The organism is uncultured Paenalcaligenes sp. (assembly GCF_947630565.1).
Classification (GTDB): Bacteria; Pseudomonadota; Gammaproteobacteria; order Burkholderiales; family Burkholderiaceae_B; genus Paenalcaligenes; species Paenalcaligenes faecalis.
Genome location: NZ_CANRIC010000008.1, coordinates 1 through 57,671, shown reverse-complemented (window position 1 = coordinate 57,671; position 57,671 = coordinate 1). Strand labels below are relative to the sequence as shown.

The 57,671-nt window shown below is 46.2% G+C and carries 47 protein-coding genes and 1 pseudogene (1 of these 48 running past the window's edge); 27 read left to right on the top strand and 21 right to left on the bottom strand.

Annotated features, from left to right (window positions below; all coding sequences use genetic code 11):
• The 3 genes in view from Q0Z62_RS03170 to Q0Z62_RS03160 are tightly spaced (at most 11 nt apart) and all read left to right on the top strand, a layout consistent with a single transcriptional unit that may run on beyond the window.
• Positions 1 to 221, top strand: partial view of an ABC transporter permease gene (locus tag Q0Z62_RS03170; RefSeq protein WP_298050709.1) — the 3' portion only. It extends 1,168 nt beyond the left edge of the window; only the last 221 of its 1,389 coding nucleotides appear in the window; the start codon falls outside the window, past its left edge; its stop codon occupies positions 219 to 221.
• Positions 214 to 1,848: an ABC transporter ATP-binding protein gene (locus Q0Z62_RS03165; protein WP_298050704.1), complete on the top strand. Its 1,635-nt coding sequence runs from the start codon at positions 214 to 216 to the stop codon at positions 1,846 to 1,848. Before Q0Z62_RS03170 ends, Q0Z62_RS03165 begins: the two co-directional genes overlap by 8 nt.
• Positions 1,849 to 1,859: 11 nt before the next feature.
• The gene (locus Q0Z62_RS03160; protein WP_269900233.1) at positions 1,860 to 2,363 is read left to right on the top strand and encodes a DUF1178 family protein; all 504 of its coding nucleotides are present in this window, start codon (positions 1,860 to 1,862) and stop codon (positions 2,361 to 2,363) included.
• 71 nt (positions 2,364 to 2,434) lie between these two features.
• Here Q0Z62_RS03160 and efp read toward each other — a convergent pair whose 3' ends face one another.
• From efp to Q0Z62_RS03125, 7 genes are all read right to left on the bottom strand, one after another.
• Positions 2,435 to 2,992, bottom strand: a complete 558-nt coding sequence (efp, locus tag Q0Z62_RS03155; RefSeq protein WP_269900232.1) for an elongation factor P — start codon at positions 2,990 to 2,992, stop codon at positions 2,435 to 2,437.
• Between the two features lie 109 nt (positions 2,993 to 3,101).
• Positions 3,102 to 4,157 carry an elongation factor P maturation arginine rhamnosyltransferase EarP gene (earP, locus tag Q0Z62_RS03150; protein WP_298050697.1) on the bottom strand — a complete coding sequence of 352 codons (1,056 nt, stop codon included), beginning with the start codon at positions 4,155 to 4,157 and terminating at the stop codon, positions 3,102 to 3,104.
• A gap of 9 nt (positions 4,158 to 4,166) precedes the next feature.
• Positions 4,167 to 5,363 (bottom strand): DUF2863 family protein, encoded by a 1,197-nt coding sequence (locus tag Q0Z62_RS03145; protein WP_269900230.1) that lies wholly within the window; start codon positions 5,361 to 5,363, stop codon positions 4,167 to 4,169.
• Positions 5,364 to 5,477: 114 nt separating this feature from the next.
• A complete protein-coding gene (acnB, locus tag Q0Z62_RS03140; protein WP_298050690.1) occupies positions 5,478 to 8,060 on the bottom strand; it encodes a bifunctional aconitate hydratase 2/2-methylisocitrate dehydratase in 2,583 nt (860 codons plus the stop codon).
• 112 nt (positions 8,061 to 8,172) lie between these two features.
• Positions 8,173 to 8,448: a GNAT family N-acetyltransferase gene (locus tag Q0Z62_RS03135; RefSeq protein ID WP_298050687.1), complete on the bottom strand. Its 276-nt coding sequence runs from the start codon at positions 8,446 to 8,448 to the stop codon at positions 8,173 to 8,175.
• Between the two features lie 48 nt (positions 8,449 to 8,496).
• Positions 8,497 to 9,645 carry a 2-methylcitrate synthase gene (prpC, locus tag Q0Z62_RS03130; protein ID WP_298050683.1) on the bottom strand — a complete coding sequence of 383 codons (1,149 nt, stop codon included), beginning with the start codon at positions 9,643 to 9,645 and terminating at the stop codon, positions 8,497 to 8,499.
• A 138-nt stretch (positions 9,646 to 9,783) separates the two neighbouring features.
• Positions 9,784 to 10,773, bottom strand: coding sequence for a malate dehydrogenase (locus Q0Z62_RS03125; protein ID WP_269900226.1), 990 nt, complete (start codon positions 10,771 to 10,773; stop codon positions 9,784 to 9,786).
• Between the two features lie 225 nt (positions 10,774 to 10,998).
• Between Q0Z62_RS03125 and Q0Z62_RS03120 the strand changes: the two genes are divergently transcribed.
• The 7 genes from Q0Z62_RS03120 to gltA all read left to right on the top strand — a co-directional run bounded on the left by Q0Z62_RS03120 (position 10,999) and on the right by gltA (position 16,749).
• Positions 10,999 to 11,751 carry a GntR family transcriptional regulator gene (locus Q0Z62_RS03120; protein ID WP_269900225.1) on the top strand — a complete coding sequence of 251 codons (753 nt, stop codon included), beginning with the start codon at positions 10,999 to 11,001 and terminating at the stop codon, positions 11,749 to 11,751.
• A gap of 108 nt (positions 11,752 to 11,859) precedes the next feature.
• Complete coding sequence (gene sdhC / locus Q0Z62_RS03115; protein ID WP_269900224.1) at positions 11,860 to 12,273, top strand: succinate dehydrogenase, cytochrome b556 subunit; 414 nt, start codon at positions 11,860 to 11,862, stop codon at positions 12,271 to 12,273.
• Positions 12,273 to 12,656: a succinate dehydrogenase, hydrophobic membrane anchor protein gene (gene sdhD / locus Q0Z62_RS03110; protein WP_269900223.1), complete on the top strand. Its 384-nt coding sequence runs from the start codon at positions 12,273 to 12,275 to the stop codon at positions 12,654 to 12,656. Before sdhC ends, sdhD begins: the two co-directional genes overlap by 1 nt.
• A 2-nt stretch (positions 12,657 to 12,658) precedes the next feature.
• Positions 12,659 to 14,440 carry a succinate dehydrogenase flavoprotein subunit gene (gene sdhA / locus Q0Z62_RS03105; protein WP_269900222.1) on the top strand — a complete coding sequence of 594 codons (1,782 nt, stop codon included), beginning with the start codon at positions 12,659 to 12,661 and terminating at the stop codon, positions 14,438 to 14,440.
• A 12-nt stretch (positions 14,441 to 14,452) separates the two neighbouring features.
• Positions 14,453 to 15,166: a succinate dehydrogenase iron-sulfur subunit gene (locus tag Q0Z62_RS03100; RefSeq protein WP_269900221.1), complete on the top strand. Its 714-nt coding sequence runs from the start codon at positions 14,453 to 14,455 to the stop codon at positions 15,164 to 15,166.
• Positions 15,167 to 15,175: 9 nt separating this feature from the next.
• Positions 15,176 to 15,436 carry a succinate dehydrogenase assembly factor 2 gene (locus Q0Z62_RS03095; RefSeq protein WP_269900220.1) on the top strand — a complete coding sequence of 87 codons (261 nt, stop codon included), beginning with the start codon at positions 15,176 to 15,178 and terminating at the stop codon, positions 15,434 to 15,436.
• A 20-nt stretch (positions 15,437 to 15,456) separates the two neighbouring features.
• Positions 15,457 to 16,749: a citrate synthase gene (gene gltA / locus Q0Z62_RS03090; protein WP_269900219.1), complete on the top strand. Its 1,293-nt coding sequence runs from the start codon at positions 15,457 to 15,459 to the stop codon at positions 16,747 to 16,749.
• A gap of 94 nt (positions 16,750 to 16,843) precedes the next feature.
• On the opposite strand, the gene dld is transcribed toward gltA, so the two are convergent.
• The 3 genes from dld to lldR are packed head-to-tail and all read right to left on the bottom strand — an operon-like array spanning position 16,844 to position 20,516.
• The gene (gene dld / locus Q0Z62_RS03085; RefSeq protein WP_298050670.1) at positions 16,844 to 18,604 is read right to left on the bottom strand and encodes a D-lactate dehydrogenase; all 1,761 of its coding nucleotides are present in this window, start codon (positions 18,602 to 18,604) and stop codon (positions 16,844 to 16,846) included.
• A 2-nt stretch (positions 18,605 to 18,606) separates the two neighbouring features.
• The gene (gene lldD, locus Q0Z62_RS03080; protein ID WP_298050667.1) at positions 18,607 to 19,746 is read right to left on the bottom strand and encodes an FMN-dependent L-lactate dehydrogenase LldD; all 1,140 of its coding nucleotides are present in this window, start codon (positions 19,744 to 19,746) and stop codon (positions 18,607 to 18,609) included.
• Positions 19,743 to 20,516: a transcriptional regulator LldR gene (gene lldR, locus Q0Z62_RS03075; protein ID WP_298050664.1), complete on the bottom strand. Its 774-nt coding sequence runs from the start codon at positions 20,514 to 20,516 to the stop codon at positions 19,743 to 19,745. The genes lldD and lldR overlap by 4 nt, the downstream gene beginning before the upstream one ends.
• A gap of 322 nt (positions 20,517 to 20,838) precedes the next feature.
• On the opposite strand from lldR, the gene Q0Z62_RS03070 reads away from it, so the two are divergent.
• Positions 20,839 to 22,605, top strand: a complete 1,767-nt coding sequence (locus Q0Z62_RS03070; RefSeq protein ID WP_298050662.1) for an L-lactate permease — start codon at positions 20,839 to 20,841, stop codon at positions 22,603 to 22,605.
• Positions 22,606 to 22,680: 75 nt separating this feature from the next.
• On the opposite strand, the gene Q0Z62_RS03065 is transcribed toward Q0Z62_RS03070, so the two are convergent.
• Positions 22,681 to 24,969, bottom strand: a complete 2,289-nt coding sequence (locus tag Q0Z62_RS03065) for an NADP-dependent malic enzyme (protein ID WP_298050660.1) — start codon at positions 24,967 to 24,969, stop codon at positions 22,681 to 22,683.
• 345 nt (positions 24,970 to 25,314) lie between these two features.
• On the opposite strand from Q0Z62_RS03065, the gene Q0Z62_RS03060 reads away from it, so the two are divergent.
• The 5 genes from Q0Z62_RS03060 to Q0Z62_RS03040 all read left to right on the top strand — a co-directional run bounded on the left by Q0Z62_RS03060 (position 25,315) and on the right by Q0Z62_RS03040 (position 33,373).
• A complete protein-coding gene (locus Q0Z62_RS03060; RefSeq protein ID WP_298050658.1) occupies positions 25,315 to 28,185 on the top strand; it encodes a 2-oxoglutarate dehydrogenase E1 component in 2,871 nt (956 codons plus the stop codon).
• 47 nt (positions 28,186 to 28,232) lie between these two features.
• Positions 28,233 to 29,423 carry a 2-oxoglutarate dehydrogenase complex dihydrolipoyllysine-residue succinyltransferase gene (odhB, locus tag Q0Z62_RS03055; protein ID WP_269900216.1) on the top strand — a complete coding sequence of 397 codons (1,191 nt, stop codon included), beginning with the start codon at positions 28,233 to 28,235 and terminating at the stop codon, positions 29,421 to 29,423.
• 15 nt (positions 29,424 to 29,438) lie between these two features.
• Positions 29,439 to 30,866, top strand: coding sequence for a dihydrolipoyl dehydrogenase (lpdA, locus tag Q0Z62_RS03050; RefSeq protein WP_298050655.1), 1,428 nt, complete (start codon positions 29,439 to 29,441; stop codon positions 30,864 to 30,866).
• 73 nt (positions 30,867 to 30,939) lie between these two features.
• Positions 30,940 to 32,031 (top strand): cell division protein ZapE, encoded by a 1,092-nt coding sequence (gene zapE, locus Q0Z62_RS03045; RefSeq protein ID WP_298050653.1) that lies wholly within the window; start codon positions 30,940 to 30,942, stop codon positions 32,029 to 32,031.
• Positions 32,032 to 32,062: 31 nt separating this feature from the next.
• A complete protein-coding gene (locus Q0Z62_RS03040) occupies positions 32,063 to 33,373 on the top strand; it encodes a tryptophan--tRNA ligase (RefSeq protein ID WP_298050651.1) in 1,311 nt (436 codons plus the stop codon).
• 23 nt (positions 33,374 to 33,396) lie between these two features.
• Here Q0Z62_RS03040 and Q0Z62_RS03035 read toward each other — a convergent pair whose 3' ends face one another.
• From Q0Z62_RS03035 to Q0Z62_RS03010, 6 genes are read right to left on the bottom strand one after another with little or no spacing between them, the layout of a single operon-like run.
• Positions 33,397 to 34,536 carry a M20 family metallopeptidase gene (locus tag Q0Z62_RS03035; protein WP_269900212.1) on the bottom strand — a complete coding sequence of 380 codons (1,140 nt, stop codon included), beginning with the start codon at positions 34,534 to 34,536 and terminating at the stop codon, positions 33,397 to 33,399.
• A gap of 21 nt (positions 34,537 to 34,557) precedes the next feature.
• The gene (locus Q0Z62_RS03030; RefSeq protein WP_298050649.1) at positions 34,558 to 35,550 is read right to left on the bottom strand and encodes an ABC transporter ATP-binding protein; all 993 of its coding nucleotides are present in this window, start codon (positions 35,548 to 35,550) and stop codon (positions 34,558 to 34,560) included.
• A complete protein-coding gene (locus Q0Z62_RS03025) occupies positions 35,550 to 36,533 on the bottom strand; it encodes an ABC transporter ATP-binding protein (RefSeq protein WP_298050647.1) in 984 nt (327 codons plus the stop codon). The genes Q0Z62_RS03030 and Q0Z62_RS03025 overlap by 1 nt, the downstream gene beginning before the upstream one ends.
• Positions 36,533 to 37,465: an ABC transporter permease gene (locus Q0Z62_RS03020; protein WP_298050645.1), complete on the bottom strand. Its 933-nt coding sequence runs from the start codon at positions 37,463 to 37,465 to the stop codon at positions 36,533 to 36,535. The genes Q0Z62_RS03025 and Q0Z62_RS03020 overlap by 1 nt, the downstream gene beginning before the upstream one ends.
• The gene (locus Q0Z62_RS03015; RefSeq protein WP_269900208.1) at positions 37,465 to 38,442 is read right to left on the bottom strand and encodes an ABC transporter permease; all 978 of its coding nucleotides are present in this window, start codon (positions 38,440 to 38,442) and stop codon (positions 37,465 to 37,467) included. The genes Q0Z62_RS03020 and Q0Z62_RS03015 overlap by 1 nt, the downstream gene beginning before the upstream one ends.
• 35 nt (positions 38,443 to 38,477) lie before the next feature.
• Complete coding sequence (locus Q0Z62_RS03010; protein WP_298050642.1) at positions 38,478 to 40,091, bottom strand: ABC transporter substrate-binding protein; 1,614 nt, start codon at positions 40,089 to 40,091, stop codon at positions 38,478 to 38,480.
• A 184-nt stretch (positions 40,092 to 40,275) separates the two neighbouring features.
• On the opposite strand from Q0Z62_RS03010, the gene Q0Z62_RS03005 reads away from it, so the two are divergent.
• Positions 40,276 to 41,187, top strand: a complete 912-nt coding sequence (locus tag Q0Z62_RS03005) for a LysR family transcriptional regulator (RefSeq protein WP_298050640.1) — start codon at positions 40,276 to 40,278, stop codon at positions 41,185 to 41,187.
• A gap of 41 nt (positions 41,188 to 41,228) precedes the next feature.
• On the opposite strand, the gene Q0Z62_RS03000 is transcribed toward Q0Z62_RS03005, so the two are convergent.
• From Q0Z62_RS03000 to Q0Z62_RS02990, 3 genes are read right to left on the bottom strand one after another with little or no spacing between them, the layout of a single operon-like run.
• On the bottom strand, positions 41,229 to 42,203 hold the full coding sequence (locus Q0Z62_RS03000; RefSeq protein ID WP_298050637.1) for a tripartite tricarboxylate transporter substrate binding protein: 975 nt from the start codon (positions 42,201 to 42,203) through the stop codon (positions 41,229 to 41,231).
• A gap of 9 nt (positions 42,204 to 42,212) precedes the next feature.
• Positions 42,213 to 43,073 (bottom strand): prephenate dehydrogenase/arogenate dehydrogenase family protein, encoded by an 861-nt coding sequence (locus Q0Z62_RS02995; RefSeq protein WP_298050635.1) that lies wholly within the window; start codon positions 43,071 to 43,073, stop codon positions 42,213 to 42,215.
• Positions 43,074 to 43,077: 4 nt separating this feature from the next.
• A complete protein-coding gene (locus Q0Z62_RS02990; protein ID WP_298050633.1) occupies positions 43,078 to 45,435 on the bottom strand; it encodes a Tex family protein in 2,358 nt (785 codons plus the stop codon).
• 131 nt (positions 45,436 to 45,566) lie between these two features.
• Between Q0Z62_RS02990 and Q0Z62_RS02985 the strand changes: the two genes are divergently transcribed.
• Positions 45,567 to 47,579, top strand: coding sequence for an ATP-dependent DNA helicase (locus Q0Z62_RS02985; RefSeq protein WP_298050631.1), 2,013 nt, complete (start codon positions 45,567 to 45,569; stop codon positions 47,577 to 47,579).
• A gap of 24 nt (positions 47,580 to 47,603) precedes the next feature.
• Here Q0Z62_RS02985 and Q0Z62_RS02980 read toward each other — a convergent pair whose 3' ends face one another.
• A complete protein-coding gene (locus Q0Z62_RS02980; RefSeq protein ID WP_269902190.1) occupies positions 47,604 to 48,428 on the bottom strand; it encodes an outer membrane protein assembly factor BamD in 825 nt (274 codons plus the stop codon).
• Positions 48,429 to 48,678: 250 nt separating this feature from the next.
• On the opposite strand from Q0Z62_RS02980, the gene Q0Z62_RS02975 reads away from it, so the two are divergent.
• The 9 genes and pseudogenes from Q0Z62_RS02975 to Q0Z62_RS02935 all read left to right on the top strand — a co-directional run bounded on the left by Q0Z62_RS02975 (position 48,679) and on the right by Q0Z62_RS02935 (position 57,641).
• Positions 48,679 to 49,569, top strand: coding sequence for an RluA family pseudouridine synthase (locus Q0Z62_RS02975; protein ID WP_298050754.1), 891 nt, complete (start codon positions 48,679 to 48,681; stop codon positions 49,567 to 49,569).
• Positions 49,554 to 50,321, top strand: coding sequence for a peptidoglycan editing factor PgeF (gene pgeF / locus Q0Z62_RS02970; RefSeq protein ID WP_298050629.1), 768 nt, complete (start codon positions 49,554 to 49,556; stop codon positions 50,319 to 50,321). The genes Q0Z62_RS02975 and pgeF overlap by 16 nt, the downstream gene beginning before the upstream one ends.
• 193 nt (positions 50,322 to 50,514) lie before the next feature.
• Positions 50,515 to 52,086 (top strand): alpha/beta fold hydrolase, encoded by a 1,572-nt coding sequence (locus Q0Z62_RS02965; protein ID WP_298050751.1) that lies wholly within the window; start codon positions 50,515 to 50,517, stop codon positions 52,084 to 52,086.
• Positions 52,087 to 52,181: 95 nt separating this feature from the next.
• On the top strand, positions 52,182 to 52,919 hold the full coding sequence (phbB, locus tag Q0Z62_RS02960; protein WP_298050627.1) for an acetoacetyl-CoA reductase: 738 nt from the start codon (positions 52,182 to 52,184) through the stop codon (positions 52,917 to 52,919).
• A gap of 41 nt (positions 52,920 to 52,960) precedes the next feature.
• The gene (gene phaR / locus Q0Z62_RS02955; RefSeq protein WP_269900198.1) at positions 52,961 to 53,518 is read left to right on the top strand and encodes a polyhydroxyalkanoate synthesis repressor PhaR; all 558 of its coding nucleotides are present in this window, start codon (positions 52,961 to 52,963) and stop codon (positions 53,516 to 53,518) included.
• A 71-nt stretch (positions 53,519 to 53,589) separates the two neighbouring features.
• Complete coding sequence (locus tag Q0Z62_RS02950; protein WP_298050623.1) at positions 53,590 to 53,811, top strand: VF530 family protein; 222 nt, start codon at positions 53,590 to 53,592, stop codon at positions 53,809 to 53,811.
• A 346-nt stretch (positions 53,812 to 54,157) separates the two neighbouring features.
• Positions 54,158 to 56,005, top strand: coding sequence for an ATP-binding protein (locus tag Q0Z62_RS02945; RefSeq protein ID WP_298050621.1), 1,848 nt, complete (start codon positions 54,158 to 54,160; stop codon positions 56,003 to 56,005).
• A 1-nt stretch (position 56,006) separates the two neighbouring features.
• The gene (locus Q0Z62_RS02940) at positions 56,007 to 56,282 is read left to right on the top strand and encodes a helix-turn-helix transcriptional regulator (protein WP_298050618.1); all 276 of its coding nucleotides are present in this window, start codon (positions 56,007 to 56,009) and stop codon (positions 56,280 to 56,282) included.
• A 283-nt stretch (positions 56,283 to 56,565) separates the two neighbouring features.
• A pseudogene (locus Q0Z62_RS02935) lies at positions 56,566 to 57,641 on the top strand (IS3 family transposase).
• Positions 57,642 to 57,671 lie beyond the last annotated feature (30 nt).

The window sequence follows — 57,671 nt, the reverse complement described above, 5'->3', positions numbered from 1 at the left end:
TAGGGGTAGATCCAAGCATGCCTTCCTTTGGGACGATGATTGATGCAGCTCGTTTAGAGATGTCACGCGACCCCATGATTTGGTGGAATTTGTTAGGTGCTTTTGTCTTTTTGCTTAGCTTGGTGTTAGCCGCTAATATTTTTGCTGATGCAGTGCAACGTGCTTTTGACCCTCGCTCACGTCGATTAGCTCCTGCTCAGGCAGAGGTGCAGCATGCTTAAGGTTGTTGATTTATGTGTGCAAATCCAAGGCAGCGGTCAACGGGTGGTGGATCAAATCAGCTTCACCATAGCAAAAGGCCAAACTTTCGCGTTAGTGGGTGAGTCCGGTAGTGGTAAAAGCATGACCGCTTTGGCTATGCTTCGTTTGTTGCCCGAGGCTGCGCAGATAGAAGGCGGTCAGGTATTGCTGGGCCAAACAGATTTGTTTAGTTTGACTGAGTCTCAAATGCGAGGCATTCGAGGTGGGAAAATCGCTATGATTTTTCAAGAGCCTGCTACGTGCTTGAATCCGGTTTTATCGATTGGAGATCAGTTAATAGAGAGTTTAAAAGCGCATACGACGTATCGAGGTGCACAATTAAAACAGCGGGCTATTTGGTGGTTAGATCGAGTAGGCATATCGCAGGCAGCGACCCGTTTTGATGATTATCCCTTTCAGTTTTCAGGGGGGCAGCGGCAACGAATTATGATTGCGATGGCCTTAGCGAGTGAGCCGGATTTACTGATTGCTGATGAGCCTACCACTGCTTTAGATGTCACTGTGCAAGCACAAATTTTGCAGTTGTTAACTGATATTCAGCAGGAGCTAGGGCTAACGGTACTGTTAATTACGCATGATTTAGCTGTGGTGCAACAAGTCGCAGATACGGTGGCTCTAATGCGTTTTGGTAAAATCGTAGAGATAGCAAGTAATGTGGATTTTTTTGCTCGGCCTCAGCACGATTATGCGCAACAGCTATTAGCCGCCATTCCTAGTTTTGCACAACGTCAGATGCGTTTAGGATCACAGACGGCCTCTTTAACAGACCCAACCCCTGTGCTATCAGTACAAAATTTACATATTGCTTATAAAAAACCAGCTGGTTTTTTTCGTCGATCGCAGTCAATTGAGATAATAAAAGGGGTGAGCTTTAGCTTGGCTGCAGGGGAGACTTTAGCCTTATTAGGGGCTTCGGGTTGTGGTAAAAGTACCATAGCTAAATCCCTATTGCGCTTACTTGATGATCAAGTAATGGTGAGGGGACAGGCCCAGTTACTTGGGGATGACCTGCTCTCAAGTCGTGGCTCAATACTCAAAAGGCAGCGCCAAGATTTACAGATTGTGTTTCAGGACCCTTTTGCTTCATTAAATCCGCGTATGATGGTGGGCGATATTTTAACAGAGGGCTTAATCAGTCTTCAGCCAGACCTAACGGCGCAACAGCGTCAAAAGCGTATTGCCGAATTATTGGATCTGACGGCTTTGCCTAAGGGAAGCGCCCAGCGTTATGCTCATGAATTTTCAGGTGGGCAGCGACAGCGAATTGCAATTGCACGGGCTTTAGCTGTACAACCCAAGGTGCTTATCTGTGATGAGCCTACCTCGGCATTAGACGTATCTGTGCAAGCACAAATTTTAGATTTACTCATCGACTTACAGCAGCAAACGGGTTTGGCGTATTTATTTATTACGCATAATTTTAGCGTGGTAGAGTACATTGCCGATCGGGTTGCTATTATGGATGCAGGGCTCATCGTGGAGCAGGGTGATGCTCAGCAGGTATTACTGCAACCACGCCATCCCGTAAGCCAACAGTTATTGCAATCGGTGCCACGATTACAGACACCGTCCTCTGTCGTTTCTTAAATAAAGTTGTTATGGCCTTAAAAGTATTTGATTTGGCATGTGAAAATAGCCATGTTTTTGAGGGGTGGTTTAGGTCTCATGAGGACTACCATCTGCAACTTGAGCAAGGTCTATTACGCTGTCCTCTATGTAACAGCCAGCATGTAGAAAAGCAGCTCTCTGCTCCGCGATTAAATTTACGCCATGGCAGGGGTGAGTCGTCGGATGCTACCTCTAGCCCCGCTGAACTGAACTCTACGGCTGCACAAGCCGCTGTGTCATCTCCAATAGATAATAATCGGGAGCATAGATCTGCGCTGCAGGCTCAGATGCTGAAGCAGTTGCGCGACGTAATTAAAAACACGGATGATGTAGGGGATCAGTTTGTTACTGAGGCCAGAAAAATGCACGAAGGCGATGTGCCTGAGCGAGCCATACGAGGTTCAGCGACAGCACAAGAATATCAGGAACTCCGCGAAGAGGGGATTGCGGTAGTGCCCATTCCAGAGTTCATGAATGAGGATAAGTTAAATTAAACGCAGTACGTAGAAAAAAAGCCAGTTCACAATAATGAACTGGCTTTTTCGCTTGGACTAATAGCAGACGATTAGTTCACGCGACTGCGGTACTCGTTAGTACGAGTATCGATTTCGATGTTATCACCGATTTCGCAGAACATAGGGACAGAAACGATGTGTTCTGTCGCTAGACGAGCAGGTTTCATGACTTTACCAGAGGTATCACCACGTACTGCAGGCTCGGTGTAAATGATTTCGCGCACGATAGTAGTAGGTAGCTCAAGAGAGATAGCGCGACCATCGTAGAACACCACTTCGGCAGTCATCCCGTCTTGGAGGTAGTTCAGGGCATCACCCATGCTGTCAGCTTCGATTTCGTACTGATTGTACTCGGCGTCCATAAACACGTACATAGGGTCTGCAAAGTAAGTGTAAGTACACTCTTTTTTTTCAAGCATAACGATTTCAAATTTTTCGTCAGCTTTATGTACGGCTTCGCTAGGGCTACCTGTCAGTAAGTTTTTGAACTTTAGTTTTACAACGGCGCTGTTACGACCGGATTTGTTGTATTCAGCACGTTGAACGACTAAAGGATCGCTGCCCATCATTACCACGTTACCAACGCGTAAATCCTGTGCGGTTTTCATAGATATAAGACTCCGATGAAAGAGACCTCCGCACGCAATAGGCACAAGTTTGGCTGACAAAATACATCTTATTATTTTGTCTTTTGCTAAAGCGGAGAGTGGAAAAAAGCTATTTTACCGCTTTCTGGCACTTTTGCGAACAAAAAGCGATAAGTTGCGTAGCTAAATTATCTTGTAGACACAGATTATGTGCATAGTTTCTACATTGTTGTTGCCAATCTGATAAATGCAGTAGATGTTTGAGCAGTTGATCTGCATTTAATTGAAGGCTACTCCAGTCATAGATGAGCTGCTGGATAGCCCGATCAAAAGGGGTATGAGTTAGCCATGCCTGTAGTTTTTCTAGGTGGGTATTTTGTTCTTGTAGGTAGGGTTGCCAAATAAAGGGTTTGGCAGCCCAAATAGCACGAACAAATGAGTCTTCGCCACGCATGATATTAAGATCCGCATAATCCATTAAAGCATCAAAGTCTGCTTGTTGGATAAAACCCAAACGTTGAATAGTTAAGCGTTCCTTTTGATAGGAACTTAGTTGTGGATCTGGAGCGGTAGCAGCCAGTAATACTGTCCAGGACTCAGGGTGTTGGGCTAGGGCCTCATAGAGCACAGATAGTGGGGCATTAGGATAAGGGAAAACAAAGGCAATACGATCTGTAGTGGGGGCAGATAAACCCATGCTCTGCCATGCGGGTAAAGCCGTCGATGTAGAGGCTGAGTTATAAGATGAGGGGCGAAGCAATCCCCCTGTTTTGGCTGTAAATCCAGGGAAAAAGAAATACTTACTAATACCGTTTGGTTGTGGTGAGGGCAATAAATGGAGTTCCTCAACCCAAGTCTCAGCACTCAGGTATTCCAGATTAAGCCACAGCTGTGTGTGCTGGGGCATTTGACCTAAGTAGTCAGCAGGCAAGTCACAACCAAAGGCCTCAATCACAATGGGGGCAGGCTGTAGTTTAGAGGCGAGTTCCCACGACAGAACCGTAATTGTATTGACGATTTGTGTTGTTGCCGTGGGATCAATATGGTGTTCTATACGGGCAAAGGCGCTTAGATCATCAACCCACAAGCGGACCGGATAGGACTCGTTGAGTTGCTGTGCTAAACGCCAACAGACGCCAATATCGCCGTAGTTATCGACGACTTGGCAAAATAAATCGATAGTCATACCTAGTAACTAATGGATGGCGGACGGAGTGTAGTCCATGTCCTCAGGTAAATAAGGGTGTTGTAGCTCGCCTTTGGCGTTAGGGAAAGAGGGTGCGCTGCAATCGTCGCAGAAATCGGGGTCAAATAGCCCCGCGAGAAACTGAATGGACTCAATCCCTAGGTCAGACAGCAGATTTTGTAAAATCAAGGCTGTGTCTTGATAGTGGGGGCTGGATATATCAATTTCATCTCGGCTGAAAATAGGCCATACGCAGCCGTATAAAATATCAGGATTACTGGCTACGCCTAGCCCTATACGGAATTCCTCGGTGTCTTCGGCACCACAGCGGGCGATGACGGCTGAAATGTCTTTGAGTTCACTGTCTGTCACCATGGATAGCCATTGAGCCGCAGCCTTAATAGCTAAGGGGCGCATTTGTTTATCACTTTCACGGTTGTTGTAAAAGTAGCCATCAGGGGGAAGGTAATAACTTTGGCAGCCTGCAAACATAGCACTGAGGATCTGCTCGCATTGTGTTTGCCACTGCTGCTGGGCTTGCTGTAGCGCTAATAATGGATTGGGTGATTCTTGCCACGCAAAAACAGGGGCGTGTTCAGGTACGGCAATGGCAGTAACAATAAATTTTGTATCGGCCAATAAGCTAATACCGTCTTCGCGTTGGTCTATTTCTATAGCGGCTGGTTTAGCCTCTAAGGCTAATAGGCCGAGTTCTGTACATAGCTCGTGTGTTTGAGCCACACTTTTAGGGAGCTGATCGAAGCTTAATAGCTGACCGAGTACGGCAACCTTAGCTTGACTGCCAGCATAAGATTTAAATAACGTGAGTAGCTTTTCGTGTTGGGTGTGACTAAGCACGCCGTCTGGGAGCTGATAGCGAGTCCATGTGGCAATAGGAGCTGTAACTAAGAGCACGTTGAAATGACGATCATTAAAACGCACCGTGGCGCTTTCAGCCATTCCTTCGATTAGGCTAGCTAAAATGTCATACAGGTCAGATTGATAGGTGGTGGCCAGATAATCTAAAAGTTGCTCTAGAATTGTACTGTTAGGGTCGGCCAATAAATCCAGAATGGTTTGGCTTAGTTGGGCCTCCCAGAAATGATCCTCAAGCCTAGAGCCTGATTGATTAAGGGCCTCGATGAGAGCAAGCAAATCGTGGGCTTTATGGTGCAATACAGAGGTGGAGACGGTGGAGTCAACCATGAGCATTCCTAACAGACAAGCAAAGCATACAGTGTACCTGTACTAGATAAATGTGGATATAAAAAACCCCTTGGGCGTTAACGGCACAAGGGGTTAAGACAGAAATGTGGGTGATTAGCCTACAGTGTCTGCAATGTCTTTGAACTCTTGGATTTGGTCAAAGTTCATGTAGCGGTAAATGTCGTCGCTATTGGCTTGCAAGATACCCATATCAGCCAAGTATTCTTCTTTAGTTGGAATACGGCCTAAACGTGAACAAATAGCAGCGAGTTCGGCAGAGCCCAAGAACACGTTGGAGTTTTTACCCAAACGGTTCGGGAAGTTACGTGTGCTGGTGGACATAACTGTTGCACCTTCACGAACCTGAGCTTGGTTACCCATACATAAGGAACAGCCTGGCATTTCCATACGAGCACCCGCTGAACCTAGAATACCGTAGTGGCCTTCGTCGGAGAGCTGGGACTGATCCATTTTGGTCGGAGGAGCTACCCACAAACGTGTAGGAATATCGCGCTTACCTTCGAGTAGTTTGGATGCTGCACGGAAGTGACCAATGTTAGTCATGCAGCTACCAATAAACACTTCGTCAATAGGCGTACCAGAGACTTCGCTTAATGTTTTCACATCATCGGGGTCATTAGGGCATGCAACGATCGGCTCATGGATATCAGCTAAATCAATATCGATGACAGCTGCGTATTCTGCATCTGCATCAGGCTCTAATAGCTGAGGATTAGCTAGCCATTCTTCCATGGCATGGATACGACGCATGATGGTGCGCTCGTCTTCGTAGCCATTCGCAATCATCCACTTTAATAGGGTGATGTTGCTGTTGAGGTACTCAATGATTGGCTCTTTGTCTAAGCGCACGCTACATGCTGCGGCAGAGCGCTCAGCAGACGCATCGGATAGCTCAAATGCCTGTTCGATTTTGAGGTTAGGCAAGCCTTCGATCTCAAGAATACGACCAGAGAAAATGTTGACCTTACCTGCTTTTTCTACGGTAAGTAGACCTTGTTTGATCGCGTAGAGAGGAATGGCATTTACTAGGTCACGTAGAGTGACGCCAGGTTGCATTTCGCCTTTAAAACGCACCAAGACAGACTCAGGCATATCTAGAGGCATAACACCTGTTGCTGCAGCAAAAGCGACTAGACCGGAACCCGCTGGGAAACTAATCCCAATGGGGAAACGAGTATGAGAGTCCCCACCTGTACCTACCGTATCAGGCAATAACATACGGTTAAGCCAAGAGTGAATAATCCCATCGCCTGGGCGTAAGGAAACCCCGCCACGAGTGCTGATGAACTCAGGCAGTTCATGGTGAGTTTTTACGTCGATTGGCTTAGGGTAAGCGGCAGTGTGACAGAAAGACTGCATAACCAAATCAGCGGAGAAGCCTAGACATGCTAAATCTTTTAGCTCGTCACGTGTCATGGGGCCTGTGGTGTCTTGGCTACCGACGGTAGTCATACGTGGTTCGCAGTAGGTACCAGGGCGCACGCCTTGACCTTCAGGTAGACCACAGGCGCGACCCACCATTTTCTGTGCTAAAGAGAAACCTTTGCCAGAGTCTGCAGGTGCAGAGGGTAAGCGGAATAAATCTGTGGGTGCTAGACCTAGTGCCTCGCGAGCACGTGTTGTTAAGCCGCGGCCAATAATGAGGGGGATACGACCACCGGCACGCACTTCATCAAATAGTACGTCGGATTTAACAGTGAACTCAGAGATGACTTCGCCATTTTTTAAGGCTTTGCCTTCGTATGGGCGCAACTCAATGACATCGCCCATTTGCATTTGGGAAACGTCTAGCTCAATAGGTAGGGCACCTGCATCCTCCATGGTGTTGTAGAAGATAGGCGCAATTTTGCTACCTAAACAGACGCCACCAAAGCGTTTGTTTGGTACAAAAGGAATGTCTTCGCCAGTAAACCAGAGCACAGAGTTAGTGGCTGATTTACGTGAGGAACCAGTACCTACTACATCACCAACGTAGGCAATGATATGGCCTTTTTCTTTGAGTGACTCAAGCAGTTTGATTGGACCCACTTGACCAGGTACATCAGGCTCAATACCAGGACGTGGGTTTTTGAGCATTGCAAGAGCGTGTAGTGGGATGTCAGGACGACTCCACGCATCAGGAGCAGGGGATAGATCGTCAGTATTGGTTTCGCCTGTGACTTTGAATACAGTCAGAGTTAGGCTTTCAGGGACTTCGGGACGGCTAGTGAACCACTCGCCATCTGCCCAACTTTGTAAAATCTCTTTGGCGTATTGATTGCCTTTATCTGCTTTTTCTTTTACGTCGTGGAAAGCATCAAACATCAATAGGGTGTGTTTGAGGCTTTCAGCAGCTACAGGGGCTAGCTCATCGTTATCTAATAGATCAATTAACGGAGCAATGTTATAGCCACCTAACATCGTGCCAAGCAATTCAGTAGCACGTTTTTTGTCAAATAATGGATTGCTTTCAGTGCCTAAAGCCACAGCAGCTAAATAGGAGGCTTTAACCTTGGCAGCATCATCCACGCCTGCAGGTACACGATACGTCAATAAGTCGAGTAAAAACTCTTCTTCGCCCGCAGGAGGATTTTTAATTAATTCGATTAGATCGGCGGTTTGTTGCGCAGATAATGGGAGCGCAGGGATGCCTAACGCAGCGCGTTCGGCAACGTGTTGGCGGTAATTTTCCAGCATGTTGCAGGCCTATTTAGGTAAGAGTTGAAAGTGAGCTAAGCGTTGTTGCTTAGCTCTATTGTAAGAGTAACTGTAGCGCTAAGCAACAGTCTTATATAAGACATAAGACTGTTTAGACGTGTAAGTCTTGATGTTCGGGGTGGCGTTTGAAATACGTTGCAGTATAACTACATACGGGTTTGATTTTTAACTTGTTTTCTTTAGCGAAAGAAAAAGCGGCTTCGGTCAGCTCACCTGCAATACCGCGCCCACCTAGATCTTTGGGGACGATGGTATGAGTGATGGCCATTACATTGCCACTTAATTCGTAATCCAGCTGACAAAGCAAACCATTTTCATGGTATTCAAAGCGTGAGGCTTCTTTGTTGTTTTGAATTGCTAATGCCATGTATCACCTATTTAAAAAGAGGCAGCCAAAGCTGCCTTGTGGATGCGATTAACGCTGACTTATTGGGACAAAAGCGCGTGGCTCTGGTCCCGTGTAGTTAGCGGTAGGACGAATGATTTTCCCATCTGAGCGTTGCTCAAGAATGTGGGCGGCCCAGCCAGCTGTACGTGCAATCACAAAAAGTGGTGTGAACATAGAGGTGGGGACTCCCATACGATGATAGGCCACTGCGGCATACCAGTCCAAGTTCGGGAACATCTTTTTCTCATTCCACATTACGGTTTCGATGCGCTCAGCGACATCAAACAACACAGGGCTTTGGGCTTTACTGGATAATTTTTGAGCTACCTCTTTAATGACTTGATTGCGTGGGTCTGACACCGTGTAGACGGGATGACCAAAGCCAATAATGACCTCTTTGTTATGCACACGAGCAAAAATATCTTTTTCTGCGTCATCAGCACTGTTATAGCGTTGCTGAATTTCAAGAGCGACCTCGTTCGCACCGCCATGTTTAGGGCCACGTAACGCACCAATTGCACCACTAATGGCGGAGTACATATCGGAGCCAGTGCCTGTAATAACGCGACTCGTGAATGTAGAGGCATTGAACTCGTGTTCGGCGTACAGGTTCATGGAGACATTCATTGCATGTACCCATTCTTTACTTGGGGTTTTTTGATGTAATAAGCGTAAAAAATGCTCTGCCATATTGTCATCATCGGTTTGTACATCAATCATTTCGCCACGATGACTAAAGTGGTACCAATACAGCAGTGCAGAACCTAAAGAGGCTAAGAGTCGATCGGCAATATCACGCGCACCCGCTAATGGCTGGTCGTCTTTTTCAGGTAGAACACAGCCCAGCACGGAAACCGCAGTACGCATTACATCCATCGGGTGACTGGCAGCTGGTAGGCTTTCTAAAACCCGTTGTAAGTCATTAGGTAAGCCTCGTAAAGCGGCTAATTTTATTTTGTAATTGCTTAGTTCGTTGGGATTGGGCAGCTTGCCATAAATTAATAAGTAGGCAATTTCTTCGAACTCACAAGCGGGAGCGAGATCAAGAATGTCATAACCGCGATAAAAGAGGGCGTTACCACTGGAGCCAACAGCACTGAGTGATGTGTTACCTGCGACTATGCCGGATAGGGCAACCGATTTTTTAGTGCGAGGGGTATTTTCGGGTGTACTCATGAGGTCTCCTCCTTGAGAGTCATCGGGAAAATGAAAAGAGCAAATACTGCAGTGTTATTCTTTTATAAAGGTATGATCTTATCGTATAGAAAAGCGAGACGAAAAAAAAGCCCGATTCAATCGGGCTTTAGTTGTAGCTTAGGCAAGTAAATCTTTTACGCCTTCGCGCTCTTCGAGTAACTCGTTGAGAGTGAAGTCCATGCGCTCACGAGAGAACTCGTCGATTTCTAGACCTTCTACCATTTTGTACTCACCGTTTTCAGTGGTAACAGGGAAACCGTAGATAATGCCTTCAGGAATGCCGTAGGAACCATCAGAAGGAATACCCATGGTGACCCATTTGCCGTTTGAGCCGAGTACCCAGTCGCGTACATGATCAATAGCAGCGTTAGCAGCAGAGGCAGCAGAGGATAGGCCACGCGCTTCAATAATAGCGGCACCGCGCTTACCAACGGTAGGAATAAAGGTGTCTTTGTTCCATGCGTCATCATTGATTTTGTCTTTTAAGCTAGCGCCATTTACAGTCGCAAAGCGAATATCTGGGTACATGGTTGGAGAGTGATTTCCCCATACGACCAATTTTTCGATATCAGCGACAGCGATGTCGGCTTTGTCCGCTAGTTGAGACAAGGCGCGGTTATGGTCCAAACGCAACATAGCGGTGAAGTTCTTTGCGGGTAGGTCCGGTGCTGATTTCATCGCGATGTAGGCATTGGTGTTAGCTGGGTTACCTACAACCAAGACTTTGACGTCACGGCTAGCTACATCATTAAGGGCTTTGCCTTGCTCAGTAAAGATTTTGGCATTAACAGCCAATAGGTCTTTACGCTCCATGCCTGGGCCACGAGGACGGGCGCCAACTAACAATGCAACATCAGCATCTTTAAACGCATCGCGTGCATCACTGTGGGCTGTCATGCCTTGAAGTAATGGAAAGGCACAATCGTCCAGTTCCATCATTACGCCTTGTAGCGCTTTTTGGGCTTTTTCATCAGGGATTTCAAGCAACTGTAGAATTACAGGCTGATCTTTGCCTAGCATTTCGCCAGAAGCAATGCGAAATAGTAATGCGTAACCGATTTGACCAGCGGCGCCAGTAACGGCCACGCGCATTGCGGGTTTGCTCATGAGTGTTGACTCCAATTGTTGGAAAACAGGGTACTGCAATAATAATGAGTTTAATGCTTTTTAAACCCTAGACCAACCTGAATTGTACGTCAAATTTCTTATATCTTATATAAGACATAAGAGTGTTAGACAGAATGGCCATTGCATGCCAAAATATCACCTACTTCTTTTTATCTATCGCTATCTAAAAATACATGTATCGATTGCATTGGCTTATTGTTCATTATGTCTGAGTCTTCTTCTGGTCACTCCCCCGAGCGCAGTACCGCTTATAGTCCGCTCTATCAGCAGATTAAAGCGCTCCTGCTTCAAAGCTTGGATCAAGGCGAATGGAAGCCAGGCGAGTCGATTCCCAGTGAGTTTGATTTAGCAGCGCGTTTTCAGGTTAGCCAAGGCACGGTTCGTAAAGCCATAGACGAATTGGCCGCCGATAATTTATTGATACGGCGTCAGGGCAAGGGCACTTTTGTATCCACTCATAACGAAGCCAAAGTTCGTTATCGTTTTTTGCGATTAACACCTGATGATGGGCATCAGCCCACAAGCCGCAGCGAGATCATCTCTTGTGAACGTGTTAAAGCGCCCCCCGAGATCGCGTCGTTATTGTCATTACGCACCGTGGACACTGTTATTACGATTCAACGTGTTTTGTCTTTTGATGGTAAACCCACCATTTTAGATACGATTTGGTTACCTGCTCAGGTGTTTAAAGGCTTGAGTTCAGAGGCTGTAATGCAAAATCGTGAGCCGTTATATGCCTGGTTTGAGGGGCAATTTGGTGTAAGTATGGTCCGTGCAGATGAAAGTATCCGCGCTGTGGCCGCTTCAGAAACATCCGCACAACGACTTCAGGTAGCGGTTGGAACACCGTTGTTACAGGTTGAAAGGGTTGCTTATACTTATGGTGAACGCCCAATGGAGGTTCGCCAAGGCTTATATATTACGGATCACTTCCACTATAGGAATAGCCTAAACTAAAATGATTGGCTTGTCTTCATGCGTAATTTCCCTAAATAGGCGAAAATAGCAAAGACGACTTGTTTTGATTTGTTGTAACACAGTTTTATTTTTTACTTCGAGGCCTAAATGTCTGATACCGCCAAAAAGCAGCGCCCGCAGTATCGCAATGTCAGCGTGCCGCAGATATTGTCATACCGTATGCCATTGGCTGCTAGAACGTCGATCTTGCACCGCATTAGTGGTGCGTTATTGTTTCTCAGTTTGCCACTTATTATCCTACCCCTTTTCGCCATGAGCTTAAGCTCACCGGCAGGCTTTGCTGCACTTAGCTCTGTCTTCGGTAATCCCATGGTGAAAATTGTGGTGTTGGCTTTAGTTTGGGGCTATTTACATCACTTCTGTGCGGGTATTCGTTACCTAGCTCTAGATTTGGGTAAAGGCAACGATAAATACACAGCAAATAAAACCGCTATCTCAGTATTGGTTATTAGCTTAGGTTTAACAGCGGTATTTGCTCTTAAATTATTCGGGGTGTTGTAATGGCTGAAGAACGTATTGGAACAAAACGTTTAGTCGTCGGTGCTCATTACGGCACGATGGATTTCATCATGCAGCGAGTCACCGCTGTTCTCATGATTATTTATACCTTGGTGTTGTTATTGGGTGTTTTATTTACGCCTGAACTCAACTACGAAGGGTGGCGTAATTTATTTGCTTTTAAAGCCTTTGGTGTGATGCCTGTGGGCCAATTATTAGCAACATTATTCTTTATGTCTTTAGCTTGGCACGCATGGATTGGTGTGCGCGACATTTGGATGGATTACGTTAAATCAACAGGCGTTCGCCTAGCCCTCCAAGCCTTCACTGGTTTGTGGCTCGTTGGTTCTATTATTTATTTTGCACAAATTATCTGGAGCCTGTAACCGTGGCTGCTATTAAAACTTCTTTACCACGCCGCCAGTTTGATGTGGTGGTAGTTGGCGCCGGCGGTGCCGGTATGCGCTGTTCTTTGCAGTTGGCCGAAGCCGGTCTGTCTGTAGCTGTTTTATCTAAAGTGTTCCCTACGCGTTCTCATACCGTAGCGGCTCAGGGGGGGGTGAGTGCCTCTCTAGGTAACATGAGCGAAGACCACTGGTACTGGCATATGTACGATACCGTTAAAGGGTCTGACTGGTTGGGTGACCAAGACGCCATTGAATTTATGTGTCGCGAAGCACCGAATGCCGTGTATGAGCTAGAGCACTTTGGTATGCCTTTTGACCGTAACCCTGACGGTACGATCTACCAACGTCCATTTGGTGGACACACTGCAAATAATGGTGAAAAACCAGTGCAGCGTGCCTGTGCTGCTGCTGACCGTACAGGTCATGCGATGTTGCATACCCTATATCAACGTAACGTTGCTGCACGTACAAACTTCTTTGTCGAATGGATGGCATTGGATTTACTACGCAACGAAGCCGGTGATGTGTTGGGAGTGACCGCCCTAGAAATGGAAACGGGCGAGATTTTCATCCTTGAAGCCAAACGTACTGTATTGGCCACAGGTGGAGCGGGCCGTATTTGGGCTGCATCTACGAATGCCTTTATCAATACAGGTGATGGCTTAGGTATGGCTGCCCGCGCAGGGATTCCTCTACAAGACATGGAATTCTGGCAGTTTCACCCCACAGGCGTAGCCGGTGCTGGTGTATTAATTACCGAGGGTGTTCGTGGCGAGGGTGGTATCTTGCTGAACAAAGACGGTGAGCGCTTCATGGAACGCTATGCTCCTAACTTAAAAGACTTGGCGCCGCGTGACTTCGTATCACGTTCGATGGACCAAGAAATTAAAGAGGGTCGTGGTTGTGGTCCTGATGGGAACTATGTGGTCTTAAAACTCGATCACCTCGGTGCCGACACGATTAACAAACGTTTGCCATCAATTCGCGAAATTGCAATGAAATTCGCAAACGTAGACCCCATTAAAGACCCAATCCCAGTTGTACCTACTATTCACTATCAGATGGGTGGTATTCCTACCAACTACAATGGTCAGGTGCGTACATTGGATGCCGACGGCAATTACAAATTAGTTAATAACTTGTACGCAATTGGTGAGTGTGCTGCTACAAACGTACACGGTGCTAACCGTTTAGGCACAAACTCCTTACTTGATTTAATTGTATTTGGTCGTGCCGCAGGTAATCACATTGTGAACTCTCACCCAGAGAAAGTTCATAGCCATGATGACATCCCTGAATGGTCTATCCAGCAATCTATGGATCGAGTCAATGCCCTAGAGTCCCGTACTTCTGGCCAGCGCTCCCAAGAGGTCGCAGAGAAAATCCGTCAGACTATGCAGGCTCACTGTGGTGTGTTCCGTACCTTGGATTTACTCAAAAAAGGCGAACACCTTATCGAGGAAATTGCGCCTGAAGTTAATGAAATCTACTTCCAAGATAAATCAAAAATTTTCAACACCGCTCGCGTTGAGGCTCTAGAGGTCGCCAACATGATCGAAGTGGCTCGTGCAACGACAAAATCTGCAGCAAATCGCACAGAAAGTCGTGGTGCCCATGCCCTAAATGATCACCCTGAGCGCGATGATGATAACTGGTTGAAACACTCTGTATGGTTCTCTGAGGGCAGCGAGCTACGCTACAAAGCCGTTCAGATGGAGCCTATTTCAGCTAAATCCATCGCTCCACAGCCACGCACTTTCTAAGCAGGTATTACGATGAGCAAACGTATAGTTAAATTTGAAATTTATCGCTACGACCCCGATAAGGATGAACGTCCTTACATGCAAAAGCTAGAGGTCGAGCTTCAGCCCACTGACAAAATGTTATTGGACGCCATTGTTCGCATCAAAAATGACGTAGATGACAGTCTATCTATTCGTCGTTCATGCCGCGAAGGTGTGTGTGGTTCTGATGCCATGAACATCAATGGTAAAAACGGTTTGGCCTGTACTACAAACCTAAATGATCTAAAACAGCCTATTGTTTTACGTCCGTTACCAGGTTTACCTGTAGTGCGAGATCTTATCGTGGATATGACGCACTTCTTTGATCAATACCATTCGGTGAAACCGTACTTGATCAATGATACGCCGCCACCTGAAAAAGAGCGTCTACAGACACCCGAAGCCCGTGAAGAACTAGATGGTCTTTACGAGTGTATTTTGTGTGCTTGTTGTTCTACCTCTTGTCCTTCTTTCTGGTGGAATCCGGACAAGTTCGTGGGTCCTGCAGGTTTATTACAGGCGTACCGTTTTATTGCGGACTCCCGTGATGAGGCTACGGGTTCACGTTTAGATAACCTTGAAGACCCATACCGACTATTCCGCTGTCATACCATCATGAACTGTACAGACGTGTGTCCTAAGGGGCTAAACCCATCACACGCGATCGGTAAGATCAAGGAAATGTTGGTACGTCGTACCGTCTAAGGGCTTGTAATGAGAACGTTAACTCAGTTAGAACGTGCCCGCCTGCGTTGGCGCGCACGCCGCGGTTTACTAGAAAACGATTTAATTGTGACGCGGTTTTTGGATAAATACGAAGCGGAGCTAACTGACGTTGACGTCAGCGCTTTGGATCGCCTGTTTTTAATGGGCGATCATGATCTTTTGGATGTGTTGTTAGCCCGTTCTGAGCCGCAGGGCGAGTACGACAGCCCCGATATTCATCGTTTGGTCGCAATTATGCGATCGCTGTGACTTTTAAGGAAAAAAGCAAAATGGAACTGTCAGATAAAAAAGCGACACTGTCGTTTTCAGACGATACCCCTGCAATAGAGCTTCCTGTATACAAAGGAACCATTGGCCCAGATGTTATCGATATTCGTAAACTCTATGGCCAAACAGGGATGTTTACCTATGACCCGGGTTTTATGGCTACGGCCTCTACCGAGTCCGCCATTACGTATATTGATGGTGATAAAGGTCAGTTGCTATATCGCGGTTACCCGATTGATAATCTCGCTAAAAATTGCGATTTCCTCGAGGTAAGCTACTTAATTCTAAACGGCGAGTTACCCACTCCCGAGCAGAAAAAAGAGTTTGATAGTGTAGTGATGCAGCACACCATGGTTAAAGAGCAAATGCATGGCTTTATGCGTGGCTTCCGTGCTGATGCTCACCCAATGGCTATTTTGACAGGTATGGTGGGTGGTATGTCGGCGTTCTATCACGACTCCACAGACATCACAAACCCAGAGCATCGTCGTATTTCGGCTATTCGTTTGATTGCTAAGATGCCTACATTGGTAGCAATGGCCTATAAACACGGCATTGGTCAACCCTTTATGTACCCGAAAAACGATTTGTCTTACACAGGTAACTTCCTGCGTATGATGTTCGGTACACCTTGCGAAGACTACAAAGTTAACGAAGTCGTAGAGCGTGCTTTAGATCGCATCTTTATTTTGCATGCCGATCACGAGCAAAACGCGTCCACATCAACGGTTCGCTTATGTGGTTCTTCTGGTACAAACCCATACGCTGCTATTTCCGCAGGTGTGGCTTGTTTGTGGGGCCCTGCTCATGGTGGTGCTAACGAAGCATGTTTGAATATGCTAGAGAGCATTCAGGCACAAGGCGGTGTGGCTAAGGTTGGCGAATTCATGGAAAAGGTCAAAGACAAAAATTCAGGCGTGCGCTTGATGGGCTTTGGTCACCGTGTTTACAAAAACTACGATCCACGCGCTAAATTGATGCAAGAAACATGTAAAGAAGTTCTAGAGGCATTAGGTCTAGAGAACGATCCTTTATTCAAGTTAGCAATGGAATTAGAGCGTATTGCGCTTGAAGATCCTTATTTTGTTGAGCGTAAACTCTACCCGAACGTAGACTTCTACTCTGGTATTGTTCAGCGCGCGATTGGTATCCCAACCGAGTTGTTCACATGTATTTTTGCATTGGCTCGTACAGTAGGCTGGATCGCTCAGTGGGATGAAATGATTTCTGATCCTGACTACAAGATCGGTCGTCCTCGCCAGTTGTACACTGGTGCAGCAGTACGCAATATGTAATCACGCATTGCGCTAGATTGAACCCACCCTTTAAGGTGGGTTTTTTAATGCGTGGTGATTTTAGAGAACCTAAGTGTGTGATTAGGTGTAGGTGTTAATCCTTGTTTAAAACACCATACGTGGAGGGCATACCTTGATGCTCCTCACAGCAATAACCCCAGGCTTTGAGTTTAGAGGTGTGGCCTATACCTGGGTTGAAACTATTGGTTGGGTCTAGCTGTTGATAGAACTCAGCCAATGCCGGTTTTGCGATATATAAATGCCCTACATTATGCTCGGCAGGGTATTCGGCTTTTCGTTCGTCTAATAGGTCCCACATACGGTGCTCATAAGCTAAAGGGTCTACGCCTTTTTTGACGATATAGTCCTGATGAAATACGTGACAGAAAAAATGACCGTAATAGAGTTTATGGATGGTTTTTTGTTCTAAGTCTGCAGGCAGTTGTTCTACCCAATCCCGATCATTGCGACGCAGGGCAATGTCTAGAGCCACAATATCTTCAACTTGATCACGATGCGCGTTTTTATAGCGTATAGCAGCCCCAGCGATGGCAAAACGATGCAAAAAGGCTTTGCTGCCTTCGGTCGCAGTGCATTGATGTACAGCGCCAGAAGGATGTTGTAAGAAATAACTTTTCAAGAATTCAAGTGTTTGAATGGCGGTATCGTCAGCAACTCGTAGCACTAGATGGTGCTCAAAGCGATCTCTATAATCACGCATAAAAGCGGGTAAATGATGAGGCAATAGTGCGGTGCAGGCTTGTAGTATTTTGTCGCTAATACCATACAAACCAAAACCTTCTAAAAAGCCATCCACACGATTTTTTAATGCAAAAGCGGCTGGTACTTTCGCTGTACCAAATTTATCAATAATTAAAAACGTATCTTTGCCGTATTTTTCTCCAATCTCAAATGCTGTTCTATGAATATATTCACCAGCAATGGGGAGTTTAGGTAGTTCGGTAAGTAGGTGGCGACGTATAGCAGTTAAATCTTCAGCGCGATTGGTGCCTATATAAAAAACTTGACTGGACTCAGAGGGGAAGGTGTCTAGGCGAACGGCAAATAAGCACAATTTTCCGGCAGAGCCAGAGGCCTCAAAAAGCAAATCTGGATTGGCATTAAAGCGTGCTGGGGTGTCGGCATCTACCTCGCGCACTACTTGCGCATAAGTGGGGTCAGAAGCCACCTTGTTTTGTGGTTGCTCAATGTCTGTGGTGCTGTAATCCCCATTTTCTAAGCGCTGTAAAATGGTTTCAGGGTCTTCTCCTAAGCGGATACCCAAGTGATTCACTAAGTGTAGTTGCCCGTCTTCTCGGACTTGTGCGTAGAGAGCTAACTCAGTATAGGCTGGGCCTCTGCGTACTAGAGCTCCCCCTGAGTTATTGCAGACACCTCCTAATACTGAAGCGCCAATGCAAGATGAGCCAATAACAGAGTGTGGCTCTCGATTAAATGGTTTTAGTTTTTTTTCTAATTGATCCAAGGTTGCACCAGGAAGACAAACCACTTGCTCTCCTTGATTGATGACTTGGATTCCATTCATGCGTTGCGTATTGATTAAAACGACAGGGCGATCGTAGTCAGTCCCAAAAGGAGTGGACCCACCCGTTAAGCCAGTATTGGCAGCTTGCATAATAACAATACAGTCAGCGTTAATGCAGGCCTTTAAAACACGCCATTGTTCGACCAAATTTGCAGGCTGAATCACAGCGAGTACAGGACCCTCGCCATACCGATGCCCTTTACGGAAACGTCTAGTTTGCTGATCGTGAGTGAGAACGTGTTTAGTTCCTACTGTTTTTTTCAATAAAGTTAGCAAAGCCGTATTTTGAGGAGCTGACTGATCCCACATGGTTATTTATCCTTTACTAAGCAGTCCGTCGTAATGTCTGCGATTCGGCGAGTGGCCGTTAGGGTCATGGCGACGCGCATTTCTTTTTCTAATAAGTGGAGTAAGTGGCTTACTCCAGCGCCACCCGATGTAGCGAGTGCATAGATATAGGCTCGTCCTAGCATGACGGCATCGGCGCCTAAAGCCAGCATACGTACAATGTCCAGACCATTACGAATGCCTGAGTCTACAAGTATTTTTAGATCTGATTTAACGGCATCGGCGATCGCCGGCAAGGCACGAGTTGTAGAGAGAACACCATCCAGTTGACGACCACCATGATTTGAAACCACGATGCCATCCGCGCCAAATCGCACCGCATCTTTGGCGTCTTCGGCGTCTAGTATGCCTTTAATTACCATGGGGCCTTGCCAAAAATCACGTATCCATTCTAAGTCTTTCCATGAAATGGAGGGGTCGAAGTTATTTCCTAGCCATCCCATGTAATCTTGGAGCTTAATGGGTTCACCAAAATAATGAGAGACATTACCCAGATCATGAGGTTTACCATGTAAGCCTACATCCCAAGCCCAACGAGGGTGTGTGATAGCCTGTAAGTAACGACGAAAGGCCGCATTAGGCCCACTCATTCCAGAGTGGGCATCACGATAGCGGGCTCCAGGGATAGGCATATCCACGGTGAAAACCAAGGTGGAGCAACCGGCTGCTTGAGCCCGTTCCAGCACATTTTTCATGAAACCTCGGTCTTTAAGCACATACAGCTGAAACCACATGGGGCGCTGTATCGCCGGGGTCACTTCCTCAATAGGGCATACCGATACGCTTGACATCGTAAAGGGGATACCAAATTGGTCAGCGGCTTGTGCTGCTTGCACCTCTCCACGGCGGGCATACATGCCCGTTAAACCTACAGGAGCTAAGACGACTGGCATATTGAGCTTTTCATTGAATAGCTCAGTGCGCAAATCAAGCGTCGACATGTCTTTCAGCACCCGCTGGCGTAAGGCAACCTTCGCCAGATCGTCTACATTACGTCGTAATGTATGTTCAGCGTAAGCACCACCATCAATATAATGAAATAAGAAAGGCGGCAGACGTTTTTTAGCGGCTAGACGGTAATCCGTGGAGGCAGAAATAATCATAATATAGGCGGAAGAATGGGAAAACGGTTAGAGCGCTGACGTCGAGCTTCGTCCTCATCGGCAGCACGAATATTTTGATCAACATAATTTAAATGGTGACCTATGGCTTGACTGGCTTTTTGAGAGTCGCCCTCAAAAATAGCGTGCATTAAGGCCTCATGTTGAGCAGTGAGTTGTTCAATCGTTTTGGGATCATTAAATCTAAACATAGTGCGACGATTTTCCTCGACCGTAGAGAGAACGAGTTTAAATAGTCCTTGCATGACCTGCAAAAGCACGACGTTATGAGAGGCCTCGGCAATGGCTAAATGAAAGCGGGCATCGGCTTTTGCTGATAAATCGGCATCACCACTTTTTTGGTGCTCCAGCATATTGTCAAAACAGCGCTGGATATGATCTTTATCTTGTTGCGTGGCACGTTGTGCTGCATGCCATGCCGTACTGCTCTCTAAGGCATGACGAGCTTCTAGGACATCGTAACGATAGAACGGGTCGGAACTCATGAGCTCGCCTAACGGGGCCATAGTTTGTGTGGGCCAGTTCAGATCATTAGTTTGCACATAGGTGCCGCCCCCCCGTTTTGTCATCAGTAGCCCTTGACTGGCTAGCATACGAATAGCCTCCCGAATGGGTGGCCTAGAGACGCCAAATAACTCAGCCAAATCACGCTCAGAAGGAAGACGATCACCGGGTTGCATTGTGTGTTCTTGAATGAGCTGTTGAATACGTTCAGCTATTTGATCAGATAAACGAGTAGATGGTTTTTGCATTGTAATAAGTCCATAACCATCAAGTGGTATTACCAGTTTGCCATATTTGCTACTTTAATGGAAGAAAAAAGGCAGGTAAAGTCAGGGTTATCGCTGATAATAAAATTCTGGTATTACCACTATGATTTAGTCAACTTGCCAAAGTGAGGGTTAAATGAGGCCTACAACCTTTAGTCAACCACCTCAGCAAGGCGTTTTATACAGCATGCTTTTTTTGCTTAAACAAGAAAAGCGCGGTAGTCACTATACGGCAGTATAAGCGTTGAGCCTACTCATCGACTTAGTCCGTGTGACGCTATCTTTCACCTAGAGAGAGTTCATTATGAGTTTGACCTATACTTTGCTGGCTTTAGCTCCGCTATTGGTCGTTTTTTTGCTGATGGTGGTGTTGGGTCGATCTGCAAAATTATCGATGGGGACAGCCTATGTAGTGACGGCCCTGCTTGCTTTATTTGTTTGGAATACTCAAGGTACGGTGGTAGCAGCAGCCACCGTTAATGGGTTAATTACAGCAGTCACATTATTATTTATTGTGTTTGGGGCTGTGCTATTGCTCAATACCTTGAAGTTTAGTGGTGCTTTAGTTGCTATTCGTCAGGGGTTTATGGATATATCGCCAGATAGACGGGTGCAAGTTATTATCGTGGCTTGGTTGTTTGGCTCTATGATTGAGGGGTCGTCGGGTTTCGGTACGCCTTCAGCAGTAGGGGCCCCTTTGTTATTGGCATTGGGTTTTCCAGCTATGGCTGCCGTGATGTCAGTCTTAATTATTCAATCGACGCCTGTGTCTTTTGGTGCAGTGGGTACACCGATGTTGGTGGGGGTTCGTTCAGGGATTGATAACAAAGCGGATGTGGCTGCACTTATTGCACCCATGGAGCCCATGACTTACTTACAGCAAATCGTAGAAAACGTCGCCTTATTACATGCTGCTGTTGGTTTTGTGATCCCCTTGATTCTGTGTGGTATGTTGACGCGCTTTTTTGGCGAAAAACGCTCTTTTTCTGAGGGTTTAGGTGCATGGAAATTCGCTATTTTTGCGGGCTTGGCCTTTACGGTTCCATATTATTTAATTGCAAAAACCTTAGGACCAGAGTTTCCCTCGTTATTAGGGGCATTGATTGGTTTAGTTATTGTGGTGAGTGCGGCAAAAAAAGGATTTTTACTACCTAAAACGACATTTGATTTTCCTCCCCGAGAGCAGTGGGAACCTGCCTGGTTAGGCACAGTGAGTACAGATGATGCGGCACGAGGTAGCAGCTCTTTTTCTGTAGTACGTGCTTTTTCACCTTATGTGCTTGTGATTGCTTTGTTAGTGCTAACACGTACTGTTCCAGAGGTTAAAGCCTTATTAACAGGCCCGGGTGCAACGCTAACCTTCCCCCGTTTATTTGATACGTCAATATCTAGTTCGGCTCAGTTTCTGTATTCGCCTGGCTTTATCTTGATTTTGGTATCACTCGCTTGTATAGCCATATTTGGCATGTCTTTAATGCAGTTTTCACGTGGGGTGAAAGTATCTGCGCAAACGATGGTAAGTGCAGCGCCTGCTTTGTTGTTAGCTGTTCCAATGGTGCAGGTGTTTATTAACTCAGCTGCGGCAGATGGCTCTATGGTTAGTATGCCTTTGGTGCTGGCTCATAGTGCTGCTGCATTAGCAGGACAAGCGTGGCCCAATGTTTCACCCTGGGTAGGAGGTTTAGGGGCTTTTATTGCGGGCTCAAATACGGTTAGCAATATGATGTTCTCTTATTTTCAATTCTCTACTGCACAGCAAATCGGCTTAACTCTTGACTCCTCTGCGATTGTGGTCGCATTGCAGGCGGTAGGGGGCGCAGCAGGGAATATGATTTGTGTGCATAACGTCGTAGCGGCAGGTGCTGTCGTCGGTATGTTAAATCGTGAAGGCGAGATCGTGCGTAAAACGTTATTGCCAATGGCTTTTTATGTAATACAGGCTGGGCTAATTGGTCAGGCGTTAATTACAGGCAATGGAGCTTGGTTTGTGGCTGCGGTTGTATGGTTAGCCATGTTCTTGGGGTTAATGACCTTAAAAAAAGGCCCTGTATTTAAGCCGGTTGCGGCCTAATATACGATAGATAGAAAAAGGGAGTCTTAGTGTTAAGACTCCCTTTTTTCACTTTAGATCAGCGGAAAACCAGATCTAGTTGTGGTTTTCAGTGGCATCTAAAACGGCGATCGCAGTCATATTTACAATGCGACGCGTGGTTGCACTGGTAGTTAGAATATGAACTGGTTTAGCCGCACCAAGTAAAATGGGACCCATTGCTACCCCATTACTACCCGCCATTTTTAGTACGTTATAGGTAATGTTACCTGCATCTAAATTAGGGGTAATTAATAAATTAGCTGGGGCTTTAAGCGTGGAGTCAGGTTGCGCTTTAAAGCGAATACGGTTAGACAAGGCGGAGTCTGCATGCATTTCGCCATCAATCTCTAAGTCTGGAGCCATCGCCATGACGAGCTCACGAGCCTTAGCCATTTTTCGAGAGGACTCGGTGGAACGACTACCAAAATTAGAGTGAGACAGAAGAGCAACGCGTGGCACTAAACCAAACTGACGCACTTTTTCTGCTGCCATAAGCGTAATATCAGCGATTTGTTCAGCTGTAGGGTTTTCATTGACGTGAGTGTCACAAACGAAAATATTTTGAGTGGGCAGCATTAACGCATTCATTGCTGCAAACACAGAGGTGCCTTCTTTGCGACCAATTAAATCTTCAATGTGAGCTAATTGGTGGTAGAAGCGAGTCGTAATACCACAAATCATGGCATCTGCATCGCCGCGACGGATTAACATGGCACCGATCAGAGTATTATGCTTACGAACCAAAGCTTTGGCCACATCAGGAGTCACGCCTTGGCGGCTCTTGATTTGGTAGTAGGCTTGCCATGTCTCGTTGTAACGGTAGTCGTCTTCAGGATCTACGATCTCAAAATTTACACCGGGCTGTAACCGTAAGCCATAGCGTTTGATACGCATTTCGATCACAGCAGGACGCCCAATTAAAATGGGGTACGCCATTTTCTCATCAACAACCGTTTGTGCTGCACGTAAAACGCGCTCGTCCTCACCATCAGCATAAATGACGCGTTTTAGCTGTGGGATTTCCTTGGCTTGTTTGAACAAGGGACGCATCAAAGCACCGGAGCGATACGTCATGGCAATTAAACGCTGACGGTAAGCTTCTAAGTCCTCAATCGGACGACTGGCTACACCAGAGTCCATGGCTGCTTTAGCTACAGCCGGAGCAATACGAGCGATTAAGCGAGGATCAAAGGGTTTTGGAATGATGTATTCAGGGCCAAAACCAAGATCGCTATCACTGTCGCTATTGACGTCGTCGTATTGTTCTTCTTGGGCTAGATCAGCAATAGCGTATACACATGCTTGTTTCATTGCCTCGTTAATTTCTGTCGCACCACAATCTAAAGCGCCACGGAAAATAAAGGGGAAACACAATACGTTATTTACCTGATTTGGGTAGTCAGAACGGCCGGTAGCAATCACCACATCAGCACGAGCAGCCTTAGCGACCTCTGGGCGAATTTCAGGCTCAGGGTTAGCGAGAGCAAGTACGAGGGGCTTTTCAGCCATGCTGAGCAGCATGTCTGTAGTGAGCAAACCGGGAGCAGAGCAACCGAGGAAAATGTCTGCGTTATCAATGGCATCCGCCAAAGTGCGGTAGTCGGTTTCCTGAGCAAATAAGGCTTTATTTGGCTCCATGTTGTCTTCACGGCCTTTCCAGATAATGCCGCGTGAGTCTGCTACATAAATATGCTCACGTCGCATACCTAAATTAACTAGCAGGTTCAAACAAGCAATAGCTGCTGCTCCAGCGCCGGAACACACTAGACGAACGTCTTCGATTTTTTTATTAACAACTTTTAAACCGTTGATAATAGCCGCTGAAGCGATAATCGCAGTGCCATGTTGGTCATCATGGAACACAGGGATTTTCATGCGTTTTCGCAGCTCTTTTTCAATATAAAAACATTCTGGAGCTTTGATGTCTTCGAGGTTAACACCACCTAAGGTGGGTTCCATTGCCGCAATAATATCGACCAGTTTTTCAGGGTCATTTTCAGCCAGCTCAATGTCGAAAACATCAATACCAGCAAATTTTTTGAATAAACACCCTTTACCTTCCATTACAGGTTTAGAGGCGAGGGGGCCAATATTACCTAAACCTAAGACGGCAGTTCCGTTACTGATGACTCCGACTAAATTAGCACGAGAGGTATATTTGGCTGCGGCCTCGTCACCCTCTTCGTGAATAGCCATACAAGCGAAGGCAACCCCAGGCGAGTAAGCGAGAGATAAATCATCGGCATTAGCCAAGGTTTTAGTGGGGACTACGGAAATTTTACCCGGGGTAGGGTAGGCGTGATAATCCAACGCGCGTTTTGCCAGATCTGCTTTGGCGTCCATCGTGGGGTGCTCCTGAGATAAAACGAAAATAATTAACTTATTTTAACCTGTCTGTATTCACTATGCGAACAGACTATCCTTATAGCGTGAATTTGAATCTTTAGCATGTCGCAGCGCACCATAAGTAAATGTTTGTAAATGCCAACAATCGTACATGAATACAATGATTTATCTTTGCTAAGATGCAAGTAACGCTCTGGAGGGTTATACTGAAAGGTATCGCTGTGAAAGGCGTTTTACGTTGCCTTCTGCTCTGCTATCCGCTAATCGGTGAAGCCGTGTCGCGGAAGGTTTTCCTGCATCTCAAAATGGGTGAAGCACCCATATAGGTGAAGCGTTATTATTATGTCATCGCAAACTGAACTGCAATCCAACTCATATCTCTATGGTTCCAATGCGGCTTATGTCGAAGAACTCTACGAGATGTACCTAGACAATCCGTCCTCGGTGCCGTCCGAGTGGCGTGATTATTTTGATCAACTTCAACATCAGCCCGCAACTGATGGCCGAGAGGCAACACGTGATCAGGCTCATAGCCCAATTATTCAGTCATTTGCTGAGCGCGCTAAGACCAATTCATTGATGCTACGCGCCGCGGCTCCCGATTTATCGGTTGCCACGAAACAGGTTTCTGTGCAGTCTTTGATTGCTGCTTACCGTTCTTTGGGCGCACGTATTGCCTCTTTAGATCCACTAAAACGCAGCGAACGCCCTTCTTACGCCGAGCTAGACCCTGCTTTCTATGGTTTGACTGAGTCCGACCTAGATCAGGTTTACTCCGCAACGAATACCTACTTCACCAAGTCTGACACCATGACATTGCGCGATATGCTCAAAGCATTGCGTGATACATACTGTCATTCGATTGGCGCAGAGTTCATGCATATTTCGGACCCTGTCGCTAAGCGCTGGATTCAAGAGCGCCTAGAGTCTGTGCATGGTCGTATGGACTTTTCCGCCGATCAAAAACGAAATATTTTGCAGCAGCTAACCGAAGCCGAAGGCTTAGAGCGATTCTTACACACTAAATATGTAGGCCAAAAACGCTTCTCCCTCGAAGGGGGCGAAAGCTTCATCGCATGTATGGACGAGGTCGTAAATCACGCAAGTGATTTAGGTGTGCAGGAAATCATCGTTGGTATGGCTCACCGTGGCCGTTTGAACATGCTCGTGAACATCATGGGCAAAATGCCTGCTGATTTGTTCGCTGAGTTCGAAGGTAAACACGCAGAAAATCTAACCGATGGCGACGTAAAATATCACAATGGTTTCTCTAGTGACCTATCCGCCCGTGGTGGCTCAGTTCACTTGTCTTTGGCCTTTAACCCATCTCACCTAGAAATTGTTAACCCAGTGGTAGAGGGTAGCACTCGTGCACGTCAAGATCGTCGTTTAGACACGACTGGCGCTCAGGTTTTACCTGTATTGGTGCATGGTGATGCCGCTTTTGCTGGCCAAGGCGTCGTGATGGAAACCTTAAACCTAGCCCAAACACGTGGCTACGGTACCGGTGGTACATTACATATTGTGATTAACAACCAAATTGGTTTTACAACGTCTGATCCGCGTGATGCACGCTCGACCTTGTATTGTACCGATGTGGTGAAAATGATCGAAGCCCCTGTATTCCACGTGAATGCGGATGACCCAGAGGCGGTTGCGTTTGTAACTCAGTTGGCTTTAGATTACCGTCAAACTTTCCGTCATGATGTCGTGATTGACGTGGTGTGTTATCGCAAATTAGGTCATAACGAACAGGATACGCCTTCGTTGACCCAGCCTTTGATGTACAAGGCCGTTGCTCAGCATCCTGGTACACGCAAATTGTATGCTGATAAACTGGTTGCTCAGGGTGTGTTGGCTGATAACGAGCCTGATGATATGGTTAAAGCATACCGTCAGCTCATGGAAGACGGGCAGCGTACCGTAGAGCCTGTATTAACAGACTACAAAAATAAATACGCCATTGATTGGACTCCATTCTTGAACGCAAAATGGACAGATCATGCTGATACCGGTATGCCTTTGGCAGAGCTAACGCGTATTGGCGAGAAAATCACAACTGTTCCCGAAGAGTTCAATGTTCACCCCTTAGTCAAACGCATGCTGAACGATCGTCGTGCCATGGCACGCGGCGAGCAAAATGTAGACTGGGGTATGGGGGAACACTTAGCGTTTGCTTCTTTGGTGGCAAATGGCTATGCAATCCGTATTACAGGTCAAGACTCAGGTCGTGGTACTTTTGTACACCGTCATGCGGTGTTGCACGATCAAAATCGTGAGCGTTGGGATGATGGTACCTATATTCCATTGCAAAATGTCGCAGAAAACCAAGCTAATTTTACCGTTATTGACTCGGTTTTATCCGAGGAAGCCGTTTTGGCATTTGAATACGGTTATGCCTCTGCAGAGCCAAATATCCTGACTATTTGGGAAGCCCAGTTTGGTGACTTCTTGAACGGTGCTCAGGTTGTGATTGACCAGTTTATTACCTCTGGCGAAGCCAAATGGGGTCGTCATTGTGGTTTGACCCTGATGCTGCCTCATGGTTACGAAGGCCAAGGTCCAGAACACTCCTCAGCTCGTATTGAACGTTTCTTGCAATTATGTGCTGATAACAATATTCAGGTGATTCAGCCTACAACTGGTGCGCAGATTTTCCACGTATTACGTCGTCAGATGTTGCGTCCTTTCCGCAAGCCATTGGTGTTGTTAACACCTAAGTCCTTGTTACGTAACAAGGCCGCTACTTCGCCTCTATCCGAGTTGTCCGAAGGTCGCTTTATGCCCGTTATTGGTGAAACCAATGACAGCATCAATCCCGAAAACGTAAAACGTGTATTAGCTTGTTCAGGTAAAGTGTATTACGACTTGATCAATGCTCGTACCGAGCGTGAGCGTGATGATGTGGCTATTATTCGTGTAGAGCAGCTCTACCCATTTGCCCATAAAGCCTTCCAAGAAGAAATGCGCAAATACCCAAATGCGACGGATTTGGTTTGGGTACAAGACGAGCCGCAAAACCAAGGTCCTTGGTTCTACATCCAGCACCATTTGGTTGAAAGCATGAGCAATAATCAAAAACTTAGCTACGCTGGTCGTGCCGCTTCGGCTTCGCCTGCAGTGGGTTATTTGGCTAAGCATAACGAGCAGCAAAAAGCCCTTATCGAGCAAGCATTTGCCGAAAACATCAAAGGCTTCTCGCTATCCAAATAACGCGCATAATGCACAATTAAAGACACATTTATTACACGGAAAATATCATGGCAATTATCGAAATTTTAGTACCAGAGCTATCTGAGTCTGTATCCGAAGCCACACTGCTAGAGTGGAAAAAACAACCAGGCGAAGCCGTTGGTCAAGACGAAATCCTGATTGATGTAGAAACTGACAAAGTGGTCCTAGAGGTTCCAGCCCCTTCAGCTGGTGTGCTCATTGAGATTGTAAAAGCGGATGGCAGCACAGTGACTTCCGGTGAAGTATTAGCTCGTATTGATACCGAAGCCACTGCATCTGCCGCTGCCCCCGCCGCTGCCGAGCAGGCTCCTGCTGCTGCACCTGCTGCAGCTCCAGCCTCTGTGACAGCTGCTTCCCCAGCTGCTAGCAAAATTTTAGCGGAGAAAGGCGTAGAGGTAGGTTCAGTTCAAGGCTCTGGTCGTGATGGTCGAGTAACTAAAGCTGATGCTGTTGCCGCCCAAGCAGGCGCTGCCGCTAAACCAGCTGCTCCTGCACCTGTGGCACTTTCCTTAGATGGTCGCCCAGAGCAGCGTGTTCCCATGAGCCGTCTACGTGCTCGAGTAGCCGAGCGTCTACTACAGTCCCAACAAGAAAATGCGATTTTGACTACATTTAACGAAGTCAATATGCAAGCCGTGATGGACTTACGTAAACAGTACAAAGATGTATTTGAAAAAGAGCACGGTGTAAAACTAGGCTTTACTTCTTTCTTTGTAAAAGCAGCCGTTGCAGCACTGAAAAAATACCCCATTTTGAATGCTTCCGTAGATGGTAAGGATATTATTTATCACGGTTACTTCGATATTGGTATTGCAGTAGGTAGCCCCCGTGGTTTGGTTGTACCTATTTTGCGTAATGCAGATCAGTTATCCATTGCTGAAATCGAACAGCAAATTGCTGACTTTGGTCGTCGTGCCCAAGACGGTAAATTGACTTTAGACGAATTAACAGGTGGTACGTTCTCTATCTCTAATGGCGGTGTGTTTGGTTCTATGTTGTCCACGCCAATCATTAACCCACCTCAGTCCGCTATTTTAGGTATTCATGCAACCAAAGAGCGTCCAGTAGTAGAGAATGGTCAAATTGTTATTCGTCCAATGAACTACTTAGCTATGTCTTACGACCACCGTATCATTGATGGTCGTGAGGCCGTATTAGGTCTAGTTGCTATGAAAGAAGCCCTAGAAGATCCACAACGTCTATTGTTAGACATCTAATAGAGGATAAAAATCATGGCAAAAAACTTTGATTTAGTCGTTATTGGTGCGGGGCCTGGTGGCTACATTGCTGCTATCCGTGCTGCTCAATTAGGTATGTCTGTAGCGTGTGTGGATGCGTGGTCTGATGAAAAAGGCAAGCCAGCTCCAGGTGGTACATGTACTAACGTGGGTTGTATTCCTTCCAAAGCTTTATTGCAGTCCTCTGAGCATTACGAACAAGCAGATAAACACTTTGCAGAACATGGCATTAAGGTTAAGGGTCTAGAGTTAAAACTAGATACGCTATTAGGCCGTAAAGACAAAGTCGTTAATGAAAATAACCAAGGTATTTTGTTTTTGTTCAAAAAGAACAAAGTGACATTTTTCCATGGTAAAGCAGCATTTAATGCAAAGGTTGATGCGGGCTGGTCCATTAAGGTGAACGGTAAAGAGGCCGAGGAATTAGTTGCTAAACACGTGGTAGTGGCGACGGGTTCCTCAGCTCGTTCTTTCCCGAACTTACCTTTTGACGAAAAAACGGTGTTATCTAACGACGGCGCATTACGTTTAACCGAAGTACCTAAAAAACTAGGTGTGATCGGTGCGGGTGTGATTGGGCTAGAGTTAGGTAGTGTATGGCGTCGTTTAGGGGCCGAAGTCACTATTCTCGAGGGCGCTCCTGAGTTTTTAGCTGCCGCTGATCGTGATGTGGCCAAAGAAGCCCTATCTGCTTTGACCAAACAAGGCCTAGAAATCAAATTAGGCGCAAAAGTCGGCGAAGTTAAAGCGTCTGGTAAAGGCGTTAGCGTTGCCTATAAAGACTCTGCGGACAAAGAACACAACGCTGAGTTTGATAAACTGATTGTTTCAATTGGTCGCGTTCCTAATACCGATGGTCTTGGTGCCGAAACAGTAGGTTTGAAATTAGACGAACGTGGTTTTGTCGAAGTGGATGACGACTGCCGCACTAACTTGCCTAACGTATGGGCTGTAGGTGATGTGGTACGTGGTCCTATGTTGGCCCATAAGGCCGAAGACGAAGGCGTTGCCGTTGCTGAGCGTATTTCAGGTCAACAACCTCATATCAACTTTGACACCATTCCTTGGGTTATTTACACCTCTCCTGAGATGGCTTGGGTTGGTAAAACAGAGCAAGATCTGAAAAAAGAAGGCCGCGATTACCGCATGGGTAAATTCCCATTTATGGCTAATGGTCGCGCCCGAGCTCTAGGTGATACAACGGGTTTTGTTAAAATCCTAGCTGATGCTAAAACAGACGAGGTATTAGGCGTACATATTGTAGGCCCAACCGCTTCTGAGCTGATTGCCGAAGCCGTGGTTATCATGGAATTCCGTGGTGCAGCCGAAGACATTGCTCGCATTTGTCATGCTCACCCTACGTTATCCGAAGCCATGAAAGAAGCCGCTTTAGCGGTGGATAAACGTGCATTAAACTTCTAATCGAGTTCAATGTTGTAGTAAAAGGGGCCGACATACGTCAGCCCCTTTTTTTCTATTATTTTTTGGCCTTGTTATGGATGTTATTAGTTATTATCAACAGGCTTTAGCCACTAAAGGCTATGCCGCCGATGCAGCACAAGAGCAAGCGATTCAACGTTTACAGCAGCTCTATAATGATTTTTTGGTGTATAACGAAAATCAGCAATCTCTATTAAAGCGTTGGTTTAGTAAGCCAGAGCCACCTAAAGGTGTCTATCTGTGGGGTGGAGTAGGGCGAGGTAAAAGTTTTTTAATGGATGCTTTTTATCAAAGCTTACCCATTGAGCGTAAGGCACGTTTGCATTTTCATGAGTTTATGCGTGGAGTTCATGATCAACTTAAAGCCTTGCGCAGTCAATCAGACCCCCTAGAGGTGGTGGCAAAGACGATTGCCCAGCGCTATGACATAATTTGTTTTGATGAATTTCATGTCTCAGATATAGCTGATGCCATGATTTTGCATAAACTGCTCTATGAGTTGTTTGAGCAGGGAGTCAGCTTTGTTATGACCTCTAACTACGAGCCCTCTTTACTCTATACCGATGGTTTACATCGTGACCGTATTTTGCCTGCGATCGCTTTAATTAAAAAGCGCATGGATATAGTGAATGTGGACACTGGTGTAGATTATCGTCGTCGTACCTTAGAGCAGGTTCGTCTCTATCTGACACCTATTACAGAGCAAACTCAGGATGAACTCAAAGAGGCTTTTTATGCACTAACAGGAGAAAGCCCTGCTGCCAGCTCTATAGAGATAGAAAATAGACAGCTTCCAGTGATAGCATGTCACAGTAATGTAGTTTGGTTTGATTTTAAAACACTTTGCGAAGGGCCACGCTCGCAAAATGATTATTTGGATTTAGTTAGTCGTTTCGAAACGGTGATACTTTCCGATGTGCCAAAAATGGCAGCTAGAGATGCTTCAGCGGCTAGGCGCTTTACATGGCTAATTGATGTATTGTATGACCATAAGGTCAAATTTATTATGTCTGCAGCCGTAGAGGCGGCAGAGCTTTATACGGCAGGACCTATGTCGGGCGAGTTCCATCGTACGGAATCTCGACTAATGGAAATGCAATCCAAAGAATATGTAGATTCTGAGCGCCGCCAAGCTGCGGTGTTGTAATTCAGTTCACACAATTGTTTTAGGTTTTAACATGACAAAACGAGTCCTCACGGGTATTACTCCTTCAGGTACCCCTCATTTAGGTAACTATGCGGGTGCTATTCGTCCTTCCGTCCGCGCGAGCGTACAGCCAGATACTGATGCATTTTTCTTTTTGGCTGACTATCACGCACTCATCAAGTGTGATGATCCCCAGCGTGTTGCTCGATCACGTTTAGAGATCGCAGCCACTTGGCTAGCGGCAGGCTTGGATCCCGAAAAGGTCACGTTTTACCGTCAATCAGATATTCCCGAAATTCCTGAGTTTTCGTGGATGCTGACTTGTGTGACCAGCAAAGGGTTAATGAATAGGGCTCATGCCTATAAGGCTTCGGTTGATCAGAATAATGCCAAGGGCGTAGATGTGGATGATGGCGTGAATATGGGGTTATATTCTTATCCCATCCTGATGGCCGCCGACATTTTGATGTTTAATGCGAATTTAGTCCCAGTTGGGCGCGATCAAATTCAGCATATCGAAATGGCACGAGATATTGCCCAACGTTTTAATCATATGTATGGCCAAGGCCGTGATTTTTTTGTATTGCCCTACGAGCTAATTGATGAGGCGGTTGCAACCTTACCGGGTTTAGATGGACGCAAAATGTCAAAAAGTTATGACAATACGATTCCGCTGTTTGAGGGCGGAGAAAAGCTGTTGCAAACGGCAATCAATCGTATTGTGACGGACTCGAAGCAGCCTGGGGAACCAAAGCAAACAGAGGGCTCTCATTTATTTGAATTATTCGAAGTTTTTTCTACTGCAGAACAAGCAGCGCAATTTAAAGCCGAGCTACATGATGGCTTAGGCTGGGGCGAGGCAAAAAAGAAATTGTTTGAGTTAATCAATCACGATCTGTCCCCAATGCGTGAAAAATATAATGATCTAATGGCTAATCCAGATCAAATTGAACAGATTTTATTGGCTGGGGCTGAAAAGGCTAGACGTATATCGATTCCATTGATGGCAGAACTACGAGCTGCCGTGGGTTTACGATCTCCCAATCAGGTGGCTGTATCTGCACCAGAGGCAAAGGCCGAAAAGGTTAAAACAAGTCGCTTTGTGAGTTTCCGTGATGCGCAAGGGTTTCAGTTTCGTATGTTTGATGCAGCGGACTCTGAGGTCTTCTTATCCTTACCTTTTGCTGATCCTAAACAGGCAGGGCAGTTGATTAAGCAACTACAAGCAGGACAATATACGATTGATCAAATAGAGCAACGCTATCATGTTTTTGTTGATGGGGTTCAAGTTGCCGAGTTAGATCAAGAGCAACAAGACCGCTTAATAGCGGCCTTGTCATAGGTATAAAGAACAGCAGTATGGCCCTAGCTTAATTGAGCTAGGGTGTAGAGCCAAAACTGGCGGCGCTGCGCTAAAGTTGATACTAAAATATGCTCTTTTAGCGTATGCGCACCATTACCATCTGCCCCTAGACCATCTAAGGTCGGGATACCTAAGGCTGCGGTAAAATTGGCATCACTTGCCCCACCCGTCATTGGGGCCTCTTTAAGCTCAAACCCTGCCTGCTGTGCAAATTGCTGACAGCGGGCTAATAGGGCTGCTGTGTCATCGGTACGAGCCATCGCTGGACGGTTTAACGTGAACTCTACCTCAATTGGAATATCAGGATTGACATTCGAGAGCTGTTTTACCTGCTGCTCTAGGCGTTCCGCCATTTCTGAATTAGGTACACGAAAATCAGCTTTGATTTGGCACCAAGAGGGCACGACGTTGGATGTGGTTCCACCCTTAATGACGCCCACGCTAACGGTAATACCTCGCTCGTAGTCTGTCAGCTTTTCTAGGGCTAATACCTGATGGGCGATCTCTTCAATCGCATTGCGACCTTTTTCGTGGTGAATACCCGCGTGAGAGGGGCGACCATGAGCAGTCACAAAAATATTACCGGTCCCTTTTCGAGCCGTAACACAGCGACCTTCCTCTACACGAGCTGGCTCACACACTAAGGTGTATTTGGATTTTTTTGCAAAGGCCTCGGTATAAGGACGGGAATAATGGCTCCCTGATTCTTCATCAGGCACTAGCAGCATATCAATAGGTAATTGGGTGTTGCTAGGATGTGCCAGTTCTTTAAGAGCGGATAGCGCTAAGACCACTCCTGATTTCATATCGTAAATACCAGGCCCAAAAAGTTTGTCGTCTTCTTGACGACATGGGTTCTGCTCTAGCGTACCAATGGGGTGGACAGTGTCATAGTGGCCAAGCACTAATATACCTGAACGATCGTCTCCGGCAGCACGGTTATGGATATGTAAAATAGGGCCAGTTTCAGGGCCTAGGTCTATGCGATCTACCGTTAATGGACTCTCTTTAACCTCACTCAGAATGAGATCTGCCATATCGCAGAGGGCTGCATATTCGTGAGAGGGTGACTCTAGTTCGACCCAACGAATAATTTGTTGCCGTAGGGCTTCGGTCATCTCATTAGTTGCTTCGTGATTCATCAAGTTTCATCCTTTACTAGGTTAAATCAAATGGCAAGCGGCTTCGTGTCCCGGTGCAATGGTTTTTAGCGTGGGTATGGCAAGCTTGCAGGCCTCAGTGGCTATTGGACAACGCGGGTGAAAAGTACATCCACTGGGAGGGTTTAAGGGGGAAGGGATTTCACCTTTAATGGGGGTAAAAGCACGGCCTTGTTTTTTTACATCCGGCATTTCGGCCAATAGCGCTTTGGTGTAGGGGTGAGCCGCATGGCTGAATATTTCTTTGCTATCAGCAATTTCTACAATACGACCTAAATACATGATAGCGACACGGTCAGAGATATGCTTGACTACACCTAAGTCATGACTGATGAAGAGATACGTCAGTTCATGACGATCTCGTAAGTCCATGAATAGGTTAATGACTTGGGCTTGGATGGATACGTCTAGAGCTGCGACGGGCTCATCACAGACTAGAAATTTTGGGTTCACCATCAACGCACGCGCAATCCCAATGCGTTGTCGTTGACCTCCTGAAATTTGGTGGGGCAGCCGGTCACGGTAGGCCTGTTCTAATCCTACTTCTGCTAAGGCGTGATTAATTCGATCAGATATTTCTGCCCTGGGTGCAAGCTTATGCACATGCAAGGCTTCGCTGATGATATCGCCGAGTTTTTGTTTAGGATTTAAGCAGGCTAAGGGGTCCTGAAAAATAAGCTGTACACCCAAGGTGTAGGCTAGCTTATCAGCACGACTTAGCTGTTGAACATGTTTACCCTCGAACTGAATGGAGCCAGCACTGGGTTTAATCAATCCGGCTACCATACGTCCCAGTGTGGATTTACCACAGCCAGACTCACCGACTAAGCCAACCACCTCGCCTTTGCGTATGGATAAATTAACATCCGTAACGGCATGTACCGTAGGCGGAGGGGCTGCCTTGCCGATAGTCTGCATGAGGCGATGGGCCATGTCAGGGGCTTTGCTGAATCGCTTATGTAGATCTGTGATTTCTATAATAGGAGCGACTTGCATTAGTTAGCCTCCTTGAGTAGCGGAAAGTAGCAACGGAACTGACGAGTCCCTAAGGTAGAAACCTCTGGGGCCCGTTCTGCACAGGATGGATGGGCATAAGGGCAGCGAGGGCGAAAGGAACATCCCTGCTCACGCCCTGTTAGGGTTGGCGCCATGCCATCAATTTGTTTCAAACGCGACCCAGGCTGAGCTGAGCCGGGCATCGAGTTCAATAAGCCTTCGGTATAAGGGTGGATGGGCTGTTGTAAAACGTCTTTAACGGGGCCATATTCCACAATTTTCCCTGCATACATGACGGCCACATTATCCGCCAACTCCGCGACCACACCTAAGTCATGGGTAATCCAAATTAATGCTGTGTTTTGCTCTCGGCAGAGCTTTTGCATTTCAAATAGGATTTGTGCCTGAATGGTCACATCCAAGGCAGTCGTTGGCTCATCGGCAATAATGAGTTCAGGTTTATTGAGCATCGCGATAGCAATAGCAACGCGCTGACGCATACCACCTGAGAATTCATGCGGGTAGTTGTGTAAGCGTGACTCGGGAGAGGGGATTCCCACCTGAGCTAGAGCATCACAGCAGCGCTGTCGCGCTTGTGCCTTATCGGTCTCTGGGTAGTGAGTCAAAATGGCTTCCATCATTTGCTCTCCTACCTTGAGCACTGGGTTCAGTGTCATGAGAGGGTCTTGGAAGATCATGGCAATGCGATCACCACGCAATTGGCGTAGCTGCTCTTCAGTGAGTTGACAGAGGTCGGTGCCATTGAACAGCACTTGTCCATCAACCACCTCTCCAGGTGGGTCAATGAGGCCAATTAAGGAAAACCCAGTGACGGATTTACCTGAGCCGGATTCGCCGACTAGACCGACGATCTCCCCACGTTTTACCGTGAGGTCCACGCCGTCTACAGCCAACCATGCGCCTTCTTCGGTATGAAAGGCGGTTTGTAAACCGTTTACCGTTAATAAAGTCGAGTCTGTCATTAGCGTCGTGGGTCCAAGCTTTCACGTAGGCGATCACCTACTATATTGATAGAAAGAATTAAAAATAACAAAGCCAAACCTGGGAAAATACTGATCCAGTAATCGCCTGAAAGTAGGTATTCAAAACCACTGGCGATGAGTAATCCAAGCGAAGGCTCGGTAACCGGTACACCGACTCCTAAAAAGGAAAGGGTGGCCTCTAGCACAATAGCTGTTGCAATTTGGATGGTGGCAAATACCATGATGGGGCCAAAGCAGTTTGGCATTAAGTGTTTAAACATAATGCGCCACGGCGAAAACCCGAGGTTAATTGCGGCTTCAATGTACTCTTTGCGTCGTTCTTGTAGGGCGCGGCCACGCATAATACGAGCGTAATGAGCCCATTGCACGATAACCAAGGCAATAATGACTTTGTCTATGCCTCGACCAAGGACTGAGAGTAAAACCAGTGCCACTAAAATAGTCGGAAAACCCAGAATAAAGTCAACGGTGCGCATGATAAGACTATCAACCCAACTGCCATGATAGGCCGCAATTAAGCCCATTAACATGCCAATTAAAGCTGAAAGTACGACTGCACCCAGACCAACTAATAGACTAATACGCAAGCCATATAAAATAGCACTGAGCATGTCTCGACCCTGTGCATCGGTTCCTAGCCAGTAGGTCATGCCACTAAAGCTTTCAGAGCCAGGTGCGAGCCGTCCGTCCATAATATCTAGCGATAATAAGTCGTAAGGATTTTGTGGCGCAAAATAGGGGGCGATTAAAATAACGGCAATTAACAAAAACAAGATGAATAGAGACCGTTTGGTTGAGGGCCTACTACGCAACCGTTTTAAAATCTTTTTGCGCTGCGGGGTGTTTTGTAAGGGTTTAACCGTTGGAATCGCCGCTGGTTGCCCTTCGGTTACTAAATGAGGGGTAGTCATTAGGCGCTAGGCTCCAAAAGTTGAACACGAGGATCTAATACAGCGTATAGAATATCGACGACTAGATTGATAATGACAAAAAGCATAGTGACCAACATGACATAGGCGACGATCACCGGACGGTCTAGTTGATACACACTGTCGATGAGTAGCTTGCCCATACCAGGCCAAGAGAAAACAGTTTCGGTAATGGTGGAGTAAGCAATTAATGTACCTAACTCCATACCAATCACCGTGACGACGGGGATCATGATGTTACGTAAAATATGACGACGCACAATACGACCAGGTTTTACCCCTTTAGCACGGGCAAAGCGTACATAGTCTTGGCTTTGGGCTTCGCTCACACCAGAGGCCGTCATGCGTAAAATTAATGCAATATTAGCCACGGCTAAGTTCACTGCTGGTAAAGCAATATGGCTCCAGCCTTGGGCGCTAAAAATACTGAGAGGTACACCTAAAATTTCAACGGTTGGGCCTCGACCCGAGGCCGGTAACCAACCTAACCAGACGGCAAATAATAGAATAAACACCATCCCTTGCCAGAAGTTTGGCAAAGAGAAACCAAGCACAGAGGTGTTCATAATGCTTTTGCCTAGCCAGTTATCACGGTGTAGGCCTGCAATTAAACCTAAGGGGATACCAAGTAAACAAGTTAAGCTAATGGCGACTAGAACTAACTCTAAAGTCGCAGGAAAGCGCTGTAAAATGAGCTCTACTGCAGACATGCCGTGAACAAAGGAGTTCCCTAAGTCACCCTGTAAGGCACGCCATAAAAAATTGAGGTATTGTTGCCAGAGTGGCTGATCAAGCCCGAGACGGGCGATCAGCGCATCGCGCTGATCTTGACCTACGTCTGGGCTGACAAGTAGTTCGATGGGGTCGCCTACGGTGTAGACAGCAAAAAACACCACCACAGAAACCGCTAACAATACTGCTAAGCTTTGCAGTAGTCTGCGTACAATAAAAACGGCCAAGATTCGACTCCTATGTCAGCCTACGGGATTAGTGCTTAGTTAGCGAGAGTGGCATGTGTAGCCATCGTACGTTGATCTGCTCGACCTACGTAATTAATGCCTTTACGAAATGCCCAAACGCCGCTTTCAAAATGCAGAGGGATATGGCCCATATCATTGAGTGATAGTTGAACGGCTTGCTGTAAAAGCTGGCTACGTTTGGCATCATCTAATGTACGAGTGGCTTCTAGATAAATGGCATCAAGCTCAGGGTTTGAGTACGCCCCATAGTTGCTGCTACCTACGCCTAGATCTTTATTGGTGGTTGTAACCCAGTACTGTAAAAAGTTGCTGGCTTCACCCGTTTCAGATCCCCAACCGCCCAGTGAAACACTAAATTCACGCTTTGCCCGTTTAGGGAAATAGACGGAACGAGTCATGGTGTCTACGTTTGTTTTAATACCAATACGGCTTAAGTACTGTGCTACGGCTTGTGTGAGCTGAGCATCATTGATGTAGCGGTCATTAGTGGCAGATAAAGTTAACTCAAATCCATCTGGGTACCCCGCTTCGGCTAATAGCTCTTTGGCCTTTTTCGGGTTGTACTCTAATGCAGGAGCTCCCTCAATGGAACCAAACATTCCTTCAGGTAGATACTGATTAGCAGGTTGAGCCACACCATCCATAATGCGTTCAACAATGGTTTTGCGATCAATGGCTAAGGACATCGCTTGGCGAACCTTAGCGTTCTGTAGAGGGTTATCCCCTTTAGGTGATTTGACTAGCGGGCTTTGTTCACGGCCTGCATCAAGCTGAAAGAACATGACACGCACTGAAGGGGTAATCGTATGACCAAAACCACCCTCTGTAATTCGTTTTAAATCACGAGCGGCCGGGTTTTCAATCAGATCAAAGTCCCCAGCTAATAGACCTGTTAAGCGTGGGCCTGCGCTAGGTACGGATGTCATGCGTACTGTTTGCCAGTCTGGTTTTTCACCCCAGTAGTTGTCATTACGCTCTAGCTCAATGCCTGTGCCTTTGACATAGGATTTCAATAGGTAGGGGCCAGTACCTACAACAATATCCCCTCTGTTAAATGCGTTGACATCAGGCCAGGCACTGGTTACGCCACAGCCATTCTCAGGGTCAAAGCGCAAATTGTCATGTTTAACTACGCCATTCCAGATCATGGGTACACGAGCTAATTCGTTGGGTAGTACAGGGTAAGGGGAGGCAGTAATGAGTTTGACCGTCGTTGCATCAGGGGCTTCAATGGCCTTAATACGACGCGCTACGTTAACGAGTCCACCCCCAATGGCGGTTTCATTATGAAGGATTCTACAGAAGCTTAGGATCACGTCATTGGCAGTAAATGGATCACCATTGGAAAAAGTTGCTTTTTCATCCAATGTGAAAGTCCATGTGTTCTCATCAGTTGCTTCCCATGACTTAGCTAAGGAGGGCTGTAGCTGCATATCGGGGCTCATACGAACCAACGGTTCAAAGATATGCGAAACCAACGCTTCGTTCGGGGTGGTTTGATGATAATGAGGGTCTACTGCTGTCGGCTCAGAGGCCAAACCAATTTTTAAGGTTTGAGCAAAGGCTGTGGATGCAAAAGCACAGGCAATGCTAAGAGCGACGGTTTTTACTGTAAATTCTAGACGCATAATGTCTCCAGATGAAATCAACAGAAATAATTGTTCAGAAAGAAGTATATAGAGAGGATGCTTTCTATACAATGATAAGAATTAGAGGACTATTTGCTTTTTTTAGAAAGACTTTTTAGGGTAAACCCTAGTTTATAGAAAGTAGTTGAAGTTTAAATTTATTAGAAAAATCAATTGGATAGTAATGCAATCATTGGCTTTTAAGTATTTTTATGAGGTGGCTCAGCAGGGAAGTTTGAGTGGAGCATCAGAGTCATTGCATGTAGCTGTTTCAGCCGTTAGTCGGCAAATTAATCAGCTAGAGCAGCGTGTTGGAACCACCTTGTTTGAGCGTAGTGCTCGGGGTATGCGTTTAACCGTAGCTGGTCAAATGCTGCTAAAACATGTTCGGCGTGTGAATTTAGAAACCGATGCGACATTTCAGGCGATAGCTAGCTTGCAAGATGCTGTAAAACACCCAATTCGCTTGGCGTGTACCCAAGGCGTAGCACATGAGCTAGTGCCTAGTGTAATGGCGCAATTTCACTTGGCTTATCCGCACAGTCGTTTTGATGTATTTGTAAGCAGCGCTAAAGTGGCAACAGAACGAGTGGCTACCGGAGAGGCTGATATTGCGATTACCTTTAGTACCACCCCCGCAGAGAACGTGGCAGTGCGTTATTCATGTAATGCTCCCGCTTTAGCGATTATGTCTACTCAGCATCCCTTAGCGAAACGAAAACGCTTGTTTTTGGACGATGTACAAAAATACCCGCTGGCTTTGACGGATAAAAACACCTCTACTTTTAAGCTTTATCAATTAGCGTGTAATCGAACAGGAAAATGGGTAGAGCCATCGGTATATAGTAATCACGCTGAGGCGCTTCATGCCTATGTCAGAGATACTCAAGCCGTGTTGTTTGCCAGTTATGTATCGGTGTCAGGGCGCTTACAGGCTTCAGGCCTGGTCGCTATACCGATTAAAAATACCGAAATGCATGCCCGAGTTGTGCAATTGCAAGTGATGCAAGGCAGGGAGTTGCCAGAAATAATGGAGCTATTTATTAATAGCGTGACACAGCGAATCCAAGAGATTAATGAACAAGCCCCCAGTTAAATGGGGGCCTGTGTATCGTGATGAAACGAAATGAGGGCGATTTAGTCTACACGAGCACCTGCATCTTCAACGATTTGTTTGTAACGTGCGCGCTCTTCGCTCATTAGCTTTTCAAATGCTTCTGGGCTGCTTGGCGTAGGAGTTACCATTAAACCGGCAAAGCGCTCTTTGACTTTATCGCTATTCATGGCGGCAGTGAATGCCTCATTGATTTTTTTGATTTCTGCCTCAGGTGTGCCTGCTGGAGCAACAATACCCCACCAAGTCGCTACAGAAAAATCGTTTAATCCACTTTCTTTTACTGTAGGGATTTCAGGCAATACGTCTGAGCGTTCGTTTGTAGTGACAGCCAAGGCCTTCAATTTACCATTTTGGATATTAGGTGCAGCCGTAGCGAGGTTATCAAAAGTGAAATCGACTTCGGCGGAAAGCAATGCCATTTGTGCGGGAGAGCCGCCGTTGTAAGGGATGTGAGCCACATCAACCTCAGCTTGTTTTTTGAATAGCTCACCAGCCAGGTGTCCGCCACTTCCATTGCCGCCTGAGCCATAGTTTAATTTACTTGGATTTGCTTTGGCATAGGCAATTAAGTCAGCCACACTGGCAATACCTAGTTTATCGGCTTGTTCAGCATTCATAACAAGAACGTTGGGTACATAGACCATCAGACTAACGGCACTAAAGTCCTTGTCGGCATCGTAAGGCATTTTGCTGTATAACCAAGGATTCACCGCATGTGAGGCCAAGGTGGAAATGCCAATTGTCTTACCATCCGGTTTTGCTTTGGCTACGAGATCAGAACCAATGTTACCGCCTGCGCCGGGCTTGTTTTCAATGATCACGGTACCTAGGTGTTCTTTAACGCCTTCGGCTAGAACGCGAGCACTCACATCAATTGGGCCACCTGCAGAAAATGGCACAATTAAGCGCGTTACATTTTGTTGGGCTAGGGCAGCACCAGACAGACAAAGTGCGGCAACGGCGATAACGCTGCGGCGTAATACAGGTTTAAACATAATAAGCTCCTATTTCCAATGAATACGCGCTTGGCTTGCTCGGGAGAGTAGAGCCTCTAGCGCGGGGGTGTCATGTTGTGTAATGACATGTTCTAGTTGATCTAATGACTGGCGTACTGCCTGTAATAGCGGTAAGACTTGGTCTTGATTGTCTGGCAAAATGTCACGCCAAACGGTGGCATCACAACCCGCAATTCGAGAGAAGTCTCTAAAACCAGGCCCACCTAAGGCTAATAATTGCTCGCTGTCTGTTTGATTTAGCAGGGCATCCATATAGGCAAAGGCAATAAGGTGGGGCAGATGGCTGACTGCGCCTAAGCCTCTGTCGTGTGCGGTGGCATCCATGATTTTAGGAATAGCCCCAACGGCTTGCCACAACTGTTGTGCTTGTTCTAAGGCGATAGGTAGAGTGTGCTCATCCGGACACAAAACAACCGTTTTCCCCTGATAAAGAGAGGCAAAGGGATCACTATGCCCTGCTTTTTCTTTGCCTGCAATTGGGTGAGCAGGAATAAAGCGATGATAATGGGTACCCAGAACCTGTTGTGCGGCAAGTTGAATGCTACGTTTAGTGCTACCCACATCCATAATTAAGGCGTGATCCGGTAAAGCAGGTGCGATCTCAGCTAAGAGCGGTGCTATTGCAGCAACAGGAGTCGCTATCAATACGACATCTGCCTGACTGACGGCTTGTGCTGCGGTTTGAGCAACCGATTGAATGACCTCTTGCTGATAAAAGTACTCGGCAGTCTTCGCAGGTACTGAGTAGCCTATAACGTGGTCAATTGCATGAGCTTGCTGGGCGGCTAAGGCAAATGAGCCACCCATCAATCCGCAACCTAATAGAGCTAGAGTTTTAGGTTCAGCCATGAGGTTATTTTTTCAATTTAGCAAAGGCTGCTGCCATGGCGTTATTACCGGCATCAGGTGTATTTCGTTGGGATTGACGATCTGCGCGTGGAGGGCGTGATCCAGAGCGCTGTGGTTTATCTTGAACGGTGGTTCTTTTGGGGCTTGGTTCCGCAGAGTCTTCGAGACGCATTGTTAGACTAATACGTTTACGGGGCTCATCGACCTCAAGGACTTTGACTGTTACTGTTTGACCTACACGAACCACATCACGCGGATCTTCGACAAATTTATTGGCTAAGGCTGAAATATGCACTAACCCATCTTGATGTACACCAATATCAACAAAGGCACCAAAATTAGCCACGTTGCTAACCACACCCTCTAGAATCATGCCCACATGTAGATCGCGAATTTCCGTTACCCCATCCATAAATTGGGCTGTTTTGAACTCCGGACGAGGATCTCGACCTGGTTTTTCAATTTCAGTAAAAATATCCTGTACGGTAGGTAAACCAAATTGCTCGTCAGTAAACTCTTTGGGTGATAAGCCTTTTAGAGCATCGGCTTGCCCTACTACTGCAGCGGCGTCCGCTTGAATTTTCTTTAAGATACGCTCTACTACGGGATAAGCCTCAGGGTGAACCGCTGATCCATCCAAAGGGTTTGAGCCATTAGGAATACGTAAAAAACCAGCCGCTTGCTCAAATGTTTTAGGGCCAAAGCGTTTGACGCTCAATAAGGTTTTTCGATCAGGAAAGGCCCCGTTTTCGTCACGCCACTCTACAATGTTTTCAGCTAAGGTTTTATTGAGTCCAGAGACTCGGGCTAATAGGGCAGCAGAAGCCGTATTGACATCTACTCCTACCGCGTTTACACAATCCTCTACCACTGCGTCTAAAGAACGTTCTAGTTCGCGTTGATTTACGTCATGCTGATATTGTCCCACGCCAATCGCTTTGGGATCAATTTTCACTAACTCAGCTAATGGGTCTTGAAGACGACGTGCGATCGAAACAGCACCCCGTAAGCTCACATCTAAGTCAGGGAATTCTTGACTGCCTAATTCAGAGGCGGAGTAGACCGATGCGCCTGCTTCCGAGACGACGATATGTTGTACTGAGGAAAATTCAGTATTCTCTTTAAGTAGCGCTTTCACTAATTGTTCGGTTTCACGCGATGCGGTTCCATTACCAATCGCAATGAGTTGTAGATTGTGCTGACGTAATAGCTGGCTGATGGTTTGGGTTGTACCCGCAATATCCTTACGCCCCCCAAAAGGGTAGACCGTATCGGTAGCAATGACTTTGCCTGTTTCATCAATAGCCGCTACTTTGACCCCGGTGCGTATGCCGGGATCTAGGCCTAACACGCGTTTATTTCCCGCTGGAGCAGCTAAAAGTAAATCGCGTAAGTTAGCCGCAAACACACGAGTGGCTTCAGACTCCGCCTCATCACGTAAACGACCAATTAATTCCGTTTCAAAAGCAGTTAGAAGCTTAACGCGCCAGGTGATGCGACAGACTTCGGCTAACCATTTTGCTTGTGGTTTTGCATCGGTAGAAAAGTCAGCAGGGCAATGGCTAATTTTGGCAACGCGCTCTATACACGGATGAGGACTTAGGGCCTCGAGCTCAGGGCTCAGACCTAAACGAAGTGCTAGTACGCCTTGCTGGCGACCACGCAATAAGGCCAGTACTCGATGAGATGGCAAGGTCTTGAGGTTTTCTGAAAAATCAAACCAGTCACGGAATTTATCGCCTTCCGTTTCTTTACCTTCTACGACCGTTGCATACAACATGCCATGTTGCCATAAGTAATTACGCATGTTTTCGAGCAGGTCGGCATTTTCTACATAACGTTGGGCAAGAATTTCTCGAGCGCCATCTAGTGTTTTTTTCGCGTCCTCAAATCCTGCTTCTATATTGATGAAGGTTTCAGCGAGCTGCAGGGGATCGCAGTTTTTGTCGGCTAAGATGGCTTCAGTAAGAGCCTCTAGACCAGCCTCTAATGCAATTTGGGCGCGTGTGCGACGCTTAGGTTTGTAGGGGGTGTATAGGTCTTCAAGGCGCTGTTTACTGTTTGCCTCTAGAATCGCGGCTTCTAGTTCAGGAGTGAGTTTTTCTTGCTCTCGAATGCTGTCTAGGATAGCTAAGCGGCGTGTTTCTAGCTCTCGTATATAGAGCAAACGGACCTCAAGATCACGTAACACCACATCATCCAGACCTCCTGTGGCCTCTTTACGATAACGGGCGATAAAGGGGACAGTGGCGCCGCCATCTAACAAGTCAATCGCAGCAGCCGCTTGGGATGCGCGTATAGATAGCTCTTCGGCTAAAAGTTGTAGGATGCGGGATTGGTCGATGGTAGATGTATTTGTCATGGTTTCCAGTAAAAAAGCGTAATGCTGTTGTGCGCTTTGTATTCAAGATAAGTGTAGCAGTGTAGTATGATTTGAGAGTCAAGATAAGTCTTGCGCTCTTTCCGCTTTTATTTTTTCTCATCATAATTATCATGCTTTTGCAGGACTTAGACGAGGTATTTGCTAATGATGGCCCATTAGCAGCATCGGTAGACCATTATGTGCTACGTACCCAACAACTCGAACTGGCTCAATCCATCCAACATGCTCTCGACACGCCTTCCACCTTAGTCGCCGAGGCAGGGACTGGCACAGGTAAAACATGGGCTTATTTAGTTCCTTTATTTTTAAGTGGTCGTAAAGCCTTGGTGTCTACAGGTACACGCACTTTACAAGATCAGTTGTTTAGGCGTGACCTGCCTCATTTGCGCAAAGCCTTGTCGTTATCATTGAATGTGTCTTTGCTCAAAGGCAGAGGCAATTATGTGTGCCATTATTACTTTGAAAAATACGAGCAGGATGAGCGTGGTTTTAGCTCTAGGGCCGAAGCCGCTCAGATGAAACACATACAGACATTCATTGAACGCAGTAAAACGGGTGATAAGAGCGAGTTGTCTGATGTGCCCGAAGATGCACCTGTGTGGCATCGGGTCACCTCCACCAGAGAAACCTGCTTAGGACAGGATTGTCCTTATGTGGGCGAATGCTTTGTCTTAAAGGCCCGGCGCAAAGCCCAAGAGGCCGATATTATTGTGGTGAATCATGCTTTATTTATGGCGGATTTGGCTTTACGCGAAGAAGGCATCACCGATTTACTTCCAGAGGTCGATGTAGTCGTTTTTGACGAAGCCCACCAGTTACCCGATGTGGCAACTCGGTTTTTGGGTACCACTATCTCCATGCATCAAATCAATGATGTGGCTCATTTGATTGAGGCAGCGGGCTTAGCTCATGCCAAAGGGACGACAGATTGGAGTGCGGTGGCAGGGGCAATTCGTTTGGCGGTACAAGAGCTACGTCTTCAGGCGGCACCTATTCAAAAACTATCTGGGCATAAAGCGACGTTTTTAGATTTGCCGAATGCAGATGGTTTTGACAAGGCCTTAGATGAGCTTTTAGAAAAGCTAGATAAGGTGATTAAGCTAATTGATTTACTCAAAGATCATCATCCTGATTTAGCCGCCGCTTACAAAACGTCTTTGCAGTTACGTGCGCAACTGTATGTGTGGACGCAGCCAGATCGTTTAGGTAAAAGTACATTAATGCCTGATGCTGATCCGGCGTTAGTACAGCAAATAGAACAAGAGTCTGTGCGCTGGGTAGAGCATGGTAGCAGTTACTTGCGCTTACACCGTGCCCCATTATCAGTAGCACAAATTTTTTCTCGCTATAAAGGCGATGAGCAAAGCTGGATATTTACCTCTGCCACGCTATCAGTGCATGGTAATTTTAATCATTTTGTGCATCAGCTCGGGTTATGGGAGGCCAAAGTCGAGGTTTGGCCATCACCGTTCAATTACCCTGAGCAAGCTCTACTTTATGTGCCTCAAGGGCTTCCTTTGCCTAATAGCGCTGATTTTTATCCTGCCTTTATTAATGTAATTATGCCATTTATTCAGCAGGCCCAAGGTGGGGTCTTGATTTTGAGTACCACTCTACGGGGGGTGGACCAAATGGCTGATTTGATTCAAGAGCGATTAGAGAACCTAGGACTGACTCGGCATTTAATGCGCCAAGGTGAAAAATCGCGTCAGGTTCTTTTGGATGAGTTTAGGGCTAAATCGAATGCTGTCTTGGTAGGTAGTGCTAGTTTCTGGGAGGGCATTGATGTACCGGGTGATGCTTTAACAGTAGTGGCAATTGATAAGCTGCCTTTTGCTCCACCCGATGATCCAGTTTTAGAGGCAAGGATTAAAGTCTGCCGAGATCGAGGTGGCAACCCATTTGTGGAGTATCAGCTACCAGAGGCTGCGATTGCTTTAAAGCAGGGGGCGGGGCGGTTAATTCGTACAGAAAAAGACTGGGGAGTATTGATTATGGGTGATGCTCGTTTGGTTGAAAAGCCTTATGGCAAAGTGCTGTGGCGTGGCTTGCCTCCTTTTACTCGGACACGTAGTGCCTCTCAGGCCTTGAGTTTCTATCAAAAAAAATGCCCAGAAAACTAATTGTTTACTGGGCAGAAAAAAGGATTAGAACCAGTTAATCGGATTCCAGTAGTTTTTCTTTTCAGCTAAACCATTTGTAAAGTAGCTTGAGTTTGGGTAGTTTTGATCCATGACTCGTTTGGTGTCATCACGTAGGTCATTTTTGCCTAGCTTATCGTAGGATAAGTACATGATGTAGAGGGCTCGTTCCGCAATAGGCACACCTTGAAAGTCGGTGATGACACGTTGCGCGCGGTTAATCGCTGCAACATAGGCATGGCGTGTGTAATAGTATTCAGCCACGTGAGCCTCGTTTTGAGCAATGGTATTGACTAGCCAGCTAGCACGTAATCGCGCATCATTTGCATAGCGACTTTCAGGGTATTGTTCGATCAGTTGCATAAAGGCGTCATAGGATTCGCTTAGGCCTTTTGGGTCGCGCTCACTCGGATCTTGCATCGTGAACTTCATCAAGCTTGCGCTGGGGGGCGTAAAGGAAATTAAGCCTTTTAAGTACAACATGTAATCACTACCGGGGTGATTAGGATATTGTTTTTGAAAGCGATCAATGGCGCCAAGAGCTTGCTCAGGTTCGTCGTCTTTCCAGTTGATATAGGCTTGGTCAATGAGCGCTTGTTGTGCGTAAATACCAAAAGGGTAACGAGCTTCTACGGCCTCTAGGCGTGTTCGAGCTTGTTTCCAGTTACCTGCTGCCATTTCTGCCTTACCGTCTTGATAGAGGCGCTCTGCAGTCCAGCCAATGGTGGGGTCTACGGTGGTTTTAACGGATCCACATGCGGCGAGTAGTAAGCAGGCACAAGTAATAGATAAAGCACGCCCAATGCGTTGAGTATAGGATAACTGGGTCATAGATGAGTTTAAGCGCGTCACAAGAGCATCCTTTGCAATGAGCAAATGGGTTTAGGTCCAAGCCAAATAAAATAATACCAATAAGAATAGCGTATTTTAGTGGGCTAAAGGGATTCTATGCTAGTCATTCTGTACAGTGCAATCTAAGCGTGTCAAAATTTAGCTTCATATTTAAGGTTTTATCATGAATTCAGCAATAGACCAGACAGAAAACAGCCACGCTTTGCAGTTTAATATCGCCATTAGTGCGATGCCAGAGCGTTTAGATAAAGTACTAGCTCAGCTAATGCCAGACCACTCACGCAGTCGAATCCAAGCGTGGATCGAAGAGGGGCATGTATTAGTTAATGGGCAACAGGTGCGTATACGTCATCAGGTATTACCGGGTGATGTGCTACATGTTACACCACAGTCTCGCCCAGAGGAGTTAGCCTATGAGGCCGAAGACATTGATCTAGACATAGTAGATCAAACCGAAGACTGGTTGGTTATTAATAAACCGGCTGGGCTGGTGACGCATCCAGGGGCCGGTAACTGGAGCGGCACATTATTAAATGGTTTGCTCTATCATTTTCCTCAGTTAAAACAGGTTGCTCGTGCTGGTATTGTGCACCGTTTGGATAAAGATACGACGGGTTTAATGGTCGTAGCGCTTACCGAAATGGCACAAACCCACTTGGTGCGTCAGTTACAAGAGCGAACCGTAAAGCGTGAGTACATCGCACTTTGTCATGGTTTTTTATACGGGGCAGATTGTATTGACTTGCCTATAGGGCGCGATGCGCGAGTTCCTGTTCGAATGGCGACGCAAAATGCGATAGCCCCTCGTAGTGCTCGCACGCATTACGAGGTCATTGAACAGGGGTTATTTGACAGAGGCTTAGCTGTGACGGCAGTGCAGTGCAGGCTGGAAACAGGCCGTACCCACCAGATTCGTGTTCATCTCAGCAGTCAAGGCCATCCCTTATTGGGCGACGATATTTATGGTGGAAAGCCCCTAGGAGGTGCAACGCGTCAAATGCTGCATGCGAGAGCATTGGCTTTTGATGATCCCACTACAAATAAATGGGTTAGTTTTGCTATAGACCCTCCAGTCGACTTTACCGCCGTCTATGAGCAAGTCCAATGGAAAAACAAATAAAGACGTTGACCGGCCCAGAGTGGCCGGGTGTGCGGTATTTCAGTACAACCCTAGCAGGAGGAGTCAGTCAGAACGAGTGGGCTGGCTTAAACCTAGGAGAGCATTGTGGTGACGAGCCTGAGCATGTAGCAAAAAATAGACAACGTTTATATCAGCTGCTGCCCAATTTACCGCATTGGTTGCAGCAGGTTCATGGTACGCAGTTATATCAAGCCCTAAAACCTACCCCTAAACAGCACACATGGCAGCAGGCTCCTGTTGCGGACGCGGCGTGGACTACGACGCCTAAGGCCGTTATAGCTGTATTAACAGCAGATTGTCTGCCGGTGGTGATTACGGATGAAAAAGGCTCTATTGTTGGCGTAGCTCATGCGGGTTGGCGTGGATTAGCCGATGGCGTTTTAGAAAAACTATTGTTGCGTCTGCAGCAAAATAGACCATTGCATACACGCTGGAGAGCATGGATAGGTCCAGCGATTAGTCAGGAAAATTTTGAGGTTGGCCAAGATGTATTTAATGCTTTTGTTCAAAAAGACAAGACCTTAGCTGCATTTTTTATTTCTACTAATCAGGCAGGTAAATATAAGGCTGACTTAGCCGGATTGGCTAAAAATCGCTTATGTTGCGCCGCGCAAAATAATATAGATATTGTATTAAGCCATGCTTGTACATTTAAGGAAAAACAAAGTTACTATTCGTATAGACGTCAAGCTAAAACAGGCAGAATAGCCACAATTGCCTGGTTAGAATAAAACGATATAACAAATTGTCATTCATTGTGTATAGTATTAGTAAGTACAATACCAAAATAAATAAAAATAGATTAGGTGTGAATACGGATTCGTTTTAATTGTTCATTTATTTTCTAAGGTGTTTAGGGTGAATTTTTTAAGCTCTCAAACTTGGCAGGCTCCCTCTTTAATCAATAAAGATCAGCTTGTTGAAATCCAGCAGGAATTCTTGAGTACTTGGCAAGAGTTAAATGTACAGGCACAAAAAGGCGAGTTGCAGCCTCCACGTAATCGACGCTTTAAGGGCGAGGCGTGGGCGCAGAATCAACAAGCTCTCCTTAGTGCCCATGTGTGGCAGTTGTATGCGAATACCTTAGAGCGTATGGCTCATACCGTCAGTGACAGTCCTCAGATGCAAGAGCGCTTGGCTTTTGCCTCTATGCAGTGGGCAGAGGCCTTGTGCCCGGCAAACTACTTGATTACTAATCCTGATGCTATGCATACCGCTATGCAAACCAAAGGTCAGAGCTTGCTTCAGGGGGCACAGAACTTTTTGCAAGATGTGCAAAAGGGGCGTATGCAGCAAACGGACGAGTCTAAATTCGCCGTAGGCGAGAACTTGGCCGTGACACCTGGTTCGGTAATTTATCAGAATGAATTATTGCAATTGATTCAGTACCAACCCCAGCAGGCTTCGGTATACGAAACACCATTATTTATTGTTCCGCCTAGCATCAATAAATATTACATCTTGGATCTTCAGCCTGAAAACTCATTTGTGCGTTATGCCTTGGATCAAGGCAAGCAAGTGTTCTTGATTTCTTGGCGTAATCCCTTAGCAGAAGACGATGATGGCATCCTTGATGCCAGTTGGGGTGACTATTTAGAACACGGTATTTTGCAGGCCATTAAGGTTGCTCAAGACGTGAGCGGCAGTCCTAAATTAAACACGCTAGGGTTTTGTGTTGGTGGGACGATGTTGGCTTCAGCATTAAGCCTAGCCAAAGCTCGTGGTGAAAACCCAGCTAATAGCATGACATTATTAACTGCTATGCTTGATTTCCACGATGTGGGTATTTTGCGTGTCTTTGTAGATGAGGCATTTGCGCTTCTACGAGAGTGGCAGTTATCAGGCTCAAATAAGCTGATGCAGGCCTCTGACTTGGCCACGACTTTTTCGTTCTTGCGTCCCTCTGAGCTAGTTTGGAATTACGTCACCAGTAACTACCTCAAAGGCGAGACGCCGTCAGCCTTTGATATTTTGTATTGGAATGCAGACAGCACTAACTTACCTGGCCCATTCTTTACTTGGTATTTCCGTAATACCTATTTAGAAAACAACTTAAAAGTGCCTGGAAAGGTCAAGATTGACTCTGTGCCTATCGATTTCAGCAGGCTTGATATGCCGGTTTATATGTACGCATCCATTGATGATCATATTGTGCCATGGCGCACTGCATATGCTAGCTCCGGTATTTTGCCAGGAGCCGATCGATTTGTATTGGGTGCGTCCGGACACATTGCAGGGGTCATTAACCCTCCGGCACAAAATCGACGCCATTACTGGGCTTATGATGCTGCAGGCGTAGCTGAGTTCCCCGGTTCCGGCGATGACTGGTTAAGTTCGGCTCCTAAACACGAGGGGAGCTGGTGGGGGGACTGGGATCAGTGGCTAAGTAAAAAGTCAGGCAAAAAGAAAACAGCGCCTAAAACATTGGGTAATAAAAATTATCCGGTCCTAGAGGCTGCCCCTGGTCAGTACGTAAAAACAAAAGCCGTTTCTTAATTCGGTCTTTGCTCAATATACAGAGCGAGCCATGATTATGGCTCGTTTTATGGTTGCTATTTTACAACGGTTTAACATCAATAGGGAGAACTTCCATGACAGCGAAAATTGCTTATGTTACGGGTGGTATGGGTGGTATTGGGACTACAATTTGTCAGCGTTTAGCCAAAGAAGGCTTTACCGTTATTGCGGGTTGTAGCCCAAACCGAAACGCACAAGAGTGGCTAGACGCACAGAAAGAGTTGGGTTTTGAGTTCCATGCTTCGGCTGCTGATGTGACGGATTGGGACTCTACCGTTGCCGCATTTGCTAAAATTAAAGAGCAATTTGGTGGTGTAGATGTCTTAGTTAATAATGCGGGTATCACACGAGATGGTTTATTTCGTAAAATGACAATAGACGACTGGCGTGCTGTAATGGATACAAATTTAAACAGTCTATTTAATGTCACCAAGCAAGTTATTGATGGTATGACAGAAAAGGGCTGGGGACGTATTATTAACATTAGTTCGGTTAATGGCCAAAAAGGGCAGTTTGGTCAAACCAACTACTCCACTGCTAAAGCAGGTATGCATGGCTTTACTAAAGCTTTAGCCCAAGAGGTCGCCTCTAAGGGTGTGACAGTGAATACCGTGTCACCCGGTTATATTGGTACAGATATGGTTCGTGCTATCCGCGAAGATGTATTGGAAAAAATCGTAGCGACGATTCCTGTACGACGTCTAGGCGAACCAGAGGAAATTGCTTCAATGGTAACGTGGCTAGCTTCCGATGATGCTGGCTTTGCTACTGGGGGGGATTTCTCCGTTAATGGCGGCCTGCACATGAGCTAATTCGCGTTTTGCGATTTAGCAAGACTCATTCGATGTGAACTATGACACAAGAAAACACACCAGAAACAGCTCGACTGATTAAAAAATACCCAAATCGACGTTTGTACGATACCCAAACCAGTGCTTACATTACGCTTGCGGATGTAAAGCAGCTCGTGCTCGCGAACGAAACCTTGCAGGTCGTTGACGCCAAGTCTGGTGAAGACATTACACGTAGTGTTCTGTTGCAGATTATTCTCGAAGAGGAAACGGGTAGTATGCCGATGTTTTCGGCAAATGCCTTAGCGCAAATTATCCGTTTCTATGGTAGTGCCATGCAAGGCGTAATGGGTAGCTACATCGAGAAAAACATTCAGGCATTCATTGATATTCAAGAGCGAATGGCTGAGCAGTCTAAGGGCTTATATAGTACGCAAATAGGTCCAGAGGCTTGGGCTCAATTTATGGCAGGGCAGACTCCTGTGTTGCAAAATGCCATGAATAGCTATATAGAACAGAGTAAAAATCTGTTTGTACAGATGCAGGATCAAATGCAGGGCCAGACATTAACTATGTTTAATGCTTTCCCTTTTAATCCTGTGGCGCCCAAAAAAGAGTAAGTTTGCACAGACTAAAACCCCAGCCTCTCTTTGTGGAGACTGGGGTTTTTTTTATTTAAGAGCGAGTTTTAATGTCAATAAATACCCAACCGAACAACCCTTTGCATGGCATTACGTTGAAAATGGTGGTGACTGCCTTGTATAACCACTATGGCTGGGAGGGCCTAGCTAAGCAAGTGAATATAAACTGCTTTAAGAATGAGCCATCCATCAAGTCGGCCTTGACGTTTTTGCGCAAAACGGAATGGGCGCGTTTAGAGGTTGAGCAATTGTACTTAAGAACTTTTGCTTAATTTTTGACAGGATAAATGAATAGTTGGATTTAAGACGAAAAAAAACCGAAATCAAAAGATTTCGGTTTTTTAAATTTGGTTGCGGGAGCCAGATTTGAACTGACGACCTTCGGGTTATGAGCCCGTCAATTCGCTTTTTACCTTAATGAATATCATATATAAATCAATAGCTTATGTGGCTTACTTGTTTTTAGCAACGGCTAAATAACAAAAAACTCTCTAAAAAATATTTCGTGATTTTGCATGTTTTTTGAGAGGGTGAGTGACGGTCGGGTGTTAGTTATAGGAATCCTCATTGCTCTTAGTACAATGTGTTATGACAACGAGGTGTAGATGAGGGGTATAAATGCGTAGTGCTCAAAATTTGCTTGATGAACTCAATGCTGTGGATGAGTCAATTCGTATCGAAGCTAAGCGGGCTAGTGATTTAGGCAAATCAGTTTTAGAGACTGTAATAGCCTTTGCTAATGAGCCGGGGTTAGATGGTGGTTATTTATTACTAGGGGTAGATTGGAGCGTTAATAACAAAGGTGATACGGTTTATATACCTGCTGGTTTAGTGGATCCAGATAAAATTCAAAAAGATTTGGCTACACAGTGTGCCACTCAGTTGAATGTAACGTTACGCCCCTATATGCAAGTAGAGCTTGTTAATGGTTGCGCGTTATTAGTGGTCTATGTGCCTGAACTAGAAAGCCATCTAAAGCCAGTTTATAAACAGGCGACGGGTTTGCCCAAGGGCGCCTATAGGCGTATTGGTTCTACAGATCAGCGTTGTGTAGATGAAGACTTATGGGTACTTAGGGGGACACATCAGTCGATGTACGGGCCTGATTCTAGTGTTATGCCCTATGCTCGTATGGAGGATTTCGACCCTCAAGTTATTGAGCTTTATCGTCGTGAAAGAGCGCGTGTGAATACGAATGCCGAGGAGCTGCTTTATAATAACGAGGATCTGCTTGAGGCGTTAGGTGCTGTACGACGTGAAGGAGATCAGTTATTACCGACTTTGGCGGGAGTATTGCTTTTTGCAAAACCAATAGCTTTACGCTGTTTGCTGCCTATGGTCAAAATCGATTACATACGGATTGCTGGTTTGGAGTGGGTGGAGGATCCACATAAACGTTTTCAGTCTTCTATTGAAGTTCGTAAGCCATTATTGCAGGCTTTATCTGCAGCGGAAGCCAGTATTATTGACGACTTGCCCAAGGGGTTTTATCTACCAGAGGGGCAGCTGCAAAGTATTCAAGAGCCTATTATGCCTCGTAAGATCATACGAGAAGCCTTAGCTAATGCGGTGATGCATCGGACTTATATTAAACATAGCCCTATTCAAATTGTACGTTATAGCAATCGTATTGAAATCCGAAATCCAGGTCATTCACTTAAACCTATGGAGCAGCTTGGCACTCCCGGATCATGGCCACGCAATCCGGTCATAGCTGCTGTTTTACATGATTTAAACTTAGCCGAGGCCAAAGGAACGGGAATTCGTAGTATGCGTCGATTAGCGATTGAGGCAGGCTTACCTTTACCTGAATTTAAGACGGATCGAATTGGAGATAGCTTTAGCGTTAGTTTATATTTGCATAATTTAATCAATGAAGATGATCATGCTTGGTTGCGCTCATTAACTCCCGAGACATTGGATGAGGAGGAGGCAAAAGTTCTTATTTATGCTCGTGCCACAGGTGCGGTCGATAATGCTGCTTGCAGGGATTTTTCTGGTCTGGATACCCTGAGTGCAAGTAAGACACTGCGCAAATTGCGTGATAAGGGATTATTAATTAAACAGGGTAGCGGTAATAGAACGTATTATATTTTAAGAAGTGAAGCGAATTTACATGGAATCCCCCCAAGCTCACAGCTCGAAGCTGGGGGGGATCATGGCATAAGCTTGGGGGGATCCTCTGAAACCTCCCAGCTCCTCCCCATTATCCCCCCTAGTTTACAAACACGCCTACCTGCAGTCGGTACAAGGCCTAGGCAGCAGGAAGTGCGTGAGTTGATTTTAGATCTATGTCAGTTACAGCCGCTGACGGCGAACCAGTTATGTCAGCTCTTAGGTAGGAAAGACAGTAAAGAGTTACGCCGTACCTACTTACGTCCCCTGTTAGAAGAGGGCGTGCTAAAAATGCTTTATCCTGAAACAGAGAATCATCCTAATCAGGCTTATGTTCTAGTGAGTAACTAAAATGAGTCTTCAAAAACTAAAACAGCGTGCTTTAACGAACCCTGAAGTGAGGGTTGAATACGAAAAATTGGATAGTGAGTTCGATCTGATCGATAAGCTACTTTCAATGCGTACTAAAGCTGGCCTGACACAAGAGCAGCTAGCAGAGAGAATGCAGACACAAAAAAGTAACGTCAGTCGTTTAGAAAATGGGAACACTAACCCAAGCTGGTCTACACTTCTTAAGTATGCTTACGCTTGTGGTTTTGAGTTGTCACTTAAACCGCAGAAAATGTAGGTAGCACAAACTAAAACCCACTAATAACAGCTCCAGCGATAATGCCGGTAATGGTGTCTATGATGTGGGAGCGTCACTGAGTTCTGTCATCTTGAACCTCTTCACTTTATACAAACTAACCTATCCTTATCGCAGACTAGCTATTAGTTGGCGCTTCATAATACTTAGTATCTCTCTACTGCTTGTCGCAGGCTGGGGCATGGTGTTGTTTTGTAACTATCCCCTAAAATAATACAGCTGAAGCGTAGAATTTTTCTTACACTAAGAAAAAAGGATTTTTACGATGAGCAAACGGATGACAGAAAGCCAAATTGTGGCGATGTTGAAAGAAGCGCAAGCTGGGATACCGATTAAAGAGCTGTGCCGCAAGCATCATGTAGGTAACTCCACATTTTATAAATGGCGAGCCAAATATGGCGGCATGGAGCTCTCCGACGTAAAACGACTCAAAGAGCTTGAGGAGGAGAATCGTCGCTTAAAGCAGATGTATGCTGATTTAAGTTTGAAGTCTCAGTTGCAGGAAGAAATCATAAAAAAGCTGTAGTGCCTGTTGCGACGCGTAAAGACTGGGCAAAAGCGCTACAGGCACAGCATGACATCCGCGTTGTTTTAAGCTGCATGATTACGGGGATGAGTCGCACCGCGTTTTACTATCAGCCTAAACGTTGTGATGATAGCGAGGTAATTACAGTGCTAAACACGCTGGTTGAAAGACATCAACGTTGGGGGTTCCCCAAGTGTTTTAAGCGCATACGCGCTTTAGGTTACCGCTGGAATCATAAGCGTGTACAGCGTGTTTATAATGCATTGCGACTCAACATAAAGACAAAGCGCAAGCAACGCGTGCCTGCTCGCCAACCCGAACCACTCGTCGTACCTAAAAGTACGGGTCAGTGTTGGTCGATGGATTTTATGTCGGACCGCTTAGAAAATAACGTGCGATTTCGTACATTTAATGTGATTGACGATTGCAATCGCGAGTTGCTAGGAATCGATATTGGCACGGGCTTACCGTCTGCTCGTGTCACCCGTTACCTAGATGGGCTGGCCTCTTGGCACGGCTACCCACGTAAAGTTCGTGTCGATAATGGCCCCGAGTTCACCTCCGCGGAGTTCGTTCAGTGGGCACATCAACATGGCGTTTATATTGATTATACGCAGCCCGGTTGCCCCTATCAAAACGCCTATATTGAGCGCTTCAATCGTACGTACCGCCAAGAGGTATTAGATTTATATCTTTTTACGTCGTTGAAGCAAGTTCAACACATCACGGAACACTGGACAACGATTTACAACACCGAAAGACCGCACGATTCACTCAATGACATGACACCCATTGACTATAAATTAACATTATAAATTCTATGTGTGTGGTGTATTAAAGATGGG

Bases quoted from the DNA above. Each gene is read 5' to 3' on its own strand.
- Q0Z62_RS03020 (WP_298050645.1), bottom strand. From the start codon at position 37,465: ATGACTACCCCTCATTTAGTAACCGAAGGGCAACCAGCGGCGATTCCA.
- Q0Z62_RS03025 (WP_298050647.1), bottom strand. From the start codon at position 36,533: ATGACAGACTCGACTTTATTAACGGTAAACGGTTTACAAACCGCCTTT.
- Q0Z62_RS02980 (WP_269902190.1), bottom strand. From the start codon at position 48,428: ATGACCCAGTTATCCTATACTCAACGCATTGGGCGTGCTTTATCTATT.
- Q0Z62_RS03070 (WP_298050662.1), top strand. From the start codon at position 20,839: ATGAGTTTGACCTATACTTTGCTGGCTTTAGCTCCGCTATTGGTCGTT.
- Q0Z62_RS03160 (WP_269900233.1), top strand. From the start codon at position 1,860: ATGGCCTTAAAAGTATTTGATTTGGCATGTGAAAATAGCCATGTTTTT.
- Q0Z62_RS03145 (WP_269900230.1), bottom strand. From the start codon at position 5,363: ATGGTTGACTCCACCGTCTCCACCTCTGTATTGCACCATAAAGCCCAC.
- Q0Z62_RS03000 (WP_298050637.1), bottom strand. From the start codon at position 42,203: ATGTTTAAACCTGTATTACGCCGCAGCGTTATCGCCGTTGCCGCACTT.
- Q0Z62_RS03100 (WP_269900221.1), top strand. From the start codon at position 14,453: ATGAGCAAACGTATAGTTAAATTTGAAATTTATCGCTACGACCCCGAT.
- Q0Z62_RS03010 (WP_298050642.1), bottom strand. From the start codon at position 40,091: ATGCGTCTAGAATTTACAGTAAAAACCGTCGCTCTTAGCATTGCCTGT.
- prpC (WP_298050683.1), bottom strand. From the start codon at position 9,645: ATGAGTACACCCGAAAATACCCCTCGCACTAAAAAATCGGTTGCCCTA.
- Q0Z62_RS02990 (WP_298050633.1), bottom strand. From the start codon at position 45,435: ATGACAAATACATCTACCATCGACCAATCCCGCATCCTACAACTTTTA.
- Q0Z62_RS03125 (WP_269900226.1), bottom strand. From the start codon at position 10,773: ATGAGCAAACCCGCAATGCGCGTGGCCGTTACTGGCGCCGCTGGTCAA.
- gltA (WP_269900219.1), top strand. From the start codon at position 15,457: ATGGAACTGTCAGATAAAAAAGCGACACTGTCGTTTTCAGACGATACC.
- acnB (WP_298050690.1), bottom strand. From the start codon at position 8,060: ATGCTGGAAAATTACCGCCAACACGTTGCCGAACGCGCTGCGTTAGGC.
- dld (WP_298050670.1), bottom strand. From the start codon at position 18,604: ATGTGGGATCAGTCAGCTCCTCAAAATACGGCTTTGCTAACTTTATTG.
- Q0Z62_RS03065 (WP_298050660.1), bottom strand. From the start codon at position 24,969: ATGGACGCCAAAGCAGATCTGGCAAAACGCGCGTTGGATTATCACGCC.
- phaR (WP_269900198.1), top strand. From the start codon at position 52,961: ATGACACAAGAAAACACACCAGAAACAGCTCGACTGATTAAAAAATAC.
- Q0Z62_RS03030 (WP_298050649.1), bottom strand. From the start codon at position 35,550: ATGCAAGTCGCTCCTATTATAGAAATCACAGATCTACATAAGCGATTC.
- Q0Z62_RS03035 (WP_269900212.1), bottom strand. From the start codon at position 34,536: ATGAATCACGAAGCAACTAATGAGATGACCGAAGCCCTACGGCAACAA.
- sdhD (WP_269900223.1), top strand. From the start codon at position 12,273: ATGGCTGAAGAACGTATTGGAACAAAACGTTTAGTCGTCGGTGCTCAT.
- Q0Z62_RS03060 (WP_298050658.1), top strand. From the start codon at position 25,315: ATGTCATCGCAAACTGAACTGCAATCCAACTCATATCTCTATGGTTCC.
- earP (WP_298050697.1), bottom strand. From the start codon at position 4,157: ATGACTATCGATTTATTTTGCCAAGTCGTCGATAACTACGGCGATATT.
- Q0Z62_RS03135 (WP_298050687.1), bottom strand. From the start codon at position 8,448: ATGGCATTAGCAATTCAAAACAACAAAGAAGCCTCACGCTTTGAATAC.
- phbB (WP_298050627.1), top strand. From the start codon at position 52,182: ATGACAGCGAAAATTGCTTATGTTACGGGTGGTATGGGTGGTATTGGG.
- lpdA (WP_298050655.1), top strand. From the start codon at position 29,439: ATGGCAAAAAACTTTGATTTAGTCGTTATTGGTGCGGGGCCTGGTGGC.
- Q0Z62_RS02945 (WP_298050621.1), top strand. From the start codon at position 54,158: ATGCGTAGTGCTCAAAATTTGCTTGATGAACTCAATGCTGTGGATGAG.
- Q0Z62_RS03120 (WP_269900225.1), top strand. From the start codon at position 10,999: ATGTCTGAGTCTTCTTCTGGTCACTCCCCCGAGCGCAGTACCGCTTAT.
- Q0Z62_RS03165 (WP_298050704.1), top strand. From the start codon at position 214: ATGCTTAAGGTTGTTGATTTATGTGTGCAAATCCAAGGCAGCGGTCAA.
- Q0Z62_RS03005 (WP_298050640.1), top strand. From the start codon at position 40,276: ATGCAATCATTGGCTTTTAAGTATTTTTATGAGGTGGCTCAGCAGGGA.
- Q0Z62_RS02975 (WP_298050754.1), top strand. From the start codon at position 48,679: ATGCCAGAGCGTTTAGATAAAGTACTAGCTCAGCTAATGCCAGACCAC.
- sdhC (WP_269900224.1), top strand. From the start codon at position 11,860: ATGTCTGATACCGCCAAAAAGCAGCGCCCGCAGTATCGCAATGTCAGC.
- lldD (WP_298050667.1), bottom strand. From the start codon at position 19,746: ATGATTATTTCTGCCTCCACGGATTACCGTCTAGCCGCTAAAAAACGT.
- pgeF (WP_298050629.1), top strand. From the start codon at position 49,554: ATGGAAAAACAAATAAAGACGTTGACCGGCCCAGAGTGGCCGGGTGTG.
- Q0Z62_RS03095 (WP_269900220.1), top strand. From the start codon at position 15,176: ATGAGAACGTTAACTCAGTTAGAACGTGCCCGCCTGCGTTGGCGCGCA.
- Q0Z62_RS02995 (WP_298050635.1), bottom strand. From the start codon at position 43,073: ATGGCTGAACCTAAAACTCTAGCTCTATTAGGTTGCGGATTGATGGGT.
- lldR (WP_298050664.1), bottom strand. From the start codon at position 20,516: ATGCAAAAACCATCTACTCGTTTATCTGATCAAATAGCTGAACGTATT.
- Q0Z62_RS02940 (WP_298050618.1), top strand. From the start codon at position 56,007: ATGAGTCTTCAAAAACTAAAACAGCGTGCTTTAACGAACCCTGAAGTG.
- Q0Z62_RS02985 (WP_298050631.1), top strand. From the start codon at position 45,567: ATGCTTTTGCAGGACTTAGACGAGGTATTTGCTAATGATGGCCCATTA.
- Q0Z62_RS02950 (WP_298050623.1), top strand. From the start codon at position 53,590: ATGTCAATAAATACCCAACCGAACAACCCTTTGCATGGCATTACGTTG.
- zapE (WP_298050653.1), top strand. From the start codon at position 30,940: ATGGATGTTATTAGTTATTATCAACAGGCTTTAGCCACTAAAGGCTAT.
- efp (WP_269900232.1), bottom strand. From the start codon at position 2,992: ATGAAAACCGCACAGGATTTACGCGTTGGTAACGTGGTAATGATGGGC.
- Q0Z62_RS03040 (WP_298050651.1), top strand. From the start codon at position 32,063: ATGACAAAACGAGTCCTCACGGGTATTACTCCTTCAGGTACCCCTCAT.
- odhB (WP_269900216.1), top strand. From the start codon at position 28,233: ATGGCAATTATCGAAATTTTAGTACCAGAGCTATCTGAGTCTGTATCC.